Source organism: Arthrobacter sp. 92 (assembly GCF_050260325.1).
Taxonomy (GTDB): Bacteria; Actinomycetota; Actinomycetes; order Actinomycetales; family Micrococcaceae; genus Arthrobacter.
This window is the reverse complement of sequence record NZ_CP189863.1, coordinates 4381289-4436149: the sequence shown is the minus strand read 5'-3', so window position 1 is coordinate 4436149 and position 54861 is coordinate 4381289. Positions and strand designations below refer to the sequence as shown.

At 65.3% G+C, this 54861-nt stretch carries 57 protein-coding genes, 3 pseudogenes and 1 riboswitch (2 of these 61 only partly in view); of the genes and pseudogenes, 36 read left to right on the top strand and 24 right to left on the bottom strand.

All coding sequences use genetic code 11. The annotated features are described in order from the left end of the window. A protein-coding gene (locus ACP4XC_RS20650; RefSeq protein WP_427172595.1) for a DUF222 domain-containing protein crosses the window boundary here: on the top strand, positions 1-1151 show its 3' portion. 319 nt of this gene lie to the left of the window's left edge; only the last 1151 of its 1470 coding nucleotides appear in the window; its start codon lies beyond the left edge, outside the window; its stop codon occupies positions 1149-1151. 76 nt (positions 1152-1227) lie between these two features. On the opposite strand, the gene ACP4XC_RS20645 is transcribed toward ACP4XC_RS20650, so the two are convergent. Both ACP4XC_RS20645 and ACP4XC_RS20640 read right to left on the bottom strand, forming a co-directional pair. Continuing rightward, positions 1228-1512, bottom strand: coding sequence for a DUF427 domain-containing protein (locus tag ACP4XC_RS20645; RefSeq protein WP_427172594.1), 285 nt, complete (start codon positions 1510-1512; stop codon positions 1228-1230). Between the two features lie 142 nt (positions 1513-1654). Then, a complete protein-coding gene (locus ACP4XC_RS20640) occupies positions 1655-2047 on the bottom strand; it encodes a VOC family protein (protein WP_427172593.1) in 393 nt (130 codons plus the stop codon). 177 nt (positions 2048-2224) lie between these two features. Between ACP4XC_RS20640 and ACP4XC_RS20635 the strand changes: the two genes are divergently transcribed. Further along, a complete protein-coding gene (locus ACP4XC_RS20635) occupies positions 2225-3010 on the top strand; it encodes an alpha/beta fold hydrolase (RefSeq protein WP_427172592.1) in 786 nt (261 codons plus the stop codon). A 13-nt stretch (positions 3011-3023) separates the two neighbouring features. On the opposite strand, the gene ACP4XC_RS20630 is transcribed toward ACP4XC_RS20635, so the two are convergent. Then, positions 3024-3407: an RNA-binding S4 domain-containing protein gene (locus ACP4XC_RS20630; protein ID WP_427172591.1), complete on the bottom strand. Its 384-nt coding sequence runs from the start codon at positions 3405-3407 to the stop codon at positions 3024-3026. On the opposite strand from ACP4XC_RS20630, the gene ACP4XC_RS20625 reads away from it, so the two are divergent. Next, on the top strand, positions 3406-3579 hold the full coding sequence (locus ACP4XC_RS20625) for a hypothetical protein (protein WP_427172590.1): 174 nt from the start codon (positions 3406-3408) through the stop codon (positions 3577-3579). The genes ACP4XC_RS20630 and ACP4XC_RS20625 overlap by 2 nt on opposite strands. Before the next feature lie 131 nt (positions 3580-3710). On the opposite strand, the gene ACP4XC_RS20620 is transcribed toward ACP4XC_RS20625, so the two are convergent. Beyond that, positions 3711-4280 (bottom strand): hypothetical protein, encoded by a 570-nt coding sequence (locus ACP4XC_RS20620; RefSeq protein ID WP_427172589.1) that lies wholly within the window; start codon positions 4278-4280, stop codon positions 3711-3713. Between the two features lie 273 nt (positions 4281-4553). On the opposite strand from ACP4XC_RS20620, the gene ACP4XC_RS20615 reads away from it, so the two are divergent. Further along, positions 4554-5762 carry an aspartate transaminase gene (locus ACP4XC_RS20615; RefSeq protein WP_427172588.1) on the top strand — a complete coding sequence of 403 codons (1209 nt, stop codon included), beginning with the start codon at positions 4554-4556 and terminating at the stop codon, positions 5760-5762. A 25-nt stretch (positions 5763-5787) separates the two neighbouring features. After that, positions 5788-6465, top strand: coding sequence for a 4-carboxy-4-hydroxy-2-oxoadipate aldolase/oxaloacetate decarboxylase (locus ACP4XC_RS20610; protein WP_427172587.1), 678 nt, complete (start codon positions 5788-5790; stop codon positions 6463-6465). Positions 6466-6934: 469 nt separating this feature from the next. Here the strand turns inward: ACP4XC_RS20610 and ACP4XC_RS20605 are convergent, their stop codons facing one another. Beyond that, entirely contained in the window at positions 6935-7855 is a 921-nt protein-coding gene (locus ACP4XC_RS20605) for a LysR substrate-binding domain-containing protein (RefSeq protein ID WP_427175183.1), read from the bottom strand. Between the two features lie 632 nt (positions 7856-8487). On the opposite strand from ACP4XC_RS20605, the gene ACP4XC_RS20600 reads away from it, so the two are divergent. From ACP4XC_RS20600 to ACP4XC_RS20565, 8 genes and pseudogenes are all read left to right on the top strand, one after another. Beyond that, the gene (locus tag ACP4XC_RS20600; protein WP_427172586.1) at positions 8488-9276 is read left to right on the top strand and encodes a LamB/YcsF family protein; all 789 of its coding nucleotides are present in this window, start codon (positions 8488-8490) and stop codon (positions 9274-9276) included. Between the two features lies 1 nt (position 9277). Further along, positions 9278-10000, top strand: coding sequence for a 5-oxoprolinase subunit B family protein (locus ACP4XC_RS20595; protein ID WP_427172585.1), 723 nt, complete (start codon positions 9278-9280; stop codon positions 9998-10000). After that, on the top strand, positions 9997-11010 hold the full coding sequence (locus tag ACP4XC_RS20590; protein ID WP_427172584.1) for a biotin-dependent carboxyltransferase family protein: 1014 nt from the start codon (positions 9997-9999) through the stop codon (positions 11008-11010). Before ACP4XC_RS20595 ends, ACP4XC_RS20590 begins: the two co-directional genes overlap by 4 nt. Before the next feature lie 55 nt (positions 11011-11065). Next, a complete protein-coding gene (locus ACP4XC_RS20585; protein ID WP_427172583.1) occupies positions 11066-12406 on the top strand; it encodes an MFS transporter in 1341 nt (446 codons plus the stop codon). Positions 12407-12468: 62 nt separating this feature from the next. After that, a complete protein-coding gene (locus ACP4XC_RS20580; RefSeq protein ID WP_427172581.1) occupies positions 12469-13218 on the top strand; it encodes an SDR family oxidoreductase in 750 nt (249 codons plus the stop codon). A gap of 45 nt (positions 13219-13263) precedes the next feature. Continuing rightward, positions 13264-14206: pseudogene (locus ACP4XC_RS20575) on the top strand (2-hydroxyacid dehydrogenase). Between the two features lie 120 nt (positions 14207-14326). After that, entirely contained in the window at positions 14327-15097 is a 771-nt protein-coding gene (locus ACP4XC_RS20570; protein WP_427172580.1) for an SDR family oxidoreductase, read from the top strand. Further along, positions 15097-16167: an L-idonate 5-dehydrogenase gene (locus tag ACP4XC_RS20565; protein ID WP_427172579.1), complete on the top strand. Its 1071-nt coding sequence runs from the start codon at positions 15097-15099 to the stop codon at positions 16165-16167. Before ACP4XC_RS20570 ends, ACP4XC_RS20565 begins: the two co-directional genes overlap by 1 nt. A gap of 45 nt (positions 16168-16212) precedes the next feature. Here the strand turns inward: ACP4XC_RS20565 and ACP4XC_RS20560 are convergent, their stop codons facing one another. After that, complete coding sequence (locus ACP4XC_RS20560; RefSeq protein ID WP_427172578.1) at positions 16213-16461, bottom strand: hypothetical protein; 249 nt, start codon at positions 16459-16461, stop codon at positions 16213-16215. Between the two features lie 256 nt (positions 16462-16717). Beyond that, positions 16718-16855 carry a hypothetical protein gene (locus ACP4XC_RS20555; protein WP_427172577.1) on the bottom strand — a complete coding sequence of 46 codons (138 nt, stop codon included), beginning with the start codon at positions 16853-16855 and terminating at the stop codon, positions 16718-16720. A 27-nt stretch (positions 16856-16882) separates the two neighbouring features. Between ACP4XC_RS20555 and ACP4XC_RS20550 the strand changes: the two genes are divergently transcribed. Then, entirely contained in the window at positions 16883-17542 is a 660-nt protein-coding gene (locus ACP4XC_RS20550; protein WP_427172576.1) for a LysR substrate-binding domain-containing protein, read from the top strand. 11 nt (positions 17543-17553) lie between these two features. On the opposite strand, the gene ACP4XC_RS20545 is transcribed toward ACP4XC_RS20550, so the two are convergent. Together ACP4XC_RS20545 and ACP4XC_RS20540 are read right to left on the bottom strand one after the other, a co-directional pair. Then, positions 17554-18495: a DMT family transporter gene (locus ACP4XC_RS20545; protein WP_427172575.1), complete on the bottom strand. Its 942-nt coding sequence runs from the start codon at positions 18493-18495 to the stop codon at positions 17554-17556. Further along, the gene (locus ACP4XC_RS20540) at positions 18492-19097 is read right to left on the bottom strand and encodes a TetR/AcrR family transcriptional regulator (protein ID WP_427172573.1); all 606 of its coding nucleotides are present in this window, start codon (positions 19095-19097) and stop codon (positions 18492-18494) included. Before ACP4XC_RS20540 ends, ACP4XC_RS20545 begins: the two co-directional genes overlap by 4 nt. A gap of 294 nt (positions 19098-19391) precedes the next feature. Here ACP4XC_RS20540 and ACP4XC_RS20535 point away from each other — a divergent pair, with 294 nt between their 5' ends. Further along, positions 19392-20165 (top strand): oxygenase MpaB family protein, encoded by a 774-nt coding sequence (locus ACP4XC_RS20535; protein ID WP_427172572.1) that lies wholly within the window; start codon positions 19392-19394, stop codon positions 20163-20165. A gap of 36 nt (positions 20166-20201) precedes the next feature. Here ACP4XC_RS20535 and ACP4XC_RS20530 read toward each other — a convergent pair whose 3' ends face one another. Next, positions 20202-20627, bottom strand: coding sequence for a hypothetical protein (locus ACP4XC_RS20530; RefSeq protein WP_427172571.1), 426 nt, complete (start codon positions 20625-20627; stop codon positions 20202-20204). Positions 20628-20798: 171 nt separating this feature from the next. Here ACP4XC_RS20530 and ACP4XC_RS20525 point away from each other — a divergent pair, with 171 nt between their 5' ends. After that, entirely contained in the window at positions 20799-22487 is a 1689-nt protein-coding gene (locus ACP4XC_RS20525; protein ID WP_427172570.1) for a long-chain-fatty-acid--CoA ligase, read from the top strand. Positions 22488-22495: 8 nt separating this feature from the next. On the opposite strand, the gene ACP4XC_RS20520 is transcribed toward ACP4XC_RS20525, so the two are convergent. After that, complete coding sequence (locus ACP4XC_RS20520) at positions 22496-22807, bottom strand: putative quinol monooxygenase (protein ID WP_427172569.1); 312 nt, start codon at positions 22805-22807, stop codon at positions 22496-22498. A gap of 26 nt (positions 22808-22833) precedes the next feature. Then, positions 22834-23868, bottom strand: coding sequence for a LacI family DNA-binding transcriptional regulator (locus tag ACP4XC_RS20515; RefSeq protein ID WP_427172567.1), 1035 nt, complete (start codon positions 23866-23868; stop codon positions 22834-22836). Positions 23869-24109: 241 nt separating this feature from the next. On the opposite strand from ACP4XC_RS20515, the gene ACP4XC_RS20510 reads away from it, so the two are divergent. The 5 genes from ACP4XC_RS20510 (at position 24110) to ACP4XC_RS20490 (ending at position 29998) form a co-directional block, all read left to right on the top strand. Then, a complete protein-coding gene (locus tag ACP4XC_RS20510; protein WP_427172566.1) occupies positions 24110-25465 on the top strand; it encodes an NAD(P)H-dependent oxidoreductase in 1356 nt (451 codons plus the stop codon). Positions 25466-25525: 60 nt separating this feature from the next. Further along, entirely contained in the window at positions 25526-26560 is a 1035-nt protein-coding gene (locus ACP4XC_RS20505) for a DctP family TRAP transporter solute-binding subunit (protein ID WP_427172565.1), read from the top strand. Positions 26561-26641: 81 nt separating this feature from the next. Then, positions 26642-28561 (top strand): TRAP transporter large permease subunit, encoded by a 1920-nt coding sequence (locus ACP4XC_RS20500; protein ID WP_427172564.1) that lies wholly within the window; start codon positions 26642-26644, stop codon positions 28559-28561. A 38-nt stretch (positions 28562-28599) separates the two neighbouring features. Further along, positions 28600-29520 (top strand): NAD(P)-dependent oxidoreductase, encoded by a 921-nt coding sequence (locus ACP4XC_RS20495; RefSeq protein WP_427172563.1) that lies wholly within the window; start codon positions 28600-28602, stop codon positions 29518-29520. A gap of 10 nt (positions 29521-29530) precedes the next feature. Then, the gene (locus ACP4XC_RS20490; protein ID WP_427175182.1) at positions 29531-29998 is read left to right on the top strand and encodes an SRPBCC family protein; all 468 of its coding nucleotides are present in this window, start codon (positions 29531-29533) and stop codon (positions 29996-29998) included. A gap of 201 nt (positions 29999-30199) precedes the next feature. On the opposite strand, the pseudogene ACP4XC_RS20485 reads toward ACP4XC_RS20490, so the two are convergent. Further along, a pseudogene (locus tag ACP4XC_RS20485) lies at positions 30200-30916 on the bottom strand (lipase family protein); the annotation flags it as partial. A 637-nt stretch (positions 30917-31553) separates the two neighbouring features. On the opposite strand from ACP4XC_RS20485, the gene ACP4XC_RS20480 reads away from it, so the two are divergent. Next, positions 31554-32603 carry a hypothetical protein gene (locus ACP4XC_RS20480; protein ID WP_427172562.1) on the top strand — a complete coding sequence of 350 codons (1050 nt, stop codon included), beginning with the start codon at positions 31554-31556 and terminating at the stop codon, positions 32601-32603. 75 nt (positions 32604-32678) lie between these two features. On the opposite strand, the gene ACP4XC_RS20475 is transcribed toward ACP4XC_RS20480, so the two are convergent. Beyond that, positions 32679-34007, bottom strand: coding sequence for an MFS transporter (locus ACP4XC_RS20475; RefSeq protein WP_427172561.1), 1329 nt, complete (start codon positions 34005-34007; stop codon positions 32679-32681). A gap of 188 nt (positions 34008-34195) precedes the next feature. Between ACP4XC_RS20475 and ACP4XC_RS20470 the strand changes: the two genes are divergently transcribed. From ACP4XC_RS20470 to ACP4XC_RS20445, 6 genes are all read left to right on the top strand, one after another. Then, on the top strand, positions 34196-35029 hold the full coding sequence (locus ACP4XC_RS20470; RefSeq protein ID WP_427172560.1) for a shikimate dehydrogenase family protein: 834 nt from the start codon (positions 34196-34198) through the stop codon (positions 35027-35029). 94 nt (positions 35030-35123) lie between these two features. Next, complete coding sequence (locus ACP4XC_RS20465; RefSeq protein ID WP_427172558.1) at positions 35124-35909, top strand: IclR family transcriptional regulator domain-containing protein; 786 nt, start codon at positions 35124-35126, stop codon at positions 35907-35909. Further along, on the top strand, positions 35909-36181 hold the full coding sequence (locus ACP4XC_RS20460; protein WP_427172557.1) for a helix-turn-helix domain-containing protein: 273 nt from the start codon (positions 35909-35911) through the stop codon (positions 36179-36181). Before ACP4XC_RS20465 ends, ACP4XC_RS20460 begins: the two co-directional genes overlap by 1 nt. Beyond that, positions 36174-36923 carry an ABC transporter permease gene (locus ACP4XC_RS20455; RefSeq protein WP_427172556.1) on the top strand — a complete coding sequence of 250 codons (750 nt, stop codon included), beginning with the start codon at positions 36174-36176 and terminating at the stop codon, positions 36921-36923. Before ACP4XC_RS20460 ends, ACP4XC_RS20455 begins: the two co-directional genes overlap by 8 nt. Positions 36924-37103: 180 nt before the next feature. Then, positions 37104-37697: a DUF1992 domain-containing protein gene (locus tag ACP4XC_RS20450; protein ID WP_427175181.1), complete on the top strand. Its 594-nt coding sequence runs from the start codon at positions 37104-37106 to the stop codon at positions 37695-37697. A gap of 119 nt (positions 37698-37816) precedes the next feature. Beyond that, positions 37817-38167, top strand: a complete 351-nt coding sequence (locus ACP4XC_RS20445; RefSeq protein ID WP_427172555.1) for a DUF3846 domain-containing protein — start codon at positions 37817-37819, stop codon at positions 38165-38167. 45 nt (positions 38168-38212) lie between these two features. On the opposite strand, the gene ACP4XC_RS20440 is transcribed toward ACP4XC_RS20445, so the two are convergent. Then, positions 38213-39559, bottom strand: coding sequence for an ammonium transporter (locus tag ACP4XC_RS20440; protein ID WP_427172554.1), 1347 nt, complete (start codon positions 39557-39559; stop codon positions 38213-38215). Between the two features lie 380 nt (positions 39560-39939). Continuing rightward, a riboswitch (Fluoride riboswitch) is annotated at positions 39940-40040 on the top strand. A gap of 136 nt (positions 40041-40176) precedes the next feature. Between ACP4XC_RS20440 and ACP4XC_RS20435 the strand changes: the two genes are divergently transcribed. From ACP4XC_RS20435 to ACP4XC_RS20420, 4 genes are all read left to right on the top strand, one after another. After that, positions 40177-40734, top strand: a complete 558-nt coding sequence (locus ACP4XC_RS20435) for a universal stress protein (RefSeq protein ID WP_427172553.1) — start codon at positions 40177-40179, stop codon at positions 40732-40734. Beyond that, positions 40731-41303 carry a fluoride efflux transporter FluC gene (locus ACP4XC_RS20430; RefSeq protein WP_427172552.1) on the top strand — a complete coding sequence of 191 codons (573 nt, stop codon included), beginning with the start codon at positions 40731-40733 and terminating at the stop codon, positions 41301-41303. Before ACP4XC_RS20435 ends, ACP4XC_RS20430 begins: the two co-directional genes overlap by 4 nt. Positions 41304-41308: 5 nt before the next feature. Then, entirely contained in the window at positions 41309-41677 is a 369-nt protein-coding gene (gene crcB / locus ACP4XC_RS20425; RefSeq protein ID WP_427175180.1) for a fluoride efflux transporter CrcB, read from the top strand. A gap of 162 nt (positions 41678-41839) precedes the next feature. Beyond that, positions 41840-42604, top strand: a complete 765-nt coding sequence (locus ACP4XC_RS20420) for a GAF and ANTAR domain-containing protein (protein ID WP_427172550.1) — start codon at positions 41840-41842, stop codon at positions 42602-42604. 42 nt (positions 42605-42646) lie between these two features. Here ACP4XC_RS20420 and ACP4XC_RS20415 read toward each other — a convergent pair whose 3' ends face one another. The 5 genes from ACP4XC_RS20415 to ACP4XC_RS20395 form a co-directional block, all read right to left on the bottom strand. After that, positions 42647-43369, bottom strand: coding sequence for a GAF domain-containing protein (locus ACP4XC_RS20415; protein WP_427172549.1), 723 nt, complete (start codon positions 43367-43369; stop codon positions 42647-42649). A gap of 423 nt (positions 43370-43792) precedes the next feature. Beyond that, on the bottom strand, positions 43793-45973 hold the full coding sequence (locus ACP4XC_RS20410) for a transglycosylase domain-containing protein (protein ID WP_427172548.1): 2181 nt from the start codon (positions 45971-45973) through the stop codon (positions 43793-43795). Positions 45974-46158: 185 nt separating this feature from the next. Beyond that, positions 46159-46425, bottom strand: coding sequence for a DUF2630 family protein (locus ACP4XC_RS20405; protein ID WP_427172547.1), 267 nt, complete (start codon positions 46423-46425; stop codon positions 46159-46161). Positions 46426-46560: 135 nt separating this feature from the next. Then, a complete protein-coding gene (locus ACP4XC_RS20400) occupies positions 46561-48435 on the bottom strand; it encodes a Na+/H+ antiporter (protein WP_427172546.1) in 1875 nt (624 codons plus the stop codon). 84 nt (positions 48436-48519) lie between these two features. Beyond that, positions 48520-48684 (bottom strand): hypothetical protein, encoded by a 165-nt coding sequence (locus ACP4XC_RS20395; RefSeq protein WP_427172544.1) that lies wholly within the window; start codon positions 48682-48684, stop codon positions 48520-48522. Positions 48685-48909: 225 nt separating this feature from the next. On the opposite strand from ACP4XC_RS20395, the gene ACP4XC_RS20390 reads away from it, so the two are divergent. Further along, positions 48910-49521, top strand: coding sequence for an NADPH-dependent FMN reductase (locus tag ACP4XC_RS20390; RefSeq protein ID WP_427172543.1), 612 nt, complete (start codon positions 48910-48912; stop codon positions 49519-49521). A gap of 71 nt (positions 49522-49592) precedes the next feature. Here ACP4XC_RS20390 and ACP4XC_RS20385 read toward each other — a convergent pair. The 4 genes and pseudogenes from ACP4XC_RS20385 to ACP4XC_RS20370 all read right to left on the bottom strand — a co-directional run. Next, positions 49593-49685, bottom strand: a pseudogene (locus ACP4XC_RS20385) (LssY C-terminal domain-containing protein); the annotation flags it as partial. A 24-nt stretch (positions 49686-49709) separates the two neighbouring features. Continuing rightward, a complete protein-coding gene (locus tag ACP4XC_RS20380; protein ID WP_427172542.1) occupies positions 49710-50183 on the bottom strand; it encodes a sensor histidine kinase in 474 nt (157 codons plus the stop codon). Positions 50184-50326: 143 nt separating this feature from the next. Further along, positions 50327-50701, bottom strand: a complete 375-nt coding sequence (locus ACP4XC_RS20375; RefSeq protein ID WP_427175200.1) for a hypothetical protein — start codon at positions 50699-50701, stop codon at positions 50327-50329. Further along, positions 50665-50901, bottom strand: coding sequence for a glycosyltransferase (locus ACP4XC_RS20370; RefSeq protein ID WP_427172541.1), 237 nt, complete (start codon positions 50899-50901; stop codon positions 50665-50667). The genes ACP4XC_RS20375 and ACP4XC_RS20370 overlap by 37 nt, the downstream gene beginning before the upstream one ends. Before the next feature lie 298 nt (positions 50902-51199). Between ACP4XC_RS20370 and ACP4XC_RS20365 the strand changes: the two genes are divergently transcribed. The 3 genes from ACP4XC_RS20365 to ACP4XC_RS20355 form a co-directional block, all read left to right on the top strand. Then, positions 51200-52009 carry a response regulator transcription factor gene (locus tag ACP4XC_RS20365; protein ID WP_427172540.1) on the top strand — a complete coding sequence of 270 codons (810 nt, stop codon included), beginning with the start codon at positions 51200-51202 and terminating at the stop codon, positions 52007-52009. Between the two features lie 116 nt (positions 52010-52125). Further along, on the top strand, positions 52126-53583 hold the full coding sequence (locus tag ACP4XC_RS20360) for a benzaldehyde dehydrogenase (RefSeq protein ID WP_427172539.1): 1458 nt from the start codon (positions 52126-52128) through the stop codon (positions 53581-53583). Positions 53584-53728: 145 nt separating this feature from the next. Then, positions 53729-54861, top strand: the 5' portion of a protein-coding gene (locus ACP4XC_RS20355; RefSeq protein ID WP_427172538.1) for a sensor histidine kinase. It continues 181 nt past the right edge of the window; the window shows 1133 of its 1314 coding nt (coding positions 1-1133); it begins with the start codon at positions 53729-53731; its stop codon lies beyond the right edge, outside the window.

The window sequence follows — 54861 nt, the reverse complement described above, 5'->3', positions numbered from 1 at the left end:
CGGCAGCGGCGTTCCTGGCGGAGTCAGCCACCCTGACCACCGGGTTGCCCCTGACGCTGTCTGCCCTGCGGTCAGGGAGCATTTCGTGGCAGCACGCGCGGGTGATGTGTGATGAAACATCCGGTCTGAACCCCGCCGCGGCTGCTGCCGTGGAAGCTCATTTCCTGGACCCCGAAGCTCCCTTTGCCGCGCGTGGCTGCCCAGGACAACTGGCGCCGGGCAGATTCCGGGCCAAAGCGCGCAGCTGGCGCGAGCGGCACCAGCCTGTAAGCATCGAAGCGCGCCACCGCAAGGGCGTCAAGGACCGTCGGCTGGAGTATCTCCCGGACCGGGACGGCATGGCCTGGCTCTCGGCCTACGTGACTGCGGATGTGGCAGCGGCCGTGTGGTCCCGTGCCACGGATGCGGCGCGTGCCCTGCAGGGGCCCACCGAATCCCGGACTCTGACGCAGCTCCGTGCGGACGTCGCCGCTGACTGGCTGCTGGCGGGGGTGGCGGAAGGAACCCCGTCACCCAAGGCGCAGGTCATGGTGACCGTGCCGGTGTTCTCGCTCCTGGGCGTCGTGACGGAACCGGCCACGCTGGACGGGTATGGTCCCGTTCCGCCGAGCATGGCCCGCCGGCTTGTCAGAGATGGCGCCGACTCGTTCCTGCGTGTGCTGACCGATCCGCGCAGCGGAGCGCCGCTGGAGATCGGACGCACCAGCTACCGGGTTCCGAAGGCGATGCGCCAATGGTTGCGGCTTCGGGACGGCCGGTGCCCTTTTCCCGGATGCAACAACCATTCCTTGGACAATGAAGCAGACCATCTGCTGGCTTGGTCTGAGGGAGGCGAGACCGGCATCGCCAACCTTGGCCAGCCATGCCGGAGGCACCACCGGCTCAAACACACAACGGCGTGGAGGCCGGTTGACGCCTCCCGGGACCAGCCACCCGGCTGGATATCACCCGCGGGACGCTCTTATCCCAGTGAACAACAAGACTGGGAACCGCCCGACTTGCCGGACCGCCCCGGCCACGCGGGCCAAGACCGGGAGTGGGAACCGCCCGGCTTGCCGGACGTATTTGCCGGTGCCGCCTGTCTCGGAGAGACCGGGCCACCATTACTGGTGGATCCCTTGCCTGATTGGGCACTATTGATCGCGGCCTAGGATCGACTCGGACGACGGCGGGAAGTCCCGCCGTCGTCGGCTCACCGTGGATGCGACCGTCCGGAACCGATGCCGGCTATTCGTCGATGGTCACGCCGCGCCAGAACGCGACCCGGTCTTCGATCTCCTTGGCCCGCGCTTTGGGCTCCGGGTAGAACCAGGCGGCGTCCACATTCACCTTCCCGTCGACTTCCAGGTTGTGGTAACTGGCCTGCCCCTTCCATGGGCAGAAGGAATGCAAGCCGCTGTCCCGAAGGTAGCCAGGATTGACGGCGTCGCGGGGGAAGTAATGGTTGCCCTCCACCACCACCGTGTCCGCGGATTCGGCGATGACTTTTCCGTTCCAGATAGCCCTGACCATGTGCTTCCGTTCTGTAGGGCGCCGCCGGGGTTGGCGGTCGGCACGTCGTAGATGAACCAACGGCCATGGTTAAGGAGTTGTTCCCGGCACAGGCGGACGACGGCGGGACGTCCCGCCGTCGAACGCTCGCCAATCGGCGGGTCTACGCGGCCGCTGGCTGGAACAGCTCGACCACGTTGCCTGCCGGGTCCACCAGCAGGATCTGCTGACCGCCCGGACCGGTGACGATGTCGTTTCGGAACGTGAGGCCCGCGGCGCGAAGCCGTTCCACCTCGGCGGCGATGTCGGGCACGATGAGGTGGATACGGTTCCACCCTCCCGGCGCGGGCACCGTGCCATCCGGCATCGGCCGGCCTGCCGAGCTGCGGGGCCCGCTTAGCAGAAGCCGGAGGCGGCCGCGGGCGACCTCGGCGAACGCCGGTGCGGCGCTCATTCTGAGGGTGAATCCGAGGTGCTTTGTGTAGAAGTCGACCGCCGCGTCGACGTCGTCCACCATGTACCGGACGCTGACCATGTCCGCAAGGTCGTCGGGCATTTCTGGCTCCTCTTCAAGCTCGTTTGGGAGTATTTGTTTAGGTGAAACAGGAACGGGATAGCTCCATCTAACTAGTGTGATCGTGTTGGGGACCTTGGAGCTTTCCGGCCGTTGCGGAGACAAGTCCGCCAGGGTCTGGGCCCTTTTCGTCCGAAGCGCCCGGGGTTAGGATGCCGTGTGACCTTCACCCACGGCTACGCGGACAACAACGGCCTTCGCATGTATTACGAGGTCCACGGGCGTGCCATGCCTGGCCAGCCGCCCCTGCTTCTTATACCGGGCGGCGGGTCCACTATCGGAACCAACTTCGCCGAACTCATCCCGCTGCTGACGGACCACCGCCAGGTGATTGCCGTTGAGGAGGAGGGCCACGGCCGCACCCAGCCCACCAGCCGCCCCCTCACGGCCGAGAACTCCGCGGGCGACATCCTGGCTGTTTTGGCTGAGCTGAACGTGGACAGTGTGGATGTGCTGGGATTCAGCGCCGGCGGCCACACGGCGATCGCGCTGGCACTCGGCCGCCGTGCCGCGGTGCGGCGGCTCATCGCCGCTTCCACCTTCGTGAGCCGTGACGCCGTGCCGGACGAGTTCTGGGAGGGCATGGCAAAGGCCACCGTGGATAACATGCCGGACACATACAGGGACGCCGACCGCGTCCTTAACCCGGAACCTGGCCACCTGGAGCGGCTCTTCGAGCTGGACAGCCGGCGCATCCTGAACTTTCCCGGATGGTCCGACGGCGAGCTGGGCACCATCACAGCACCCACTCTGGTGGCGTGCGGGGACCGGGACATTGTCACCCCCGAATACGCGGCGCGGATGGCCAGGACCATCCCGGGCGCCCGGCTGCTGATCATCCCCGGCGGCCGTGGTGACTACCTCGGCGAGCAGGACGCCAGCGGCGGGGATCCCCGGACCATGCAGGCCACCGTCCCTCTGCTGCTGCGGTTCCTCGGCGAGTAGCGACGTGGGCCGCTTAGTCTGAGCCGCGAAGGCGTTCCATTTCGCGGCGGTCCTTCTTGGTGGGCCGTCCGGCGCCGCGGTCGCGCTGCGGAAGACCAAGCGCCGGGGCGGCGGGCGGCGGCGGGGTGTGGTCCGTGAAGCAATGCGCGGCGGCCTCGGCTCCCACGCGCTTGGCGATCAGCCGCCGGACCTCGAGGATCCGCTCGAACCCCGGCTGGCGGACCCGGACGGTGTCGCCCGGCACCAGCGACTGCGACGCCTTGGCGGGGTTTCCGTTGAGGCGGACATGCCCCGCGCGGCATGCCGCGGTGGCCGCCGAGCGGGTCTTGTAGGCGCGGATGGCCCACAGCCAGGCATCAATGCGGACTGTGGCGGGGGCTGATGGAATGCTGCTCATGAATTCTGCCGAGTATAGCGGCACCAAACGCAAGCGGACGACGACGGCGGGACGTCCCGCCGTCGGCCTAATCGACAAGCCGGATTTCGTTGCAGCCTACACCGGGGCCCTGAACCACCTCCACAACGGCGGAGCGCGGGCGGCCCTGGAAGCCCTGAGCGCCCGTCCGTAGCCACGACGCTCCGACCCGAAGGAAGGCAATAATGCCCCTGGTAGCCAGCGTGGACAGTTCCACCCAGTCCTGCAAGGGCAAACCACTGGCCACGGACCAGCGCAGGTCGGCGTTGCAACTCACGCGCACGCCTATGCAGGAATAACCTCAGCCTCGTGTTGGAGACCCCAGGTCATCTTCCGGACGGCCTCGCTCTGGAGACCGCTCAGCGCCGCAAGCTCATAGTCATCCATGACTCCAAGCCGGCGCCCGGCAGCCAGGAGTTTCAGCCGCCGCGCCTCCAGTTCCGTTTTCGACTCCTCGAGTTCAGCCAGCTCGGACTTCAACCGGCTAATTGCCGCAAGCTGCTGCCCAGCCGGCAATCCAGACGGCATAAGGTCATCAGAAGACAAGCCTATGGTCCGCACCGCCCAGCGGGACAGTCCGGCTGCCTCCGCGAGGCCAGTGATCTTCAACCCGTCACAGAGCGCCTGGGCGACCTGCTCGTTCAGTCGGACGGCGAGGGCCCTCATGCTGCTGGAATACAAGTAAATTCGTTGCCGGTCCTTCCTCAGGAATTGCCGAATCCTTTCCGCCTGAACAGCGACCGCGTCAGGCTTCCGCCGTCCCCGGTAACGGTAGTAACCGCCGTCGCCAAGCCGGAAACGCACTTCCGGCGCCAGCGGAGCCTCGAGGTGGTCAGAGTGCTGCAGATCTGCCAAGAGCATTCCTCGGTTCGGATTCACGTCAGTTGACGCCGGTGAAAGAACCGACGAACGGCCCAGCCAAGCGGGCCAGCTTACCTACGACGCTAGACACAAGCGTCCGCCCGCGGAAATACCGATACTGCGTGGATCCATAATCAAAAAGTTTGGATACAGGCCATAAGCGGCGCTTATCCGTCCACGCACTTTAGGTCTTATCCATACCCGCCGGAATTCCCTAGGGTCGGAGGAAGCGAGTACCGCTCGCTCCCGAATCCGTAGGAAGAGACAATGTCTGAATTTGAACCTGCATCACGGGTATCCCGCATCAAGTCATCGGCCAGCGTGGCCGCGGCGGCCCGCGTGCGTGAGCTGAAGGCAGAAGGGCGCCGGATCCTGGACCTGACGGTGGGGGAACCCGACTTCGACACCCCGGAACACATCAAGGCGGCCGCCGTGGAGGCGATCAACCGCGGAGAGACCAAGTACACCTCCGTCACCGGGACCCCCGCCCTGCAGAAGGCGATCCTCCAGACCCTCAAACTGCGCACGGGGATCCACTACACCCCGGCTGAGATCACCGTCGGCGGCGGCGCCAAGCAGGTGATCTTCACAGCCTTTATGGCCACGCTGGACGCCGGTGACGAAGTGGTGGTGCCCGCCCCTTACTGGGTCTCGTACCCGGACATGGTGCTCGCCAACGAGGGGGCGCCTGTAGTGGTTGTCTGCGGTGAGGACGTGGGATTCAAGCTCACGCCGCACGCCCTGGCAGGCGCCCTCAACGAGCGGACCAAATGGATCATCCTGAACACGCCATCGAATCCCACCGGTGCCGTCTACTCCCCGGCGGAACTGCGCGCCCTCGCCGACGTCCTGGCCGGCTTCCCGCAGGTGCACATCCTGACGGACGAGATCTATGACCAGATCTACTTCGGCACCGGCAAGCTCTCCAGCCTGGTGGAGGTTGCACCGGAACTCAGGGACCGCATCCTGACGGTCAACGGTGTTTCCAAGGCTTACGCCATGACCGGGTGGCGGCTCGGATATGCGGCCGGACCGGCCCCGCTGATCGCCGCGATCAACAAACTCCAGTCGCAAATCTCGTCCTGCCCGTCCTCGGTGAGTCAGGCCGCCGGCGCCGTGGCCCTCACGGGAGACCAAAGCTTCGTGCGGGAGAGCCGCGAAATCTACCGCGGCCGGCGCGATGCGGCAGTTGCCGCGCTGAACGCCATCGACGGCCTGTCGTGCACGACGCCGGAAGGCGCCTTTTACGCCTACGTCAACTGTGCGGGGCTCATGGGGAAGACCACGCCCGAGGGGAAGGTCATCGCCAACGATGAGGACTTTACCCTCTACCTTCTCGAGGCCGCCTCCGTAGCCGCCATCCAGGGATCGGCCTACGGCCTGGGCCCCTACTTCCGCATCTCCTACGCCACCAGCCTGGACGTCATCGAGGAGTCCATCGCGGCTATCGACAAAGCCGTCCGGGCCCTCAACTGATCCGCACCCACCGAAGGAAAACGCAATGATCCACGTCAAGACCACCATCGAACGACCCGACGCCGACGCCGTAAGCCGCCTCGCCAAGTTCTCGTCCGCCACCATCCACGAGGCCCAGGGCCGCAAGGGCGCCCTCAGCTCCAGGATCAAGCCGATCGAGCGGAGTATGTCCTTCTGCGGCCCCGCCGTCACGGTTCGCTGCGCCCCCCGTGACAACCTCATGCTGCAGGTGGCCATCCACTACGCCGAGGCCGGGGACGTCATCCTGGCCGCGGCAGGGGAGTACGAGGAAGCGGGCACGTTCGGCGACGTCCTCGGGAACGCGATGAAGGCCAAGAGCCTTGCCGCACTGGTGACCGACTCGGGTGTCCGCGACACCCAGGACCTGATCGAACTGGGGCTGCCGGTCTTTTCCGGCAGCGTCTCCATTAAGGGCACCGTCAAGGAAACGATTGGCCCGATCAACCACCCAGTGGTCTTCGGCGACGAGATCATCTACCCCGGTGACGTGCTCCGCGGCGACGCGGACGGCGTTGTGGTGGTCAGGAAGGACGAGATCGAGGAGGTCATCCGCCTCTCGCAGGAACGTGACGACGCCGAGCGGGAGCTCATCCGCCTCTACCAGGCTGGCGGAACCACCCTTGAGCTGTGCAACCTCACCGACGTCCTCAAATCCAAGGGACTGCTCGTCGAACACGCCTAACCGCGGCGGCATCGCCGTCGTACGGTAAATCCCGTACGACGGCGTCCGCATGTGCCGGCTTCCATATCGGCGTCCGAATATCGGCAGCAATCACCCACGCGATCCTGGCGCTGAACGGACGGCCTGGCCGGGGTCGGTGTTCTCCAGATACCAGACCGTTGATGCGCCACTGCTCGCGGGCATGATGCTGCCTTCGAAAACGAAGACGGCCGCCACCGAGCGGTTCTCCGGACGCCAAAGACCATTGGCCGGGCAGTGGAAACCGGTCCTGGCCGTGAGTCCCGGACCGGTGTCGGTAATTCTCCGTATCGTGCTTATTTTTTTCACGGCCTGCTCCCAATTAATTGTCACGAAAGTAACCACCGCAATTTCTCGGCTACTCCTTAATTCTAGGATCCAGGACGCCGGGATACTAAGACGAATGATGAGTGGTCTAATAAGCCAATGCTATGGATCGGCCGCGGTTTTGCTACCGGGAATATTTATTGCTCAGAATTTCCTGAAGCATTTCCTTCAGCACCAGGAGTACTGCCGAGGCAGCCTCAGAAAGGGGGTCGTGATCAGGGGTGCACAGTGCGATCTTGCACTGCAGCGCGGGATCCACAATGCGCAGGACATCGAAGTCCTCCTCGTGGAACAGTGCGTCCGCCGCTGACTTGGGCATGATCGTGGCGCCGAGGTCGGCGCGCAGGAGCCGGGCCAGGGACGGCACCGACTCTACTTCGCCCACCAGCCGAAGGTTGAGTCCCTTGCTGGTGAAGCCGGCTTCCACGGCCTGCCGGAGGGTGTGGATTTTCTCGGGAAGGAAGAGCCCAAAACGTGCCACTTCCTCCAACGGGATTTCGCCTTTTACGGTTGCCACATCGGATCTATTGGCGTTGACCACAAAGTGCAGGTCTTCGACGATCATCGTGGTGAACTGGACCCCGCGGATCGGCCCGGGCTCGTAGATGAGGGCCATGTCCAGCCGGCCGTTCTTGATCGCCTCACTGAGGACGCCGCCATATATTTCGGTGACATGCAGGACGATTTCCGGGTACCGGCGACCCACTTCGCTGATGATCCGTGGCGTCAGGCTCGAGGCCATGCTGTAGGGCGCGATCGCAATGGAGACGCGCCCCGACGGCGCGGCGCCTGACGTGGCGACGTCCTGGCGCGCCTGCTCGACAAGCCGCAGGATCGACTGCGCATGCCGGTACAGCGTGTGCCCCGCCGCGGTGGGCTTGACGCCCTGCTTGCTGCGGATCAGCAGCCTCTGCTTGAGATCCGTTTCCAACGCCGAAACCTGCTGGCTAAGGGCTGGCTGTGCCACATGCAGCGCCGCGGCAGCCTTGGTGATGCTTCCCGAATCCACAATCTGGACAAAGTACGCAAGCTTCCGCGTGTCCATGGCCGCCTTCTCTCGTCGCGGCGTCCTGAACCCAGGAAAGGTCATAACCGGATGCTATGGAGGGATACGCAACAGGTCTTTGTGTGATCCACATCTCTGACACTAGGTTGAACCCAGAACGCTATTTCACTAATCGTACATTCTATCTCCTTCGGTGACATGCAATTTCGTGATGACGTTAGATGCATTTCGCATAGGAGCGGTATTTACAGAAATTGGTTCGTTCTTTTACATTTCCGAAATATGCAGTCCATACCTTGAATGCAATCGCAGTACCGCGACGGCAAGGCGGAGGCTGAATTTGAGAGCGAGGTGCCAGATGAAATCAGCAGTCAAAGACACGCCCGGTGCCGCGGCGGCCCCTTCGAAGGTGGCCCCACGGGGCCGCGGGTACCTGGAACTGCACCCGGGAAACGGTGGCGCAGTCATAACCAGCGGCTATGCCGTGACGCGGATTACGTCTTTGTGTGATCCACGTCGCGGTGCCAGACTTTTTGACAGCAGCCCGGTATTCCGGGCCACCGGACTGCAAGCCTCAAACCAGGCCGGTTCCCGGCGCTCACTTCACTACCGGAAGCTGACTTTTGCGCCTAGCGGCGCAACATTGCAGCCAACACCCCAGGAGGGCTCACATGGGACCCACAGTTGATCTCGTGGCAGATCTCGGCGAAGGCTTTGGCGCCTACTCCATGGGCGATGACGCGGCCTTGCTCGAAGTGGTTTCCAGCGCCAACATCGCCTGCGGATTCCATGCCGGAGACCCGGACATCATGAACGCGACCGTGGCCGAATGCGTGCGGCGGGGTGTCAGCATCGGCGCGCATCCGAGCTTCCCGGACCTCCGGGGCTTCGGCCGGCGCGCCATGGACCTCACCGCGGACGAGGTTCGCAACGACGTCCTCTACCAGATCGGCGCACTGAGCGCCTTCGCCGCCTATCACGGCACCGGCGTCGCCCACGTCGCACCCCACGGACGCCTGGGCAACCTCGTTGCCACCCGGACCGACTACGCCGACGCCGTGGCCGACGCCGTCTCGCGGATCAACCCCGACCTGATCGTCCTGGCCCAGGACGGCGCACTGGCCGACGCCGCAGCCGGCCGGCAGCTCCCGGTGGGCATCGTGGGCATCGCGGACCGCGCCTACGAGGCAGACGGCACCCTGGTGCCGCGCAGCCGCCCCGGCGCCGTCATCCATGACCCCGCGGCCATCGTGGACCGCACCATCCGCATGGTGTGCGAAGGGCTTATCGAAACAGTCGCCGGAACCGACCTGCAGATCGTCGCCGACACCATCCTCCTGCATGGGGACACACCCGGTGCTGTTCAGATGGCCCGGCAGCTCCGCGCCGAACTGGAAAATGCGGGCGTGACTATCGCCCCCCTCACGCAGGTGCTGGCTGCCAGAGTGCAGGTTGCCTGACATGACCGCCACAACGCCAACTCCCGTGGAGGTCTTCGAATCCGGAGACGCCGCACTGCGCGTCGTCGCCTCTTCCCCGGACCGGGAGGCCAACTGGACCACCGTGCATTCCCTCGCCGAATGGCTTGAGGCTGCAGGCGCCGACGGCGTCCACGGCGCCGTGCCCACGTACGATTCGCTGCTGGTGGAATTCGATCCCGGAGTCACCTCCGCGCGGCAGGTCCGCGCCTTTGTCCTTCTGGGCATGCGCCAGCTCGACTTCATCGGTGCGCCTGCCCGGGCTCCGCGGGAGTTCCATGTCCCCGTGGCTTACGGCGGAGAGTTCGGCCCGGACCTGGAGCGCGTTTCCGAGCATGAGCAGCTGTCCGTCCAAGAGATCATCGGACTCCACACGGCCAAGTCCTACGTCATCCGCTGCCTCGGCGCCCCGGCCGGCTCGCCCATGATGGACGGCCCCGATTTTCCGCTACCGGTTCCGCGGCTGAAGGACCCCCGCCTATCCGTTCCGGCCGGTGCCGTCGCCGTCGCAGGGCGGCAGGCGGTCATTGCCCCGGCCGCGGCACCCGGCGGATGGTGCGTCATCGGCCGGACGCCGCTGACAATTCTTGACGCCGCCACCGAGCCGCTGGTGCCCTACGTCCCCGGCGACCTGCTGAGGTTCCACCAGATCCAGCCCGAAGAGTTCGCGACCTACGCGGCCCGCAAACTGGAGGCGGCGCGATGAACGGCTCCCTGATCATCCAGCAGCCCGGCCACTCCGTGGTCACTGACCTGGGGCGCTTCCGCGGGCCGCGGTTCGGCTTGCCGGTGAACGGTGCGCTTGACCAGTTCTCCGCACGCGCCGCGAACATCCTCGCCGCCAACGAGGACAACGCGCCGCTGCTGGAGTTCACCGCACTGGATTTCCGCATGCGGGCCACCACAGACATTCTGATCGCCGTCACCGGGGCGCCCCTGCGGCTCACGGTGGGCGGGCGCGAATGCCCGCAATGGGAACCGGTGTCCGTCCGCGCCGGGGAAACGGTGGCGCTGCGCCAAATCACCGGCGGGCTCAGGTCCTACCTTGCCGTCCACGGCTCGGTGGAGGCGCCCGTCCTGCTGGGAAGCTGCGCCCCGGACACGGTGGTCGGATTCGGCCTGCGGCTGAGCGAAGGCACCGAGCTCAGGACCTCACGAAGCGTCCCGCCCATCCGGCAGCCGTACTTCGATCTGCCGCTGTTCCGGCTGGGATTGACCCGGCCGGAGTTCAGCAGCCAGGCCGTAGTGGAGGTCACAGACGGCCCCGACGTGGACGAATTCGGCCACACCGCTGAGCTGCTCTACACCACTGAATACACCGTCAGTGCACGGAGCAACCACATCGGACTTCGCCTGGGCGGCGCTCTTCCCGAACGTCAGTCGACGGCGGAGGTGCTCTCGCGGGGCGTCCCGGTCGGAGCAATCGAAGTGCCGTCCCGGGAGGAGCTCCTGGTGCTGCACCGCGGCCGCGGGGTCACCGCCGGCTACCCCGTCCTCGCGGTGGTCACCACCCGCTCGCTTGATGTGCTGGCCCAGGTCCGGCCTGGCCACACCATAACCTTCCGCAGGACCACCGTCCCCGACGCTACAGCCAAACACCGGGCGGCCTTGCGGGAATTGGAGCACCTCCGTTCCACAGTCAGTACTGTCTTTGCCCTCCTTGGCATCGGCGGTCAGCCTGGCTGGCCAGAGCTCGCGCCGGCCTCCGGAAGCTAACCACCCTCGCGCCAGATCCAAAGCCTTGTTACCATCCCACTTAGTAAGGAAAGCCATGTCAATTTCTACGCACGCGGCCCAGCCGCACAAAGAGCGGCTCAGCAGTAAGCAGACCCGCAAAGTTGTTATGGCCGGCTGCGTCGGCATTTTCGTGGAACTCTATGACAACGGCATCTTCGCTTTCATGGCGGGAACCCTTGCCCTCGTTTTCCTGGCGCCCGGCAACCCGGACAATGCCCTCTTGTTTGTCTTCGCGGGGTATGCCGTGTCCTTCTTCGTTCGTCCACTCGGTGCTGTGGTCTGCGGATACTTGGGGGACCGCGTCGGCCGGCAAAAGCTCTTGGTCTTTGTGATCCTGCTGATCAGCGTGGCGACGGCGGGCATTGGGTTGCTGCCGACCTATGCGGCGATTGGCATCGCGGCCCCGGTGCTCCTCGTGTTGCTCCGCATGCTCCAGGGCTTCTCGGTCGGCGGCGAAGCCGCCGGAGCCATGACCTTCCTCGCCGAGCACGCCCCCGAAGGCAAGCGCGGCATCATCACCTCCTACGCCCAGATCGCATCCTTCGCGGCTCTCCTCACCGGTACGCTCGTTGCGTTCTCCATGTCACCGTGGCTCACCCAGTCAGCGATCGACGGCGGCGGCTTCGGTGCCTTCGCCTGGCGCATTCCGTTCCTGGTCGCCATCCCCATGGGCGTTATCGGCTGGTACATCCGCAAGGCCATAAGCGACACCCCGAACTTCGAGAAGCTGAAGGAAGAGGGCGGCCTGTCCAAGAACCCCCTCAAGGAAGCTTTCAAGTCCGCAGAACACCGCCGCGCCATGCTCCTGGCCCTGTTCATCCCGCTCATGAACGGTTCCGGCTACTACGTGCTGTTCTCCTACATGCCCACGTTCCTGAGGGGCAAGCAGCTCAACTTCACCATCGGCGAAGCCCTCCTTATCACTGCCTGCAGCCTGGTGGCCATCTGTATCGCCATTCCCTTTATGGGCGCCCTGTCCGACCGCATCGGCCGCAAAAAGGTCATCGCAGGCTCCGCAATCGCCATGGCAGTGCTCGGGATTCCCTCCTACGCCCTGATCGCCACCGGCAACATGGGCCTGGCCATCCTCGGCGCCTGCATCATGGCGGTCGTCTTCGCGGGGCACACCGCAGTCATCCACATCCTGATCGTGGAACTGTTTCCCACCCGTGTCCGCTACTCGGCCTATGGTCTTGGCTACAACGTCTCGTCCGCGGTCTTCGGCGGAACTGCCCCGTTGCTCATGACCTGGCTCATCTCCAGCACCGGCAACATCTACATGCCCGCCTTCTACGCCGTCATCACCGCGCTGGGCACCCTCGTTGCCGTCAGCACGGTCAAGGACCGGGCCCACCTGCCGCTCCGCGACGCCTAAACACCGACTCAAGTACCCGCCATTCCGAGCTGCACTTGTGCGGCATCCACCAGGAGACCTACATGCCATTTTCTGACTACTCAACGGCCCTCGTCACGGGCGCGTCCACCGGAATGGGAGCCGCGATCGCCGAACGACTGGCCAAGCGGGGGCTCACGGTCCACGCCCTCGCACGCAATGAGGACCGCCTCAACGAACTGGCCGACAAGACCGGCGCGATCCCCCACATCGTGGACCTGACCGACACCGCGGCGCTGGCTGCCGCCGTCGGCGGTCTGGAAGTGGACGTACTGGTGAACTGCGCCGGAGTGTCTCGCCCCGGGAACATCCTGGACTCCAGCGAGAGCGACATTGACGAGCTCATTGACGTCAACCTGCGTGGCCTGCTCCAGCTGACCAGGCTCGTGCTGCCGGGCATGGTGGAACGCGACCGCGGACACGTCATCAACATCAGCTCCATCGCCGGGGTGTATAACTTCTACGGCCACACCGTCTACCACGCCACCAAAGCGGCAGTGCACCAGGTCTCCCGGCAGCTGCGCAACGACACCGTGGGCAAGCGCATCCGCGTCACCGAGATCTGCCCCGGGCGCGTCGAAACGGAGATCTTCGGCCGCAACATGGGCGGCACTCCCGAAGCCATGGAAGAAGCGTGGAAGACCTACTACGAAGGCTATGAATCGCTGACAACGGACGACATCGTCAACGCGATGGACTACGCCATCGAAACACCCCGGCACGTGAACGTGGGCATGCTGGAACTCATGCCCACGTTCCAGGTTCCCGGCGGCCTCACCTTCGACCGGCGCTAGCCGCAGCGGCGCCCCCACCACACCCCACGATCGATAGGTTCTTCAATGCAAACAGTCCGCACCGTCAGCTTCCCAGACCGGCAGTTACTCGCCGATCTCTCGCCCCTGCCTGGAGGGCTGAAGGGAGTGGTTTGGGACCTGAAGACGGATCCCGAGGGTGCGACGCTCAGTGAGATCGACGGCGTCATCCTCCCGTATATCGACGCCTCCTCGGTTCTGGGGTCCCTCGCCGAAGTCGACGGGCTGACGTTCGTCCAGACGCAGTCCACGGGGTACGACGGCGTGGTGGAGGCTGCCGGTCCGGCGGCTGGCGTGGCCAACGCCTCCGGTGTCCACGCCGCCGCCACCGCTGAGCTCGCCGTGGGGCTGATCCTGGCGAAATTGCGCGGCATCGACCAGGCCGTCCGCGACCAGCAGTACGGCCTGTGGCGGCCGGAGCGCCGCCAGTCCCTCGCCGACAGGCGGGTGCTGCTGGTGGGAGTCGGCGGGATCGGCCGCGAAATCGCCCGGCGCCTGGAGCCTTTCGAGGTCACTGTGACGCGGGTGGGGGAGTTCTGCCCGCACCGACGAACACGGCGTCGTGCACGCGTCCGCGGAACTGCCTGCACTCGCCGCAAGTCACGACATCCTGGTCACGGTGCTGCCCCTTAACGAGCAGACCCATCAGCTGATCGGCGAAGAAGTTCTGGCTGCCCTGCCGGACGGGGCGCTGGTGGTGGATGTGGGGCGCGGCTCAGTGGTGGACACGGCCGCCCTGACAAAGGAAGTCCTGTCCGGACGCCTGCAGTGCGCACTCGACGTCGTTGATCCGGAACCGCTTCCGCAGGACCACGCACTGTGGTCTACACCTAACGCGCTGATCACGCCCCACATCGGCGGCAACGCATCCGCCTTCCAGCCAAGGATTCTGAAGCTCCTGCGGCAACAGCTCGAAGCCCTCGCAGCCGGAGAGGCTCCCGCCAACCTGGTGCAGCGCGGCCCCTTCTAAGCAGTAGCGCGAACGTACACGTCTGGCCCCCCGCAGGCAGGGTATACATGTACGTCCGCGCAGCAAAGGAACCACCATTCGCGCAACACCGCGCATACCGCGGCGAAGGAGCTGCTCTTTATGAATTCACTTTTTGACCTGACAGGCCGGGTCGCCCTGGTGACCGGATCGAGCCGGGGGATCGGCAATGCGCTGGCCCGGGCGCTGGCGGACGCTGGCGCCACCGTGGTGCTCAACGGCATCAACGCCGAACGGCTGAAGAGCGCCGAAGCCGCGATGGCGGCCGAGTACGCACCGGGCCGGATCCACAGTTGCGCGTTTGATGTCACCAAAGACACCGACGCTGCCCGTGGCGTGGCCTGGGTGGAGGAGAATGTGGGGCCGCTGGAGATCCTGGTGAACAACGCCGGCATCCAGCACCGTGTGCCCATGCTTGAGCTGGACGTCAGCGATTGGGAACGGGTGATTTCCACGGACCTGACCAGCGCGTTCCTGGTGGGCCGGGAGGCGGCCCGGCACATGATTCCCCGGGGGCACGGCAAGATCATCAACATCTGCTCGGTCCAGACAGACCTGGCGCGGCCCACCATCGCCCCGTACGTGGCGGCCAAGGGCGGGCTGCGGAACCTGACCCGGGCCATGACGGCGGAGTGGGCGGGCTCGGGGTTGCAGATCAACGGCATCGCCCCGGGTTACATCCACACCGAAATGACGCAGAACCTGGTGGATGACGAGGACTTCAACGCCTGGATCCTGAACCGCACCCCGGCGCACCGGTGGGGGACCGTACAGGACCTGGCCGGACCGGCCGTGTGGCTGGCATCCGACGGTTCGAACTTCGTGAACGGCCAGACCATCTTCATCGACGGCGGAATGACGGTGGTGGTCTGATGGCAACGTCAACAGTGTCCATCGGCACAGCCCTTCCAGCCTCTGGTCCGGCGGTGGTGGCCTACGCCGCCGGCGACCTCCGGATCGACGACGTGCCGCTTGCAGCGCCCGCCCCGGACGAGGCCGTCATCGAAGTGGCCTACGGCGGCATTTGCGGCTCCGACCTGCATTACTGGCTCCACGGCGCTGCCGGGGAGTCCATCCTGAAGGCACCGCTGGTGCTGGGGCACGAGATTTCCGGGACCGTTGTCCGCGCCGCGGCCGACGGCGGCGGCCCCGCCGCGGGGACCGCCGTCGCGGTGCATCCGGCAACTCCGGCGCCCGGCGCGGCCCGCTTCCCTGCGGACCGGCCCAACCTCTCACCCGGGTGCACCTACCTCGGTAGCGCCGCCCGCTACCCGCACACCGACGGCGCGTTCAGCCGGTACGTGAACCTGCCGGTGCGGATGCTCCGTCCGCTGCCGGACGGCATAGACCTGCGCACGGCGGCGCTGATCGAGCCAGCATCAGTTGCCTGGCACGCGGTGGCCCGGGCCGGCAACGTCGCGGGCAAGACGGTCCTGGTCATCGGCAGCGGTCCCATTGGTGCGCTTGCTATCGCGGTCCTGAAGCGGGCCGGCGCCGGCAGAATCGTCGCCGTCGACATGCACGCCAAACCCTTGGAAATTGCCCGGGCAGTGGGTGCTGACGAGGTCCTCAAGGCGGACGAGGCCGAGGCCATCGCGGCGGTGGAGGCCGACGTCGTGATCGAATCCTCCGGCAGCCATCACGGCCTGGCCTCGGCCATTCAGGGCGCAGCCCGAGGCGGCACCGTGGTGATGGTGGGCCTGCTGCCCACCGGGCCCCAGCCCGTGCCGATCTCCCTGGCCATCGCCCGGGAACTGGAGCTGAAGGGTTCCTTCCGCTTCAATAACGAGATCGACGACGTCATCGAGGCACTTGCCGACGGCTCCCTTCAGATCGCCCCGGTGATCACGCATGAGTACCCGGTGGGGGCGGCCCTCGAGGCTTTCGGCGTGGCGCGGAACTCAGCGGAATCCGGCAAGGTGCTGCTGAGCTTCGGGGCCTGAGGGGTTCCACGGTTCAACGACGAGGCGACCCGGGCAATCGGACCGTCAATGCGGCACCAGACCGCGGCCGTGGCTTGGGGGCGGGCGCCGGTCGCTCGGACTTCTGAAGAGCCCGGCTACGCCCCTGACCAAGCCGGCCGTCGCGACCTTCAACAGGAACAGCACAACCTGAAGTCCTCCTGCCACAAGCAGGAGCACCACAACCGCGATCAGGATCGGCAGCCAAAGCAGGACAATGCCCGCCATTGTCGCTACGTAGATCAGGGCATACACGGCAACGGTCGTCGGATCCACTGGACTTCCTGTCAACAGCCGGACCGCTTGCTCCGGAAGCTAGCTGCCCATTCCCGTTGCAGCAGGGGTGACATGGCCCCGGACAGTCGATCCGCCCGGCTTTCACAAATTCATGTTAAACCCGATCCGCCCCGGTCGCTAAGCATGCTGATTGCGTCACGCTCGAAGCGCCGATGCGGCCTGGTTGCAGCCTTTAAGGCCCCAGCATGGAGCCGACGCGGACGACGGCGGGACGTCCCGCCGTCGTCCGCTTGCGTTACTTTCGGGCCGCCGACCAGATGGCCAGGGTGTTGGTGGCAACGATCAGAGCCATGCCGAACCATTCGTGCGGCACCAGAACCTGCCCCAGCACCACGGTTCCGGAGAGTGCGGCGAGGATGGGATTGATGCTCATGAACACTCCGAAGAATCCGGCAGGCACATGGCGGAGCGCGATGAGGTGGCGTTACTTGAGCGCGCAGCCGACGATCAGGACGGCGAGCTGAGGGTGAGTTACGCATGGTCGGCGCTGGGCCGCCGAACCGTGGCCCTCCAACGTCAATGGGAAGAGACCCATCCGGGGGTGCGCCTCATCTGGGTGCAGTCGAATTCCCCGGCGGGCGGACTGGCCAACGGGTCCGTCGAAGTTGCCGTCGTGAGGCGCTCCATCACCGACAGCCGCTTCGCCACCATGCTCATTGGAACGGAAGCCCGCTACGCCGCAGTCGCCACGGCGGATCCACTCTCTCGAAGGCGCTTCCTACGCATGTCCGACTTTTCCGGACGAACCATCGCCGTCGACCAGCGCACCGGAACCACCACAGAGGACCTCTGGTCCGACGCGGCGCGACCGGCCGCGGTCCGGCTGGTGCAGGGCGTCGACGAATGGCTGACGCTCATCTCCACGGGACAAGCCATCGGCATGTCCTCGGAGGCCACCGCTGCGCAGAACCCCAGACCCGGGGTTGCGTACCGCCCGGTCCGCGACGCCCCTCCAATCCCCGTGTTCCTGGTGTTTTGGAAAGACGACCCCTCGGTCCTCGTCGCCGATTTCACCCGGCTCGCCCGGGCAGCGTTCGCCGCTGACCAGACCCCTTTGTAGAGGCCAGCCCCCTATGTAGAGGAACGGAGCACTGAACGACTTCCGGGGGAGGGCAGCGTCATCACGAACAGGCTGCCGGCCACAAGCGCGGCACCCGCCCACGCCAGCGCCGGCAAGCGTTCGCCCACCACCAGCACGGCGAGGACGGCGGCCACCACCGTCTCGGCGAGGGATATTGTGGTTGCAGTGCTGGCATGGACGCGGGCCAGTCCCCAGCCGAACAGCACGTAGCCCGCAAACATCGGAACGAGCGCCATGTACGCGCCGACCGCAAAGTTCTGCCAGGATGCGATAAGTGACGCTCCGGTGATGGCCAGGACAGGCATAAGCAGCAGCCCGCCAATGCCGAAAACCGCACCCATTGCGGCGGTGGAGGGCAACCCCGTGTTGATCAGGCGATGAGCGGCCCAGGAGTAAAACGCGTAAGTCAGCCCTGCGAGCAGCCCCAGGCCGATGCCGGCGGCTGCGGACCATGCCGCGGCCGTTGACGATAGGTGAAGGCCCTGCCCGGTTCCGGCAAAACACAGGAGCACCGCACCGGTCAGGCCGAGCACCGCGCCAACCGCCCACCGGCGCGTGAACCGTCTCCTGTCCATGATCCGTTCAATCACGGCAGAGGCAAGGGGTGCTGAGCCGATGGAGACAACCGTCCCCACCGCCACGCCGGCCAGGTGCATCGAGGAATAGAAGGCAAGCGGGTACGTGGCAACGGCCAACGACCCCAAAATCAGGGTCCGCCATTCGCCTCGCAGAAATGCCGCGTGCGCCCTGATCAACCGGGCGCCGAGCGCCGCTTGGAGCAGGCCGCCCAGGCCCATGGCAACTGCCGCGATAGCGAGGGGGCCGACGCCGGGGGCGAACGTGGCCGCGGTTCCGGTTGTGCCCCAAAGCACGGAGGCGGCCAGCACAAACACCGCACCCCACAAATGTCCCGGCCGCGTTGCGGTCCTCACAGTCTGCCGATCAGCCCGGCAGCGATCCGGCGGGCTTCCCGGATGCAGCGGTCATCGCCTTCAAGTCCGGCGCGGGCCATGGACCCCTCGAGCAGGAACGCCAGGTGCCGGGCCACGGCGCCTGCCTGTTCGGCGGAGTCGGGCAGCAGTTCGGACACGTGTCCGGCCAGCAGCGCTTCGACTTCCTCCTTGTGGCGCCGGACAATCTGCCTTCCGGGGTCCCCTGCCGGCAACTCGGCTGCGGCGTTCAGCAGGCCGCAACCCCGGAACCCGCGGTCATAGGCCAAGCCGGCGTGATCTGCGTAGGCGTCGAAGACAGCGAGGACGCGCTCGACGGCGTTGTCCGCACCCGCCAGCCGCGCCCGGTACAGCTCCATCCATTCCTCGTGGCGGGCATGGAGATACGCGGTCACCAGCTCCGCCTTCGAGGCGAAGTTGTTGTACAGGCTCTTCCTGGCCACGCCGGCTTCGGAGGTGATGGTGTCGATTCCGGTGCCTGCCAGGCCATAGGCATAGAAGCGCCGCGCGGCCGCTTCGAGGAGCGCGGCGCGGGCGGGCCGCTTGGGCGGGGTGCTCCGTGATGCCGCGTGCAGCTCGGTCATGTTGATCTCCAGCCGGAGGGACGGTTAGTAGGTAGACCAGTCTACCTACTTTTCCCGGGAAGCACGACGGCGGAACGCCCCGCCGTCGTGCTCGCTGTGAACGCTGCGCCTTCGTCAACCAGAACATGTTCGCGGGGCTTTTCGGCTGACTCTGGGCTTCGCCTATGCGGAAACGGACAGCCACGAGCTGACGAAAAGTCCGCCGGAGGAGATTGAGCCTGAACACGGCCGCAGGGGGCTGCGGAGTCTCCCAGCCGTCGGCGCCACCATTGGGCTCTCGGGTAGGGTGTGGGCATGGTGCGTCGACTTGCCGACATCGGAGCGGAAGGCGTTCTGCTCGCCGGGGCAGGACGCGCAATCTTGCTGCAGATTGCGAACCCCGCGGTGGGTCACGGCGTCGCCGAGCACAGCAACTTCGCCGACCGTCCGCTCGAACGGCTCCGCGCTACCCTGACGTACGTGTATGCCGTGGTGTACGGGACAGAGGACCAAATGGCTGCGGTGCGCCGCAGCGTGAACCGCGCCCATGCCCCCGTCCGACGCAAACCCGATGCCGGCTCCAAGGGCTACAGCGCCTTCGATGCGCAATCGCAGCTCTGGGTCGTGGCAACCCTCTACGACACCGCAGTCACCGTCTACGAAAAAATCTACGGTGCGTTGGACGACGAGGCGGCCGAACTCGTATACCGGGACTACGCGAGACTCGGCACGGCCCTGCAGCTCCCCTCAGAGCTGTGGCCGGCTGACCGCGCGGCGTTCGGCAGCTACTGGGAGAGCAGCCTCCGCGGGCTGGAGACTGACGACATCAGCGCTCGGGTGGCCCGAGATCTGCTGTATCCCCAAGACCCCCGGCTTTGGCAGCGCGTGGTCATGCCGCTGGCCCGTTTCCTCACCGCAGGCCTCCTGCCGGAGCAGCTCCGGCATGGTTTCGGGCTGCCGTGGAGTGCGCGTCATGCCCGCCTGTTCGACCGGACCATGCGGTTCTCTGCCATTGTCTATCCGCGGCTGCCGCGGCGGGTCCGGCACTGGCCTAAGAACTACTGCCTCGACCGGCTCGGCACAGCCTAAGCTTGTTCACCCGTGAAGCCGGGACCGAGGAGTCAGCTACCCCGGCGGCCGCCACAGTTCGCTGCCATTTATCCAGCCGTCAGGGGGCGCTGTCACGTGCGCTGAAATGCCGACGCCAGTGAGCTCGTCCAGTAGGATTCGTAGCATCCCGTCGGCCATGGCCTTCGGCAGTTCCCCTTTAGTGTCAACGGACACGATCGGACCCACTGCGGTGATGTAGACGTCGGACACGTAGTTCGGCGTGTAGAGACTGGGGTCAGCGGTTTCCAGATCCACTTCCTCGCCCAATTCGTTGACTTGCATGAGCCGGGTTCTGGCTGTGTGGAGGGCATTGGCCGCGCCCTCGGCGTCCTCCGCCAGAACCAGGAAACAAGGAGACGTTTCCCAGCCGTCGCCGAGCCATTCGTCCCACCTCTCACCCTGCTGGTCAAAGATGTCCCATGCGACGGTCACTCGAGTCATACGGTCCCCAATTCGCTGATGCTCCGAACCTGGCGGCCTGCCCGGAGGCGGCGGAGCGTGGCGACAATCTACCACCGGCGGCCGGCCGTCGTCAGTAGTGGATGTGCGGCGGCCGGGAAGAGCGCTGCCCGTCATTCGACCCTGGGCGCAACTTCGCGCAATGATGTGGCCATGGAGAATACCGACGTGCAGCCATGGGTGAAGAACTATCAGCCGGGCGTCCCGGCCGAAATCGAGCTGCCCACAGAGTCGCTTGTCGCGATGCTGGAGCGGTCCGTGACCGAGGGCGGCAGCGCGCCCGCGCTGGAGTTCTTCGGGCGCCGCACCAGCTACGCCGGGCTCGGCGAGCAGGTGGACCGGGCAGCCGAAGGCCTTCGCGCTCTGGGCGTGCGCGCCGGGGACCGGGTGGCCTTGATCCTCCCCAACTGCCCGCAGCACGTCGTCGCCTTTTACGCTGTGCTCCGGCTGGGCGCGGTGGTGGTCGAACACAACCCCCTGTACACCCCCCGCGAGCTCCGCCACCAGTTCGAGGACCACCAGGCGCGGGTAGTGATCACCTGGGACAAGGCGGCGGCCGCCATCCGGGAGTTTCCGGAGGACGTCGAAATCGATCACGTGGTCTCCGTCAACCTCCTGGAAGCGTTCCCCCCCGTCAAACGACTTGCGCTGCACCTGCCGGTAAAGAAACTACGGGCGACCCGGCATTCGCTCACCGCCGCGGCGCCGGGCACCATCGCGTGGAAGGAGTTGCTAAGCCATGGCCGGATCGACGCCGGACACCCGCGGCCGTCGGTGAACGATCTTGCCGCGATCCAATACACCTCGGGCACTACCGGCCGGCCCAAGGGCGCCATGCTGACCCACTTCAACCTCTACTCCAACGCCTTGCAAGGCGAGGCCTGGATGCACGGGGCCGAGTACCGCAAGGAGGTCTTCTACGCCATCCTGCCGATGTTCCACGCGTTCGGCATGACGCTTTACCTCACTTACGGCATCCTCAAGCAGGGGCTGCTGGTGCTGTTCCCCAAGTTCGACCCCGACCTGGTGCTCGCCGCGATGAAGAAGTCTCCGGCAACGGTCTACTGCGCGGTGCCGCCGATCTACGAGCGCACCGCCATGGCGGCCAAGGAGAGGGGCATCTCCCTGCGGTCGTGCAAATTCTGCATCTCCGGCGCCATGAACCTGCCGGACCACGTGGTGGAGCTGTGGGAATCCGTCTCGGGCGGATTGCTTGTGGAGGGCTACGGCATGACCGAGTCCTCGCCAGTGGCCATGGGCAACCCGTTCTTCCCCACCCGCCGCACCGGCACTATCGGCGTGCCGTTCCCGTCCACGCGGATGAAGGTGGTGGACCTGGACGATCCCTCGATCGAGGTGGCGCACGGCACGCCGGGGGAGCTGCTGATCAAAGGTCCGCAGGTGTTCCAGGGCTACTGGCACAACCCCGAGGAAACCGCGAAGGCCCTCACTCCGGATGGCTGGCTGCGCACCGGCGACGTGGTCACCGTGGACGAGGACGGCTTTACCACCATCGTGGACCGCGCCAAGGAACTCATTATCACCGGCGGCTTCAACGTCTCACCCACCGAAGTGGAGGCCGTGCTGCGGCTTCACCCGGATGTGGCGGACGCCGCCGTGATCGGCAAGCGCCTTGAGCGGGGCGGAGAGATGGTGGTGGCCGCCGTCGAACTCGCCGCAGGCGCTTCGCTCAACGAGGAAGACCTGCGCACCTACTGCCGCGAGCACCTCGCCGGCTACAAGGTCCCGAAGCGCATCGTGGCAATCGAGGACATGCCGCGCTCCATGCTGGGCAAGATCCTCCGAAAGCAGGTCCGCGAGCGGGTGCTGCCGGAGCTCTGAGGTAGCTTCTAGAGCGTGCCCTGGCCCGGGGTTCCGGCGGGGATGGGCTCGTGGCGCATTACGTCCGCCGGGCGTTCCAGCAGGCCTTCAAGGGAGGCATTGAGCCGCTGGACCGGTCCGCCCGCGCCGTGGGCGTCCAGCAATTCGGCGGATTCCCACTTCTCGATCATGAGGATCTGGCCGTTGGGAGATTCATGAATGGCGTAGAGGAGGCAGCCGGGTTCCTCATGGACCTCTGCAATGGCCGGGGACAGGGCCTTGACCACCTGGTCGAAGGACCCTTCCTTGGGCGTGAACGTGGCGGTGACGACGACGGGCATGGTTTTCCTTAGTGGTTTTAGTGCTGTTAGTGGACAGGGGTGTGGACTAGCGGGGCACAGCTGTTGCGGGGCAGGAAATCGGCCTTGACCTCGATGAGCCGCGGGCCTTCGGGGAACTTGCCCTGCATCCGTCCGAGCACGAGTTCGAGCGCATGGACGGCGAGCATGTCCAGTGGCTGGCGGATCACGCTCAGCGGCGGGGACATCAGTTCTGTCCACGGATTGTCATCGAAGACGATCACCGAGAGGTCCTCCGGGATGCGGACCCCCCTTTGGACTAGCCGCCGAACGGAACTCTGCACCTGGGCGGTGTTGCCCACGATCAGGGCCGTAGGCGCCTGCGGCATGGCAAGAAGGGAGCCCACGGCATCCCCGCCGGCGTCCCCACGGAAAGGCACGTCGCGGATCAGCAGGGGGTCCACCGGGAGGGACGCGCTCTCGTGCGCCGCGGTGTAACCGCGGATCCTGGCCCTGCCCGTTGACGTGCTCAGGGGGCCCGTAACGAGGGCGATCCGTGTGTGGCCGAGACCGATCAGGTACTCGGTGGATCGCTTGGCGGAGTCAAAGTTCTCAATGCTGACGACGTCGACATCGCCGAGTTCCTCGATGGTCCGGTCAACGAAAACGACATTCACCCCGAGGTCCTGCAGGCGCTGCCATTTCTCGATGTTCCCGCCCGTGGGCGTGGCGATCACGCCGCTGACGGAACGGTCCAGCAGCGTGTCCAGCGACTCTGCTTCCAGGTGTGGGTCCTCCTGGGTGGTCATCAGGACAACCTGCACACCGTGGCTCCGGGCTTCCCAGACGATGCGGTCGGCAAGGCGGGCGAAGAAGGGGTTGGACAGGTCGGTGACCACCAGGCCGATTGTGAGCGCATGGCCAGCGCTGAGCTCGCGGGCCGCTGCCCGGGGACGGTAGCCCAGTTCGTCGATGACCCGGACGACCTCCTGCCGTTTCGCCGGCGCGACGGGCCCGGAGTCCGGGTTTAGGACCCGGGACACCACAGAGACCGAGACTCCCGCAGCCGCCGCGACATCGCGAATGGTTGGGGCCTTCTTCACCGCTCCTCCTTGAGGGAAATCACTAGGCAGTAGTTCGTGGGCAGCGTCACCGTTAGAACCGCCAGAGTTGGCGGAAGACGTTCCGTTTGGAGCCGTTGACACAGCTTAGCACCGGGTGGTACAAAAGTGGAACCGGTTCCACTTCGGGTAAATTTCACCCCAGATCGCGACAGAGAAGTTGTGCCATCCGCGGCCGCGGAGGGGCGTCTCTTCATTTCGCATGCCTATCAGAGAGACTCCAGTGAATCTTCACAAACTCCTCACCGACCGTGAACAGGACGGCCGCCCCATCCGGGTAGGCCTCATCGGGGCCGGCCGCTACGGCACCATGTACCTAGCGCAGGCCAACAACATCCCCGGCATCCACGTCGTCGCCATCGCCGACATCAACGTCAAGCGCGCCGAGGGCGCGTTCGCGCTGGTCGACTGGCCCGCAGAGCAGATCGCCCCCGATATCGCCACGGCTCTCAAGAACCGCACGACGGCGATTGTTGCCAACGCTGATGAGCTGTTCGACGTCGACATCGACGTGATCGTCGAGGCCACCGGCAACCCGATCGTCGGGATCAAGCACGCCCTCCGCGCCATTGAAACAAAGAAACACATCATCATGGTGACGGTCGAGGCCGATGCCCTGGCAGGTCCGGCACTGGCCAAACGGGCGGAAGCAGCCGGCGTCGTGTATTCGATGGCGTACGGCGACCAGCCTGCGCTCATCATGGAACTGGTGGACTGGGCCCGCACCAGCGGGTTTGACGTGGTCTGTGCCGGCAAGGGCGCCAAGTACCTTGAGCACTATCACGAAATGAACCCCGACAACGTCTGGGAAAACTGGGAATTTTCGAAGGAGCTCACCGACTCCGGACAGCTGAACCCCTACATGCACACCTCGTTCCGGGACGGGACCAAGGCGGCAATCGAAATGGCCGCCGTAGCCAACGGTGCCGGGCTGGAACCGTCCGACTCCGGGCTGAGCTTCACCCCCGGCAACGTCGAGGAAATTGCCACGATCTGCCGTCCGAGCGACGTGGGCGGGGCGCTGGCCCACGAGGGAAGCGTCGACGTTATGTCCAGCGTCACCCGGGAAGGCAGCTGGATCAGCCACAACACCCAGGAGGGCGTCTTCGTCGTCGTAAAAGCCACGAACGACTACGTTTCGGGCTGCTTCAACGAATACCCCTGGCACCCGGACCCCACCGGCCAGTACGCGGCGCTGTACCGCCCCTACCACTATGTCGGGCTTGAGCTCAACGTCTCCATCGCCAACGCCGAACTCCGGGGGATTGCCACTGGTTCGCCCGCCGGGTTCTTCGGCGACGTGGTCGCGACGGCGAAGAAGGACCTTACGGCCGGTGAATTCCTCGACGGCGAAGGCGGCTTCACGGTCTGGGGCAAGCTGGTGTCGGCCAAACACTCCGTCGCCACCGGTGCCCTCCCGGTTGCGCTGGCCCACCACGTCGAACTGCGTAACGACATCGCCAAGGGTGAGATTGTCCGCTGGGACGACGTCATCATCGACGACTCCCTGTCCCAGGCCCTTGAGCTCCGCCGCGAAACCGAGGCGTTCATCGCCGAGGCCGCCGCCGTGGGCGCCTGACCCGCACCCTGATTGCTTCCGTACACCGGATCACATCCTTCCAATGAAGAAAGGCATCGCATGAACACCAAGACCCGCGCCATCACCGGAGTGCTGGCCTGCAGCCTGGCAGCATCCGTCCTTGCCGGCTGCGCCGCCGGAACAGCCGGCGGCGGCCAGGCCGCACCGGTCGCCAAGATCCAGCTGTCGATTCCGGATCCGCTCACATCCTCCGTGGGGGTCTCCGCCCAGCACTTCGCCGACCAGGTCAAGAAGACCTCCAACGGATCCGTCGCCATCACGGTGGTTCCCAACGGCACGAGCTTCAGCGGGGACCAGAACGCCGCCGTGACCAGGCTGCAGGGCGGTTCGCTGGACGCCCTGATCCTCTCGACCTCGGTGTATGCCTCGGTGGTACCGGAGATGAACGCCATCAGCATCCCGTACTTGTTCAAGGACACCAAGGAGGAGGCGGCCTTCCTCGACGGCAAGCCGGGCCAGGCACTGAAGGACAAGCTGGCCGCGAAGGACACCGTCGCCCTGAGTTTCCTCACCCGGACCGGCCGGGAGATCACCAACTCGGTTAGGCCCATCGAAAAGCCCGCGGACCTGAAGGGCCTGAAGATCCGTGTGCCGGGCAATACGCTCTGGACGGACTTTTTTGGCAAGCTCGGCGCCAGCCCCACCACGATGGCCTTCTCCGAGGTCTTCACCGGCCTCCAGACGGGAACGATCGACGGGCAGGAAAACCCGATCGAAGTGCCCTGGACCAACAAGTTCTCGGAAGTGCAAAAGTACGTGTCGATGACCAACCACATCAACGACGCCTGGGTGCTTGCCCTTTCCTCCAAGAAATGGGAGACGCTGAGCGCCGACCAGAAGAAGGCCCTCACGGACGCGTCGGTGGAGACCGCGACCTTCAAGACCGGTTATGACGCCGAACAGTCCAAGAAGCAGCTGGACGAGCTTGCTGCCAAGGGCATGAAGGCCAACGAGGTCAGCGCTGCCGGCCTCGAGGAATTCAAGGCCGCCTCAAAGAGCCTGTACCCGGAGTTCTCCAAGCTCATTGGCAAGGAATTCTTCGACCAGGCGATCGCATTCACCGCCTCTAGCTAGTCCCGCGGGGGCCGGGGCGCCAACGGCGCCCCGGCCCCTTCCCTCTACATCCCGCTCTCAATGTCGACAGTCTGGACCATCATGGAACACACCCTTACCTCACCGGGACCCACGGAGGTCCTCCCGCCCGATGCCGAAGAGATCTTGCACTCGGGTCACGTCGCTTCGCGCTGGAGTGGGGGACTCTGGTTCGACCGGACGCTCGAGTGGATCGTGGGCGCGGCGATTCTGGCAGAGCTCGTTGTGATCCTCCTGAACATCACGGTCCGCGTCATCTCCGGCGACTCCGTGCTCTGGACCCAGGAGGTCTCGGAGATCGCGCTTCTGACCATTGCCTTTATCGGCGGTGCCATCGCCTACCCCAAGGGCGCCCACATGTCGGTGCAGGCCCTCATCATGCGCCTGCCCGCGGCGTGGAAGCCGTACCTGGCCGCGCTGGTCGACTGGCTCGTCTTCGTGATGAGCGCCGGGGCATTCGCCCTCTTCGTTCCCACCCTCGCCCAGCAGATCGAGGAGAAGACGCCCATTCTGCAGCTGCCCGTGTTCTGGGTCTCGACGCCCTTCTCTGCCGGGATGCTCCTCATCGCATGGTTCGCCGTCGTCAAACTCTGGCGGCAGGAACGCCGCCCCGTCCTGGCCGCCGCCGGGATCGCTGCGGCGATGGTCGCCGTCGTCCTGCTGGCCCCGCCGCTCTTCTACTACGCGTCGCCGAACGTCCTCCTCGGCGTGGTGCTCGCGGTGCTGTTCCTGCTGCTCTTCCTGGGCCTGCCGATCGCGTTTGTCCTGGCCCTCGCGTCCGGGATCTACCTTTACCTCGGCGGCATTTCAGATGTCAGCGCCATCCCGATCGGCATGGCCTCCGGGGCGAAGGGATTCGTGCTGCTGGCGATCCCGTTCTTCATCCTCGCCGGCACCGTCATGAACTCGGCCGGCCTCACCCTGCCCCTGGCCAAGCTCGTCGACGCCCTCATCGGGCACCTGCGCGGCGGACTGCTGCAGGTGGTGGTGGTCACCATGTACATCTTCTCCGGCATCTCCGGATCCAAGGTGGCCGACGTCGCTGCCGTGGGCACCACCATGCGCGGCATGCTTGAAGAACGCAAATATCCGCGCGGCGAGGTGGTCGCCGTCCTGTCTGCCTCGGCCATCATGGGTGAGACCATCCCGCCGAGCATCGTGCTGCTCGTGCTCGGATCCATCACCACCATCTCGACCACCACGCTGTTCCTCGCCGGTTTCATTCCCGCGGCGTTCCTTGCCCTCGTCGTCATGGCGCTCGTGTTCCTGCGGGCCCGCAAACAGGGCGGGGTCGCAAGCCCCAAAGCCACCTGGCGTGCACGCGGCTCGGCGACGTTCTTCGCCCTGCCCACCCTCCTCCTGCCCGTAGGCATGGTGGCGGGCATCCTCACCGGCTTCGCCACGCCCACAGAGGTCTCCTCTGTGGCCGTCGCCTACGCATTCGTCCTGGCCGCCGCCTACCGGCGCGGCAGCAAGCGCCTCCTGGGGGACACCCTGCGCGAAACGACGACGACGGCGGGCATGGTGCTCTTCATCATCGCCGCCGCCTCGCCCCTGGCCCAGACCCTCGCCCTCGCCGGTGTCTCGCAGCAGATCCACGACCTGATGTCCGGACTCGGAGATTCCCCGGTTCTGTTCATGCTGTTCACCGTGATCCTGCTCGTCATCATGGGCCAGCTGCTCGAGGGCCTGCCGGCAGTGCTCATCTTTGCCCCGCTGCTGCTGCCGATCGCCACCGACTTCGGCGTCAACCCGGTGCAGTACGCCATGGTGCTTATCATCTCCATGGGGATCGGATCCTTCGCACCCCCGGCCGGCGTCGGCTTCTACGTCGCCTGCTCCACCGCCCGCGAAACCGTGGAAAACAGCCTCAAGCACTTCTGGCCCTACCTCGCGGCACTCTTCATCGGACTCCTCGTGCTGGCCGCGGTTCCCTGGTTCAGCACCTTCCTCCCCGCACTCGCCGGACTCATCCCCTTCTAAGCCGGGCTCATCCCCTTCCAACCAGGAGACAGTGAACAATGGACCTTTCGTCCGCCGGACTGCCCGCATCCGTGGCCCTGCTGGGAACAGGCCCCATGGGCGCCCCGATCGCCCGAAACATCATCGCCGGAGGCGTGCCCCTGACCTTGTGGAACCGCACGGCCCACAAAGCCCAGGCAATCGCCGGAGGCCGGGTGGCCGCCACCCCGGCAGAAGCCGCCAGCGACGTGGTGCTGACCGCGCTGCCGGATCTTCCAGACGTAGAGCGGCTCCTGCACGGAACCGACGGACTCTTGGCCGGGTGGAATGCCGCCGGGATCGGCAACCCGGTGCTGGTCATCCACGGCACGGTCTCGCCCCTCGCCGTGGCCGCCTTCGCCGCTGACTGTCAGCGGACGCACGGAGTGACCGTCATCGACGCGCCGCTCAGCGGCGGCACCATCGGCGCCGAGGAGGCCCGGCTAAGCATCATGGTGGGCGGCCCCCGCGATGCAGCGGAGCAACTCAGGCCCTTGTTCGGCCTCTACAGCTCCACCGTCGTCTGGTTCGGAGAAACCGGGGCGGGATCAACCGTCAAAGCCTGCAACCAGATTGTCGTGGCAGCCACGGTAACTGCCGTGTCCGAGGCCATGGCGCTCGCCGAGGTCTCCGGTCTGGATCTCAGGAAAGTCCAGTCGATTCTGGCCGGTGGATTGGCGGACTCCGAAGTGCTCCGGCAAAAAGGCCGGCGTTGGCTCGACGCCGATTTCGGAGGCGGCGGATCCGCTAAGAACCAGCTCAAGGACCTGGTATTTATTTCAGAAACAGCGGCAGATGCGGGACTGAATCTGCCCGTTTCCGCCAGCCTCAGAAACGCGTTCCAGACCATGATCGCCTCGGGACTGGGAGACCTTGACCATACGGGAATCTTCCTCAGCATCCGGTCTTCGGTACCATCGAGCCTTGACCCGACGAGCTGAAGGAGACCCGATGCAGGAGCAGATGGCCGCTATCGAACTGGACGAGGTCCTGCCGCAACCTCCGGCACAGGTCTGGCACGCGTTGTCCGATCCTGCCTTGATTGCGCGTTGGCTGATGGAGAACGACTTCAGCCCGGTTGTCGGCCACCGGTTCCAGATGCGCGGCATCCCGGTTCCTGCAGTCGGCTTTTCCGGCCTGGTGGCCAGCGAAGTCCTGGCAATTGAGCCCGGCAAACTTCTCCAGATCTCCTGGCGTGACGCCCACTCCGGAAACGCCCTGTTCAGCACCGTTACGTGGACGCTGACGCCGGAAGGGAGCGGAACCCGGCTGCACCTCAGGCACCACGGCTTCAATCCGGAGGACCCCACCCAGGTTGCCGCGCACCGGATCATGGGAGGCGGATGGCGCAGCCAGGTGCTCCCGCGGTTGATCAGCACACTGGCGCAACTTGACGAGGCCAACATTCATTCGTCCTAGGAGACGCGTGACGGCGGGCTCCTGAGGAGCGGGGGCAGGAGCAGGAGCAACGGCTAAGTCTGTCCGATCATCTCCTCGTCGCAGCCAGGCGCCTGGGGCCTGCCCGCGAACCTGTCCCGTGTCCAGGTGAACAGGGGGCCGCCGAGCGGTGAGTCCGGGGCCGCGATGCCCCCGTGATCCTGGACGCACCTTCCAATACGCGACGCTCTGGCCGGCGCTGCACCGTTCCTTCACGTAGTCGTCGTTGACTTCGGGGAACACCACCACGTCCGTGGTGCCTTGGGCGATCAGCAACGGGACCGGGATCTGGCCATTGGGGGCGTTCTCCCGCAGGCGCTGGCCAAAGGCGCCCCCAGCCGGGTCAACCAGCACCGGGGCGCCGTTGAGGTCCTTCGTCAGCTTCTCCAGCGTCGGGATGTCCCGGGGATCGAACTGGCACAGGCCCGCGATTCTCCGTGCAATTTCGCGCGCCTCGGGACGGACGGCGTCGTCGAACGTCACGTCGGGGAAATATTGGCTGTAGGCGGTGGCCAGGTACGGGCCGAGCCGGGCACCGGAGGAATCGCCTCTATGGAGGACCATGATCTCAACCATGTTGCTTGCCGGGGCTATTGCCGCCACGCCCGCGATTTTGACGTTCGGAGCATAGGCCTGTCCGGCTATTCCCGTCCACAGCGCTGCGTGGCCGCCCTGGGAATGGCCCCACACCACTGCCTGGTCGCCGAGGGTGAGTTCGGGGATGTGTTTGGCTGCACGGACCGAGTCGAGGGCGCTCCGGGCCTCCCCCTCGCCGATGATGTAAGGATGAACGCCCTGGGCGTTGGGGGCGTAGTCGGTGGCCACAACCACCCAGCCCTGGGTGATCACCCTGTCCAGCGCGGGTACCCCTTCGAAGGGGGCGGTAACCGCGGACGGCATGCACTTTTGCTCAATGCCCACTGTCCCGTGTTCCCACATGATCACAGGCCTCGGACCCGGGGGCGGGTTGGCAGGGGCGAGGACGGTGGCTACGGCGGTCGCGGGGCTGCCGTCGGCGAAGGTTGTGGTGTAGAGAATCCGCCACGCACGCGCCTGCTGCGGGAGAATGCGGTCAGTGAGGGGCTCGCTGCGCACCAGCACGCCGGGCCCGGCCGGCACCGCAGGCGGAGGTCTATAGAAGTCGTCGAGCGGCAGCCACGTCCTGGCGGCCGTTGCCGACGGGGATGCCGTGGCGGACGACGACGGCGGTTCCGGCGGTTCCGGTGACTGGCTGCAGGCAGTCAGCCCCGGCATAGCCAGGATGGCGGCAAGGAGCAGCGCAAGGGGAGCTCCGGGAATCGTCATCTCGCTGGTTCTCCTATGAGCACGTGCTCACCCCAAAGGCACCGGCCATCACACTGAAGAGGCCTTAGTCTACTGCCGTTCCCGTGGCGCCAACAGGCGTCCACCGGGGCCGTGGCCTCCGCGGTTAGCGCCGCCGGAAATTCACCTCCGCGACCTGTCCGGTTCGCTTCCTGCTCCTAGCCTTGCCCCGGAACAGAACCAGTAACAGAACCCCCGAACACAGGAGAACCAGATGCGTCCCATGAACCGCGTGATGATGGCGGCCGCCGCGGCAGCAGTTGTGTCGGCGTCGCTGCTGGCGCCCCCGGCGATGGCAGGAGGGGACAACGACGCCGGCGGGGGCTCCCGGGGCAGGCTCAGCTTTGCCGTCATCGGCGACGTCCCCTACGGCGATGCCGAAATCCAGGCCTTTCCGTCATATATCCAGGACATCAACGCCCACACGGAACTGTCCTTCGTGGGACACTTGGGCGACATCAAGAACGGGTCCTCGCTGTGCAGCGACCAGTACTTCGCCGGCATCCGCAACGACTTCGACTCCTTCACCCTTCCCCTGGTCTACACTCCCGGGGACAACGAGTGGACCGACTGCCACCGGACGAACAACGGCGCCTACAACCCCCTGGAAAGGTTGGCCAAGGTCAGGGACGTCTTCTTTCCGCAGCCCGGAACCACGCTGGGCGCGCCCATGAAGGTCCAATCGCAGGCCGCCCAGGGCTTTCCCGAGAACGTCAGTTTCCAGAAGAAGGGCATCGCTTTCACCGCCGTCAACATCCCCGGCAGTGACAACTCGATGCTCCCCTGGACCGGCCTGGGCAACACGGCGCCCACGGCCGAACAGGAAGCCGAAGTCCGCCGCCGCACCGCCGCCGACATCAAGGAGCTTAAGGACACGTTCGGCAAGGCACGAGAGAACGGTGACCGCGCCGTCGTCGTGATGACCCAGGCGGACATGTTCGATCCCACGGTCACTTCCCCGTCGCAGGCGGACTTCGGGGCTTTCAAACCCCTGGTCCAGACGCTGATCGAGGAGTCGAACTCCTTCGGCGGACCCGTCTACCTGATCAACGGTGACAGCCACGTGTACAACCAGGACCACCCGTTGGCGGCCGGCTCCTCATGGCTGGGCTTCTACGGACAGGGCGCTCCTGCGGCCAACCTGACCCGGGTCACCGTGGACGGTTCAAGCAACGCCAAGGACTGGCTCAAGGTCACCAGCAACCCCGGAATCCGGGACGTGCTCAGCTTCGAGCGGGTCCCGTTCACCCAGCCAGCGCCCTGATCCGGTCAGGAGCTCTCCCACCAGTCGCCTTAGCTGCCGCCGCCGGGCTCTGCCTTGAGCCTGCAGGAGGAAAACCTAGGGCACGTGGTTGCCCAGCTCGCGCAACGGGGTTTTGGACGTCTCCTTAGCCCACAGGGCGCCGGCCACGGCCAGCAGCGACGAAGCCGCCACGATCCAGGCGGCGGGTCCCCAGTTTGCCTTGGTTGCCCCCACCAGAGCGGTGCCCAGGAGCGGGGTGAAGCCAGCGCACAAGATGCCGATCTGCAGCCCGATGGCCATTCCCGTGTAGCGGACCTTGACGTTGAACAGCTCCGAGAACCATGCCGGGTAGACGGCGTTGGAGGCGGAGTACGTTCCGGCCGTGATCAGGGTGCTGACCAGGAAGATCATGGGGATGTTTGCCGTGGAAATCACGAAGAAGTAGACGAAGATCATCACACCCGAACCGAGGACGCCGGTGACGAACACCTTGCGCCGCCCGAAGCTGTCAGAGACGCGGGCGAGCAGGGGCTGGGTGGCGATGGCGATCACGTTGCCCAGGATGCTCACCCACAACATGGTGGTTGCGTCCACGCCCACGGATACCGCATACGCCAGGCCGAAGGACTGCATAAAGGTGTTGGTGACGGTTTCGAAGGACATCAGGGCCACCTGAAGGAACTGGGCCGGGTGGGTGCTGAACATCTTAGCGAAGGGAAGCTTCACCAGCTCACCCTTGTCGTGCTTTTCCTCGAAGACCTCGGGTTCCTCAAGCGAGCGGCGCACCAGGTACGCCACCACCAGCACCACGATGGAGAGCCAGAACGGGATGCGCCATCCCCACGCGAGCCGGTCCGCCTCGTTCATGGCGGCCACCGGCAGGAAGGCCAGCGATGCCAGGACGATTCCGAAAGAAATTCCACTCATGGCAAAGCTGGCGAAGAAGCCGCGGCGGCCGGTGGGAGCTTCCTCCGTGGTCAGGGCCGAAGCTCCGGCTGTTTCGGCACCGGCCGAGAGGCCCTGCATCAGGCGGAGCAGCACCAGGAGGGCCGGCGCCCAATAGCCGGCGGTCTTGAAGTCCGGCAGGGCGCCGATCAGGAAGGTGGCCGCCCCCATCAGCACCAGCGTCAGGACCAGGGTGGATTTCCGGCCGATCTTGTCGCCCAGGTGGCCGAAGAGGACGGCGCCGAACGGGCGCGCCACGTATGCCACGCCGAACGTGGCGAAGGAGGCAATGAGTGCAACGGTGGGATCACCGGAGGGGAAGAAGATCTTCGAAAAGATCAGCGACGCCGCTGTGGCGTAGATGAAGAAGTCGTAGTACTCCAGCGCGCCTCCCAGGAAGGCGGCCAGCGCGGCCTTCCTGGCGCGCTTCAACCGCCGCTGTTCCGCGTCGAGGGTCGTGGACGTAGCGATGTTGGTCATGGTGTGGGTCCTTCCGCACTGAAAGACGAGGTCGTGTGCAGGATTGTTGATTATTTTGTGCGCATACCGTACAGCTGTGCGGTATGCGATTATGGAAGAGCATAGCGCAGGGTGAGGCGCCTCACAATGAGTGCTTCATTGGCGCTTCACATCAGCTACTGACCACGCTGCGACTTGAAAGGCATTTCATGGCACACTCGCCTGGACCCCGGATGTTCCTGATTGGCTCGGAAGCTTCCGCGGCAATGTCGCCTGCACTATGGAGCCCCGTGCTCGAACGGCTGGGCAGCACTTGGACCTACGAGCCGTGGGACGTTCCGGCCGGCTCCGTGATGGACGAGGTTCACGCCAGGTTGCTCGAAGCCGACGTCATCGCCGCAAACGTGACCATGCCCCACAAGACGTGGGCGGCAGCAGCCGCGGACGCCGTCACGGAGACTGTCCGCCTCAGCGGCGCGTCCAATTTCCTGGTTCGCGACGGCGGACGGCTGGAGGCGCACAACACCGACATCACCGCCGTCGGCCAGTTGCTGGGCGGGGGTCACCGGCGCCATGTGGTGATGCTGGGAGCCGGCGGCGCCGCGAGGGCCGCCCTCATTGCCCTCCGCGGACGGACCGGAAGGGTGACCGTCGCCGACCGTGATCCGCAGGCGGCCGGGCGGTTGCTCCGGGTTGCCGAGAATCTCGGTATGGACGCGAGGGCCTCGGCCTGGGCCGACGCCCAGGCCGAGGCACGGCAAGCATCCCTGATCGTCAACGCCACACCGATCGGAAAATCCGGCCAGGACGGACCGGTCTGGGGTGAGACCAGGCTCGCCGACGACGCCTTCGTGTACGACTTCGTCTACGCCCCACACACTACGGCCAGTATCGCCCGTGCCCGGCAGCAAGGCCTGCAATGCGCGGACGGGTGGGATCACCTCAGGGAACAGGCGGCCGCCATGATTCCCATCCTTGGCCTGGCGCCCGAAGCTGGTCCGTTGCTGGAATCCAGACTGGCACAGCTACACGCCCGAAGCTGACGGTCGGCCCGTACTCTTAGAGAGGCGAAAAGTGTGCGGCTTCCACAAGCTGGCCGAGGCCCGCCGACGCTGCGGTGGAGGGAGGAGCGGAACCATGGATGAACAGCCGGCGTACTTTGTGAAGTCGGTGGAGAAGGCCTTTGACGTGCTCCTCGCCTTCACGGCGGACCACCCGCGGCAGACCATTTCCCAGGTTGCCGCCGCCGCGGATATGACCAGGGCCTCCGCCCGGAGGTTTCTGCTGACGCTGGCGGACCTTGGATATCTCCGCGCCGACGGCCCGTTCTTCGAGCTGACGCCACGGTCCCTGGATGTTGGCCGGGCCTACCTGGCGAACCTGGAACTGCCGGACATCGCCGAACGCCATCTCAAACTGCTGGCCGCCGAACTCAACGAGACCACGTCCCTGTGCGTCCTGGATGGACCCGACATCGTGTATGTGGCCTGTGTTCCCTCGCCGCGGCTCCTCAGCGTCACTATCACCGTGGGCACGAGGTTTCCGGCCTGGGCCACCTCCATGGGCCGCGTGCTGCTTGGTGCGTTGCCGGAGGCCGGGCTGAAAGCGTACATCGATTCAGTGAGGCTCCAGAAGCTGACCGAACACTCCATTGAAAGCCTCGACCAACTCCGTGCCGAGGTGGATAGCGCACGGACCAAGGGGTGGTCCATGGTGTCCCAGGAGCTGGAGGACGGCCTGCGTGGCGTTGCGGTCCCGGTGTGGCGCGGCAACGACGCCGTGGCGGCGGTCAACGTCTCCCTGCAGACGCACCGGGCGGCCCCCGAGGACATCGAACGAACGGTGGTCCCGCGACTACAGGAAGCTGCCCGCCAGATAGGCATCGACTACGGCGGGCGCGCCTCGGGGCTCCGGGGAGCCTGATGGCAAACTCCACGTCCGGGGAATCCGTCATTGAGCGCGTGGTGCGGATTCTGGACGCGTTCACCAAGGGCCATCTGTGGATGTCCCTGGGCGAACTGGTCCGCGCCACCGGCATGTCCAGTAGCACCGCCCACCGCCTGGCCGACGATCTGGTGGCCAGTGGCCTCCTGAACAGCAGCGAGGCCGGAGACTATGGCGTGGGGGCAAGCCCTGATGGAATGGGGCCCATGAACGAATGCCCGGACGCGGTCCAGAAGCGCCTTGATGCCTGAACCGGGCAACATCGGCCCCACGCTTCTCGCCGTGGGCCTGCTCATGACAACGAGCATCGCTGTCCTCCGGGGGTTCAAGGCGCCGCACAGTCTGGCACCTGCATTGGGGATCCTGAGGGGAGCTGCGCAGCTTGCCGTGATCAGCCTCATCCTGGGCGGGATCATCACCAACCCGGTGTGGGTCGGCGCCGCGCTGCTCGTAATGTTCACAGTGGCCGCGGTGACGGCGGCCCGCCGCGTGGGTTGGTCCTGGAACCACCTCGGACTTGTCAGTGGTTCGATGGCCGCCGGCATCGGCGTGACGCTCACCATCGTCTTCATCACGGGGGCGGTGGCCTTTACGCCCCGATATGCGCTGGCGATGGGCGGAATCGTGATCGGCAACGCGATGACCGTTGCCACCCTTGCCGGCAGGCGGTTCGCCGAATCGGTGAACGAACGCTGGGAAGAGGTGGAAGGCTGGCTTGCCCTCGGTGCCACGCGGCGTCAATCAACCCGGGAACTAGCCCGCAGCGCCGTGTATTCCGCCCTGATCCCTGCCACGGATCAGACCAAGACCACCGGCCTGGTCACGTTGCCGGGCGCCTTCGTCGGCGCAATCTTTGGGGGTCTGTCTCCGTTGGAGGCCGGGCGCTTCCAGATCGTGGTCCTGGCTTCCATCATGGCTGCCGGTTCCATCACGGCGGTGTTGATCATTGGCGGCCTGGCCCCCGTCCGGGTGCGCCCTGCGATGCTTCACTAGGGCCGCCGAACGCCCGACGGTGGGTTGCCCGAGGGGCAGCTGCCGCGAAAACCGAAGCGGACGACGGCGGCCCGCTTCCCGCCGTCGTCCGCTGTCCTTTTTTGGCGTTGAAAGCACCGGATCACGCCGGAATACTGGAAGGTAGCTACTTATTGGGCCAGTGGAAGGCGGGGAATGACGATGAGCAGCGGGGCCAACGGCGCGTTCCGGCGACGGGTGGAACGCGCCGCCGAACTCCGTGCCGTCCGCGCCTCGGGCAGCACCGCGCAGGAGAATGACGAACTGGCTGCGGCCGAGGAGGAGCTCCGGCAGAAGCGCGCGAAGATTGACGACGCCGCCAAGGCCGAGTACCTGATCCGGGAGGCCATGGCGCAGGGCAAGTTCGACAACCTTAAGTACGCCGGCAAGCCGATACCGGGGCTGGGGGAGGCCTACGATCCCGACTGGTGGGTCAAGGGCCTGATCCAGCGCGAAAACCTCACGGGAATGGGACCCAAAGCCATCCTCCTTCGCACGGAGGACGCCTGCTTGGACGAGCGGCTCGATGGGCAGTTCTCGGAAAAGGAGGTCCGCGATATTGTGGCGGACTTCAACGCCCGCGTCATCGATGCCCGGCGGCAACTGCAGGGCGGCCCGCCGGTCATCACCAAAACCCGGGACGCCGACACCGAAGTGCTGCGCTGGCACGAGCGGCGGACGGCGGCGGCCGCCGCGGTGCCTCAACCCGAGCCCGAGGCCAAACGTTCCTGGTGGCGGCGCATCTGGGGAGCGTAGCCCGGTCCGGCCCCCGTCAGGAAGACCCACCCCTGTTCTCTTATTCCGCGGGCGCCCCGCCAGGGCCCTCCGGGAACAGAATTGAGTCCTGCTCAGTTACTCAAAAAGAGGATAGGAAAATGAGCACCACTTGTACTGCACTGATCGTTCCGGCGAAACTTACTGAGCCCGTCCGGATTGAGGCGTTCGACGCGGGGTTGGAAAACCTTCGATTGCTGGTCGGCGGCGACGTGGAGTCGGTCACGCGCGGGGACTGGCACGTCTATTTCAACTCGCTGGGCAGGATCGCCAACCTGCCGCCGAACCTTCGCGCCGGGCAGTTGATGCACGAAAGCGGGCTTGACCTTGCGGACGCCGTCCGTGGCGTGGCCGTCTTTCTGGGCCATACCGAACACGGGGACGAGGCGGACGTGCCCCCGCACCTGATCCGGCGTGCTGCCGGGCTGTTCGACGTCGGACTCGCCGCGTAGCGGTTGGTGGTTCACTGCCGGGAGCGGCCCATCAGGGAACCCTCGCTAGGCGAAGGTGTTTTCCTTGGCGTGGTGTTCCTGGCTGCCCTGTGGCTGTTCCGGTCCAGGGGAGGCGGGCACGGGAGACTGCACGCGGTAGTGGGCGAACGGGTTGAAACGGCTGTGGCTCATCTCGCCGAATTCATAGGCCGACTCGGCATGCTCGGACCGGTCCACGCCGGCGATTTCATCCTCGTGGCTGACACGAAGACCCAGGGTCTTGTGGATGGCGACGCCGATCACGGCAGTGACGAGGCCTGAGAGCGTCAGCGTGATAAGCACGGCCACCGTTTGTGCAATGAGCTGGTGGAGTCCGCCGCCGTAGAAGAGGCCCCCGCCTTCGCCGTCGACCGGCAGCGCGATGAGGCCCAGCGCCAGGGTGCCGATGAGGCCGCCGCCGAGGTGGACGCCCACCACGTCCAGGGAGTCATCGAAGCCGAACTTGTACTTGAGGTCCACGAACACAGCGCAGGCGGCGCCAGCCACGAGCCCCAGGCCCAGGGCGCCAAGGGGGCTGACATTGGCGCAGGACGGGGTGATGGCGACGAGCCCGGCAACGGCGCCAGACGCGGCCCCGAGGGACGTGGGGTGGCCGTGGCGGACCCTTTCCGTGACCAGCCAGCTGATCATGGCGGCTGCCGGGGCGGCCAGGGTGTTGACCCAGATCAGGCCGGCCTGCTGCACGGTGGTGGCGGCGCCAGCGTTGAAACCGAACCAGCCAAACCACAGGATGCCGGCGCCAAGCATGATGAAGGGAATGTTGTGCGGGCGGTGGTTTGCATCTTTTCCGAAGCCGTGGCGGTTGCCCAGGATCAGGACAAGCACCAGGGCGGAAGTGCCGGAGCTGATCTCCACCACAGTGCCGCCGGCGAAGTCGATGACCTGGCCGAAGATGGAGCTCACAGCGCCGCCTGCGCTCATGAGGCCGCCGCCCCAGACCATGAACGCGAGGGGGCAGTACACAAGGGTGATCCAGATGGGGACGAAGACGGCCCAGGACGTGAACTTCGTCCGGTCCGCTATTGCGCCGCTGATCAGCGCCACCGTGATGATGGCGAAAGTGGCACTGTAGCCGGCCTTGATCAGGTCCGGCGAGCCGATCACGCTCTGGAGCCCGAAGCTGGTGAACGGGTTTCCAACAAGGCCCAGGACGCTCGTGCCGCTGGACATTGAGTAACCCCAGAGGACCCAGACAACACCCACGATGCCCACGGAGATGAAGCTCATCATCATCATGTTCAGGGAGGCCTTGGCCCGGGTCATGCCACCGTAAAAGAGGCCAAGCGCAGGTGTCATGAGCAACACCAGAGCCGCCGACACCATCATCCAGACGTTTTCCGCAGTGATTTGCACCTGCGTGTCCCTTCTCGTCAAGTCTTCCGTACGGGACCTCGTCGTTGCCGGGCCTCGCCCCCGGTCAATCGTCGCGGGTTCTTGTTTCCGATAATGAGGCGAAAAGTTGCAGGGACGTTACAGGAATGCCTGTTCTATGAAGAACGCGTGACCGTCCTGTTTCGGGAATGTTAACGAGTGCTGTTGTTGGGACGCCGCGGAGGGCGCGTTCACACCGCGGGATCCGCGGAATGGCGGGCCCGAACCGGTGACCTGAGGCGCGGCTGCCCGTGAGGACCGTTGAAATGGCTTGAAGCTGGAAAAGAGGTGGCATTAGCGGGATGGATCCAGGCGCCGCGCGGCCTCAAACGCTGGCGGCGGGAGCCAGCGTGCATGTAGTCTCGGTTCACGGCGATGGATCCCGCCGGAACGGCCCGGCTGTGGCTCTGGTTGCAGGTCCGGCCGTTCGAACCGCCACGAGGCTGATGGTTCCTGCCTTTGCTGATACGAAGGTAGGTGACGCATGCTTGCACCAGATGCACTCCTCGCGCGCCCTCATCCTGATAGGAATGCACAGGCTCGTCCTGATTTTCAGGTTGCCCGCTGCCCTGGAATCCGCTGCCCTGAAAGGAGCGCCAATGACTGAGTCCGCAGCCAACGAAACCCGCCCCGCCCAAGACCCCGCAGCCTACGTCCCGCGGCGCATCACGGGCCCAGTGCTTATGGGCGTTGTTCCGGGGCAGCCTCTTGCCGTGGCGCACCGGGCGGCGGATCTGGCCCACAGCCTGAACGTCAAGCTGATCTGCGCATATGTTGACGTCACCACTTACCTCGCCGAGGAGCCCGACGGCCGCGTGGAGGCCCGGTTGATTGACCCTGACGGGATTGATGACGACATTGAGGGGATCAGTGCCGGCATCAGGGAACGCCTTCAGGACGCTCTGGAGGGGACGGGTGTCCGGTGGTCCTTCGTTACGCTCGCGGGAGATCCGGCCAGGGCGCTGGGGCAGATGGCAGAGTCCACGGACGCGTCCCTCATCGTTGTGGGCACCCGCGAACGCGGATTCGGGGCCCGGCTCGAAGAGCTGCTGGTGGGGTCGGTGGCTGTCCACCTCACCCACCGGCAGCACCGGCCAGTCCTGGTGGTTCCGCTCGCCGGGCATGCCAAGCGTCGGCCGAAACCGGACCGCGGATGAATCAGCACACACCGGGAACCGATGCGTCACCGGCTGCCCCGGTGCCAGATCCGCCAAGCGTCCCGGACATGGACGGCAACGGCGGGATTCTCGGCGACCCGCGCCCCCACCGGCCGGTGCACCTGCATCCAGGATTCGTGCTGGTGGTGATCGCAGGCGGAATGGGCGGCGCGCTGGCGCGGTACGGCCTCAGTGCGGCACTCCCGGCTCCTGGAGGATGGCCCGTGCCTACCCTGATCATCAATCTCTCAGGGGCATTCCTCCTGGGCCTCCTGCTTGAGGCGCTCGGCCGCCGGGGACCCGATGCGGGACGCCTCCGGCTGCTGCGGATCCTGGCCGGCACGGGGTTCCTCGGCGCTTTCACCACCTACAGTTCCCTCGCACTGGAAACGAACATCCTTGTGGATGCAGGCCGCACGGCCGATGCCTTGGGGTACCTTGCGGCGACGGTGCTCGGGGGCGCACTGGCCACGACAGCCGGAATCCTCTCCGCTGCCGCACATCACGAAAGGGTCAACGGAGGCGGGAAGGCTGCCCGGCAGTCGAAACCGACGGGAGCGAAACGGTGAACCTCGTGACCCTGATGATGGTGGGACTGGCCGGCGGCCTCGGCGCAGGGACCCGCTTCGTAGTGGATGGACTGATCCGTGCCCGGTTCCGCAGCGCACTGCCCCTGGGAACCGTTGCCATCAACGTCACGGGGTCCTTTCTTCTGGGCCTGGTGGCAGGGCTGGTACTTGCGCAGGCGGCGCCCCCTGAGATGCAGGCCATCGCAGGCACCGGGTTCCTGGGCGGCTACACCACCTTCAGCACGGCAAGTTTCGAGACCGTCAGGCTTATCCAGTCGCGCCGTACCGGCCTTGCGCTGTTGAACGGCGTCGGCACAGCAGCGGCTGCTGTGGGAGCCGCCGCTGGCGGTCTCGCCTTGGCCGCCCTGCTGTGAAGTGCCGGCAAAAAACAGGGATCCCAAGGAGGCCCTTCCCGCGGTATATTTCACAGGTAAGCATGATCAGGAATTCCTAAGCCGCGGACTGCTTATGCGGCGTGCACCGATGTGTCCACCGGTAAGTCATCGGCGGACCCGGCTCGACGAAGGAGGGGAACCATGGATTCCACGTCCGCGGATACCAGGCAGCCGGTGGAGGGACCAGCCGTGGGGCAGCCGGGTGGCGTCCCGGGCCCGGCGGATCTTGCCAAGCAACTCAGCGAGATGGCAAGGGACCTGAAGCACGTTGAGGATTCGGGCTCCATGCTCGAAGCCATTGTGCATGCCGCCCTGGAGTTGGTTCCCCACGCGGCCCATGCCTCGGTCAGCCTGATAACGGGGCGCCGGCAAATTGAATCGAAGGCGGCGTCGAGCGAGATTCCGCGCCTGGTGGACGCGCTCCAGAGCGAAACAGGGCAGGGTCCATGCCTCGACGCTTCCTACGAGGAACGGGTGGTCAGTGTCCCCGACCTCAGCAAGGATGAGCGCTGGCCGGACTTCTCCCGAGCAGCCTTTAAGCTCGGCGCGCGGAGCATGCTCTCCTTCCAGCTATTCGTGGACGGCGACCACCTCGGTGCCCTTAACCTCTTTGGCGATCAGGCAGGGGCCTTCGACGCCGAATCCGAACGGATCGGTGGACTGGTGGCGGCCCATGCGGCGGTGGCAGTTGCCGGAAGCCAGCAGCTCAGCCAGCTCACCCAGGCACTGGATACCCGCGACCTGATTGGCCAGGCCAAGGGAATCCTGATGGAACGGTTCAAGATTTCAGCGCAGGAGGCGTTCGTGCTGCTGTCACGAGCCAGTTCCACCCTGAACATGAAGCTCCGCGATGTCGCCGAAGAACTGACCATCAGCGGGGAGCTCACCGTACCGCGCAATCGGTGAGGGACCCCCGGTCCCGCCGACCTTCAACCGGGCAGCAGCACGCTACTTGGCGGCATGACGGCGGGAGCCTGCCATGATCTCGAGGCACACCTGGGCCACGGTGGATCTATTCGCCCTGGCAAGCCGGAAAAGTTCACGAATCGCTTGTTCGGGCGAGAGGCCCTGCCGTTCCATCAGTATCCCGCAGGCGCGGCTGGTGTTGTCGCGGTCTTGAAGGGCATCCTTGAGAGATTCGCTCATGCGGCGTGGCGTCTGCGGTCCCTGGACGTTGCTGAGCAGGGTCGCCGCAGCGACGCCCAGTTTCTCCAGCAGCTGCCCGGTGCCTGCATCGTAGGCCGATGGAAGGGTGGAATAAACCTTCATCGCTCCGATGAAACCGTTTCCGGCGGTGATCGGCGCGCTGGCGAGCGAGCGTATGGGCAAAGAAACCACAGCCTGCCTCCAGAGTGGCCATCGGGCGTCTGTTGCGGCGTCATGGACGATGACAGCTTGCCCGGTGGTCCATGCCGTAATGCAGGGCCCCTGACCTGCTTCGAGTTGAGCGGCATCCTCCTGCTTAAGGACCTCGTCGGTGGAGCAGCCCGCGGGCCCACCATGCTCCCGATCCCGCACCGAGATGCCGGCGCCCACGGTCCCCGGGATGGCGTCTTTAGCCGCCTCCACGAGTCCGCGCATCGCACGGTCCACTTTCTCCTCGGTCAGGAGCAAGCCCTTGATGCGGGCGAATGCAACTGTCAATTCGTCGAAGGGTAAGGGGTTGAGCATTGCCGGCCTTTGGCACGAGGGCGCAGTTGCCCTGGGAATGCCCCCTGCTGAGCCGGGTCCCTACATTTTCGGGTCCGTATACAGCATACCGCGCGTTGGCCGGGGCCGCGCCGGCCGCCCTGGCCGGGCGAGGCCGGGCGGCTGGCTGCTGGCTGCGGGCCGGCCGATGCGGGCGGCCCGGGTCTAAGCGAGATGCGCGCCAAAGTCAAGGGACAAAGGTCCTGACGTCAAAAAGGCGCAAAATTGGCTCAATATTGCTGTGAACCGCCCGTAGTGCGCATCGGGCGGCCGCAACAGCTGTAAGTTAAATGCAGGCTCTCCGCTTTCCCCCCAATGATCGGAGCGCCGGGAAGCCCCTGCGCTTGAGTCGACTCGATTCGCGCGGGGGCTTCCCTCTTACGGGTCTTCCGCCGGCAGGAGCCCTTACCGCGAGGGGCCGGGCGAAGGGCTCTCGGGGCCCGTCATGGATGGCGGCGGCGGTGGAAATGCCACTGCAGGATACATCCCCGCCACCTGCACCATGTAGTTGGCCCATTGCGGGCCCGCAAGCATATAGCCGTCTATGGCCTTGTAGAACTTCCCGTTGATCGTGACGTCTTGTCCGGCCCTTTTTTGGCCTTCCGTCGTGTCGCCGAAGAAGGAGGCGGTGGCGAGTCCGGAGGTATAGCCGACCACCCAGGTGGCTCCGTTGTTGTTGGAGGTGCCCGTCTTGGCAGCAACCGGGACTTTGTCCTGGACTTTCGGGTTGATATAGACGCCGGAACCGCGTTTCAGTACGTCCTGCAGCACGGAGTTGACGCCCCGGGCGACGTCGGGTTTGACCGCATTGCGGCAGTCGCTAACCGCCGCCGGAAGCTTCTGGCCGGAGGGATCCCGCACCTCCGTGATGGCGATTGGCGCGCAGTAGCGGCCGTCATCGGCGAAAGTGGCGAATGCGTTGGCCAGATGGAGGGGTGCTATGCCGATAGCGCCGAGCAGGTTGCCCAGCTGGTGCATGTTCACCTGGGCATTGTCCAGGCCGCTGTGGAGGCCAACCGCATCCACCATCTTTTGGATGCCGCAGAAATCCAGCTGTGCGGCGGACGCGAAGGTCGCTGTGTTGATCGAGTTATAGAGCCCGTAGTTGACAGGCATGCGGCGGTAATATCCCTCATCGTTGTTCTTGAGATCGTCCGCCGCTTCAAGGCCCGCGTTCTTTTGAGCCGTGCTGTAGGCGCCGCGCACTTTCCCGCAGCTGTCCTTCCACGGAAAATCCAGCGGGTAGGACCGTCGGGAGGCGTCCACTATGGCGTTGAGGGGTTTGCCTTCGTTGAGCCATTCCGCGAACGTGAAAGGTTTCATGGTGGATCCGGGCTGGAATCCACCTGCACCGTTCAAGTCATTGCCGTTGGCATCTTTGGCGTCGACATTGAAATTCAGCTGCGTGTCGAATTTTCCCTCTTCAGGGAGGAACACGGTGTTTTGTGCCATGGCCAGGATCCGGCCGGAGCCGGGCTCGATGGACACCAGGGCCGCGCCCCATTTGTCCGGGTTCGCCCCGGCGGTGGCGTCCACTTGGGTCTGGGCGGCGGCCTGCAGCCGGCTGTCCAGGGTGGTGGTTATGGTGAGGCCGCCCCTGTACAGGAGCTTTTCACGGTCGTTCGGGTCGGCGCCGTAGGCAGCGTCGTTGAGGATGAGGTGGGAGACATAATCGCAGAAATAGGGCGCCATGGCAGCGGCGGCGCAGCCCTGCCGGCCGGGAGTGATCTTGAGAGCCAGCGCTGTTGCCACGGCGGCGTCGTGCTCCGGCCCGGTGATCTTGCCTTGCTTGAGCATATTGTCCAGCACTTGGTTCCGGCGCTTGAGCGAGTTCTCGGGATGGATGGTGGGATCGTAGAAGCTGGGGCTGTTCACCAGCCCGGCCAGCAGTGCCGCCTGAGGCAATGTCAGGTCCTTCGCGGAGGTGCTAAAGAAGTGCCGGGCGGCGGCCTCGATGCCGTATGCGTCCCGGTTGAAGAAGACGATATTCAGGTAGCCCTCAAGGATCTGGTCCTTGCTGTATTTTTTCTCCAGTTCTATGGCGAGCTTCATTTCGCGCAGCTTGTCGGCCACGCTCTTTTGTCCGCTGAGGATCACGAGGTCACTGCGGTCGGAGGAGATCAGCGACTCATTGAGGACATTGGTGACGTACTGCTGGGTCAGGGTCGAGGCGCCCTGCCGCCCGCCCTGGGTCAGGTTATAAACGAGCGCCCGAAGGATTCCCTGCGCGTCCACTCCCGCGTGTTCATAGAAACGGCTGTCCTCGATGGCCACGATGGCGTTCTTGATATACGGCGACATCTGATCCAGTCCCACCTTCACCCGGTTTTCTGCGTAGAAGGTGGCGATCTGCTTCCCGTCGGAGGTCATGACCTTGGTGGATTGGGAGGGCGGATCAACCTCCAGTTCAGCCGGGAGGTTGTTGAAGATGGTGATGGATCTGCTGACCGAGACGCCTGCCAAGGCCACTCCGGGCACCACAATGCTGGCTGCCAATACCCCGCAGAGGCCGCTCACTAAGACAAATCCGAGGAGCCTTCTCAGAGTGGCTGCCACCGTGTATTTCGGGCGGTTCCTCCACGCCATAGTTCCATTCAACTCCTCCATCGGCCGCAGCCAAAGAGGACAAAGTCCTTTCACGCAGCGCCCGAACGCGGGAAGGAAACCCAATGCTTGACGGCACGCTCCGTTTGACCCTCTGGCGCCGAAATCACGCGGCCGGATCCCTGAAATTGGGACGGGCGCTGGCTCGCCGTCCGGGGCGGCTGCGGCTACTGCCGGTAGCCCTCAACCTCACTGACCGGCCGCTCGGCGGCGTCGTCGGGGTTCTCGCCGGACTCTTTTTTGGCCCGGCGCTGCCGCAGGAGATCCCAGCACTGGTCCAGGCTCTCCTCTATGTGCCGCAGCCGCGCGGCGTCAGGCGCGTGTACGGACCCGCCGGTTCCCCGGACTCCTTCACGGAGCTCACGTTCTTCCTCCACCAGCGACTTGATGTTCTCGAGAATGTCCTGGTTGTCCTGGTTGTCCTGGTTGTCCACGTTTCCTCTTTCTTCGGCGGCGGCTCGAACTCCTGCGGTTGTGCCAGGAGAGGAGGTTCACTTCTCAGGTTACGGAGCCCGCCGCCCGGTGCCCAGAGACCGGTGGGAGCGGGACCTGCAGGTGTCCCGGGAAGGTTATCCGATGAGTTCGTCCGTGTAGCACCAGCGCCAGTCCTCCCCCGGCTCAATGCTGCGCATCACGGGGTGGCCGGTGGTTCTGAAGTGCCGGAAAGCGTGGGTGCCGGGGGAAGAGTCGCAGCAGGCCACATGTCCGCAATCCAGGCACATCCGGAGATGGACGGTGGTTGTGCCTTCGCGGGCGCAATCGTCGCAAGAGGCGTCGTCGGGTACTTCCCGGTCCGTGGCGCGCTCCAGGTGTTCACAGATGCCGCCGGGCCGGGCGATGCCCTCACCGCCGCCGCCCGGGCGCGCTTCCAGTTCGTCCAGGGATGTGTCCAGCATCGATTCCTCAATATCAAGCCTATCCAGGACCTCGCTGAGGACTTCGTGGGCGTATTCGCCGCCCCGACGCAATTCCAGCACCTTGGCCCGCTCGGCCTCCAGCATGGCCAGCCGCAACCGGGCATAGCGCTGGCTGGGGGTGGCCGATTCGGAGTCCGGGCGGCCAAGCCGTTCCCAGGCTGCGAGCCCGCGTTCCTGCGTGCGCCGTTTGAGCATGGCCACGACCTCTGGAGGGTCATCGTCGGTGCGCAGCTCCTTTAGCCGCTCCACGCCCGCAGTCGTGGCAAGCTGCATCAGGGACGCCTGGTTGAGGGCATCTTCACGTGGGTCCGGGCCCTTGACCTTCAGGACCCGGACCAGGGCCGGGAGGGTGAAGCCCTGCAGGGTAAGTGTTCCGCCGACCACCACCAACGCGGCGAGAATCAGCACCGACCGATGCTCCAGGCCCGCCGGCAGGACCAGAACCGCGGCGAGCGTCACCACCCCGCGCATTCCAGCCCAGGACACGATGGCGGGAAACTGCCACGGAGGAGCCGGGTCATTGCGGCGGACGGCCGGGATCAGCCGGGGCAGGTAGGTTGCGGGAAAAACCCACAGGGGCCGCAACACCAGAACGGCCAACAGGATCACCGCACAGCCGACCCAGATGCGGGCAGCGCCAAGTGAATCGTCCTGAACTCCTTCGATGATGGTCCGCACCTGGAGCCCGATCAGGAGGAACACCGAATTTTCCAGCACGAACTGGACCGTGTCCCAGTTGCTGCGTTGGCTTAGGCGGGCTGCCCCGTTGGGCATGGATGGCGCCTTCGTTCCCATGATGAGTCCGGCGACCACCACGGCCAGCACACCGGAAGCATGGATGGCCTCGGCCGGCAGGTACGCCACCAGCGGGGCAATCAATGAAGTCGAGGTGTTGATGGCAACACTGCGGATCCTGAGGCGGAGCTGGGTCAGTACGTATGCCGCGGCCAGACCCACCACCAGTCCGCCACCCGCGGCCAGCAGGAAACCGCCCGCGATCTCTGCCGCGGAGATGCTTCCGGCGATGGCGGCGATGGCTGCGCGGAGGCAGACCAGCGCCGTGGCGTCATTGACCAGGGATTCGCCTTCCAGGATGCTGACAATCCGCCGCGGCATCCCCACTTTCCGCGCGATCGCCGTTGCGGCGACCGCATCCGGCGGCGCGACGACGGCCCCCAAGGCAGTGGCTGCGGGCAGGGGGATCTCGGGGAACAGCCACCAGACCATCAGGCCGATGGAAACGGTGCCAAAAATGACATAACCCACCGACAGCAGCCCAATGGCGCGGCGGTTGGAGCCGAAATCGAAGAGTGAGGTCCGCAGCGCCGCCGCGTACAACAGCGGGGGCAACAGGCCCACCAGCACCAGCTCGGGGTTCAGTTCGATGGTCGGGACGAAGGGCAGAAAAGAGCCGGCGACCCCGGTCAGTACCAGCAGCAGCGGAACGGAAACATTTATTTTCCGGCCCAGTGCGCTTCCGGCGCAGACCACTCCCACCAGCACCAGCACACCTAAAGCGATGTTCATGGAGTAATTCTGTCAGTTTGACGTCCGGAGCCTGGGAGCGGGTTCCCGGGTACGGTTCCGGGTACTTGTCGGTGGCGACTCGGGTTAGGAACCCTTCGACGAATCGCCGGCGCTTCCCTCATCCTGGAAATCCGCGCCTTCGGCAGGGTCCTGTGAATGGAAGCGCAGTTCAGATGCATCCGCGGTTTCGTCCCCTTCCGCCGGAGCCTCGCTGTGCACGCGTTCTACGGGTTCTGAGTCTTCCTTCATGTCCGTTTGTCTCCTGAATGTCCTGAAACTCCATCACGGCTACTGTTCATCTAGCTCCCGAGCGCGTCGGCCTGTCAAGGACCTTGCCGCGCCTTCGAGGCCAAGTCTGGCCGCCGTCAGTGATCTGTGCTCAACTATGAGTTGAGTTGTGCCAGCACCTCCCTCGGCACCCCCGCAGCACCGTTGACGAGCCGGTCCAGCCGGCGTTCGGGAAGGACGACCCTCATGGCCACCTACAAGATTGGGTACTTCATTGGAAACCTGGCCAGCGGTTCCATCAACCGCACACTCTCCAAGGCATTGATCAGGCTCGCGCCCGATGACCTTGAGTTCACGGAGATCCCCATCCGGGACCTGCCCTTGTACAGCTATGACTACGACGCCGATTTTCCTCCTGAAGGGCGCGCCCTCAAAGACGCGATAGCGGCGTCCGACGGAATCCTCTTCGTTTCCCCGGAATATAACCGTTCCATCCCGGGTGCACTCAAGAACGCCATTGACTGGGGGTCCCGGCCCTGGGGCACCAACTCGTTCGCCCGCAAGCCCACGGGAATAATCGGCGCTTCACCCGGCGGGATTGGCACTGCCGTGATGCAGTCCTCGTTCCGCAGTGTGCTGAGCTTCCTCGACGCGCCCCAGCTGAACGCACCCGAGGCCTACATCAAGTTCAATCCTGAGGTTTTCGGCGCTGACGGCGAGGTCAAGGATGAATCCACGGCGTCGTTCCTGCGCCACTACATGGAGGAATACGGCGCCTTCGTTGAGCGGGTCCTGGCGGCCAGCGCCCCTGGCCACATCGGTGACCAGCAGCCGGATCCGAACAAGCTCTCGCGCTAGCAAGCTGACCCCACCTTCGCCGAGGCGGACGGTCCGCCGGGAACATGAGAATTGAATGGTTTAAGACGCGTGTGGTCCCGTTCCTCGTCCGTGCGTTCCTGGACCTTGTGGGTCACCTGAAGGGTGAACGGGGAGAAACCGACGCTGCGATCGATAGTTCCGGAAACCGCCGGCAGGAGACCCGGAAGCTAGTCAAGCGGGAGCGTGACCGTAAGGCAGGTGCCTTGCCCGGGAGCGGAGTCGATCGTGGTGGTGCCGCCTGCTTCTTCGACCGCGATGGACATCAGGAGGAGGCCGAAGCCGTGCTGGCTGCTGCCGGTCCTGGCTTTGCGGTCGAATCCCACGCCATCATCGGTGACAGTCAGTCGAATGCCATGGTTGACGGCGGCCAGCCGGACCGTTATCTCGCTGGCCCTCGCATACTTGTAGGTGTTGCTGAGGGCTTCCTGCGCGGCGTGGTACAGCAGCGAGGCGCAGCCAGCCGGAACCTCGACGCCGTGGTGTGGGGTTTCCCACAGGACAGTGGTTCCCTGCTGGCGCAACGGTGCAGCGAGCCTGTCGATGCACCCGGCCAGCCCCAGGGCGTGGAAGTCAACGGGGCCCCGGTCGGTGATGATGCCCCGGACGGCAGTGGCCTCGCTTAAAGCTGACGCATTTTTCATGGCTCCCCCTGATGCCTCCAGCCGCTGAAAACCTACGCCGGCCGCGGGGGCTGGTCTGCCGCCTATGTGCCGATGGTCCAAGCGTGGACCGCCAGCATCAGGGATTCCGAAAGTCTCCCTCAAATTCCGATCAAGATCAGGAATCAGCCGGGCACAAAGGAACGGCGACATCGGGCACAAACGCCCGGTGCCACCGTCGTCGTCCTCGGACGTGCCCTGCTTTCCTTAGTGACAAACGCCGCCATCAGGATCAGGTCGTAGATCATTTCCGGCAGGACGAGCGCTGCCCAGGCGCGGCCCCCGGGGCCGTTCGACCAGACAGTGACCAGGCGCTCGACGACGAAGATCAGACCGACGGCCAGCCAGAACGATGACCACTGGAACTGGCCCGCGGCCACCACCAGAGCGGTGGCGCCGAGATACAGGAACATCATGATGGTGGTCAGCGTGAGCATCGCCTGCTGGAACCAGTACCGGGCGGTCACGCGGGTAAAGCCGTACCGCGGCAGGCTCTCCAAGGCTCCCCGATACCAGCGCAGCCGCTGGCGCGGATAACCTCCGCGCCGCACGCAAAGCCAATCGCCGCGGTGTCATCTGTGCAGTTGTCCGCGACGACGACCACCCGGGATGCCTCCCTGGTCTGGCGGCCCAGCGAGTAAAGCGTCGCCGCCAATTGAGCGGCCTCGTTGTGAGCGGGGATAAGCACGGTGACAGACATCGGGAAGCCCCCTTGGGGTGTTGGTTGGGAGTGGCGCAATCTCCGCGCCGGTTCCCCAAGCCTCGCGTGGCGTCCTCAATCAGCCAACAAGAAAGTCCCTTGGAAAGGCCTAAATTTGGCTCAAGTCGGCATGCCAACTCAAGAAATGCACAAGATTTGGCGGCCCGCCCGATCCTGCCCGACGCCGTGTGTAGGCTCAGGAAACGGCGCATAAGTCCATGCAATGGAATTACCACTGACGGGGCGTTTTCGCGCCGCAGGGGTGACGCTTACGAACTAAGAAGCTATGGGGGCGTAGATGGCGGGGCGTGGAATTGCGGTAATCGTTGAGGATGATGACGACATCAGGGAAGCATTGGGGGACGTGCTCAGGCAGTCCGGATTTGCTGTGCACGCAACCGCATCGGGGCGTGAAGGAGTGGAAGCGGTGCGGGAACACAACCCGGTCCTCGTCACCATGGATCTGGGACTGCCCGATTTCGATGGCATCGAGGCCTCGCGCCGGATCCGCATCTTCAGCGATGCTTACCTCATCATCGTGACGGGAAAGGGGGACGAAGCTGACGCGCTCATGGGCTTCGAAGCCGGCGCCGATGATTTCCTCACCAAACCGTTCAGGCCCCGCGAGCTCCGGGCCCGGATTTCGGCGATGCTCCGCCGGCCCCGGAAACAGGGCGTGCGAGAATCCGGGACCGCGGCCGCTCCAGCCGAACCCGCCGCCGCTGCGGTATCCAGTGAGACTGCTGCAGCCGGAGACCAAAACCGATCCCGGTCCGCAATCACCTGCTGCGATTTCGAGCACCACGGACTCACCCTCAACGAGGGCACCCGCACGGCGGAAATTGATGGAACAAGAATTGATCTGACCCGGACGCAGTTCGACCTGCTTCTTGTCATCATGGAAAACGGTCGCCTGGTCCGCACCAAGTCCGACCTGGTGCGACGACTGCGCAACGAGTCCTACGACACCGGATCTTTTGTCACCACGGCCGAGGAACGCGCCGTCGAGGTGCACATCGGAAACCTGCGCAAACAGCTCGGCGACGATTCGAGGGCACCCAGATGGCTCGAAACAGTGCGGGGAGTCGGCTACCGTCTCACTCCATAGGAGGGCGACGGCGACCCGGGGGTTCCGGACACGCGGCCAGCCCTCAATAATGGCACCAGGAGGCCACCCGCGAGTGACCCCGGAAGCCACCGACCAACCTAAGGAAAGAACGCATCATGACCTTTCTCGACGCCGCCCGCTGGGACGGAAAGATCTACATCGACGGCTGGACGGAGGGTTCCGGGGGCACCCGGGATGCGGTGGAGCCTGCCACCGGAGGAGTGCTTGGCCGCTTCGGTGTCGCCACTGCGGCCGATGTGGCACGCGCGGCCACCGTTGCCGCCAAAGCCCAGAAAGAATGGGCAGCAAGACATCCCGAGGAGCGGGCGGGCGTGCTGCGCCGCGCGGCGCAGCTTTGGGAAGAGCACGCCGAGGAACTACAGGGCTGGATCATCCGTGAGAGCGGGGGCGTTCCAGGCAAGGCCGCGCTGGAGACCCACATCGCAGCTAATGAATGCCATGACGCCGCGGCGCTGCCCGCGCATCCGGCAGGGGAGGTCCTGACCTCCAATGAGGACCGCTGGTCCTTCGCACGGCGCCGTCCCGCCGGCGTCGTATCCGTCATAGCTCCTTTCAACTTCCCACTGATTCTCTCCATCCGCTCGGTAGCCCCGGCGTTGGCCTTGGGAAACGCGGTTCTGCTCAAGCCGGACCCCCGCACGGCCGTGTGCGGCGGCGTGGCACTGATGCGCGTCTTCGAGGAGGCCGGCCTGCCGGCCGGGGTGATGGCATTGCTGCCCGGCGGGGCCGAAACAGGTGCCGCCATGGTGGAGGCGCCGGAGGTCCGCGTGGTGTCCTTCACCGGTTCGACGGCGGCGGGACGCAAAGTGGGGGAGTCCGCGGGACGGCACCTGAAGAGGGTCCACCTCGAGCTGGGAGGAAACAGTGCCCTCATCGTGCTGCCCGGGGCCGATCTGGCGAAGGCGGCGTCGGCCGGCGCCTTCGGTTCCTTTATGCATCAGGGTCAAATTTGCATGGCCACCGGCCGGCATTTTGTACACGAATCACTGTACGAGGACTACATTGCGGCACTCGGCGAGAAGGCGGAACAGCTCCCGGTCGGGGACCCCGCCAGCGGGCAGGTTGCCCTGGGGCCGATCATCGATCAAGGCCAACTCAGTCGCATCCATGCAATCGTCGAAGACGCGGTGCGGGCGGGCGGCCGGCTGGTGGCCGGGGGAACCCATGATGGACTGTTCTACAAACCCACCGTGCTGGCGGACCTGACTCTGGATAACCCCGCCTTCGCCAAGGAGATCTTCGGTCCGGTGGCTCCCGTCACCAAGTTCTCCACTATCGAGGAGGTGGCGGAGCTGGTCAATGCCAACGAGTACGGGCTTTCAGTGGGCATCCTTGGGGACGTGGGGGAAGCCATGAAGATCGCGGACCGGGTTAACTCCGGAAAAGTGCACATCAATGAACAGACCGTCTCGGATGAGGCCAATTCTCCCTTCGGCGGCGTGGGGGCCTCCGGCACGGGCTCCCGGATTGGTGGGGCGACGGCAAACATCGAGGCGTTCACGGAGACGCAGTGGCTCACCATGCGCCCGGAGATAGCGCCCTACCCGTTCTGAGGAGTGCAGGGGATCAGGCCAGCCATGGTGAATCCTCGGGTGGATACTGGCCGAAAGGATGAATCTGCTGGCTTTTGGGTTGAGCGCGGCCCAAATGACTGGATTTGACCGCGTCGTGCCATTCGCCGTGGATAGGGTGACAGGCATGGAACCACTTCTGAAAGTCTTGCGGCACTGGGGCGCCCCGGTGGCGGCCGTTATCTACTTCGCGCTGTGGTGCGTGGCCGAGGCGGGGAGGATTCCCTGGCCGGCGTTCACGGTGTGGTCCGGGACCGTGCCGCTGCTGATGCTTGCCGCCTCCATTGCGGTGGCGGCCTGGAAGCCACTGGTGTCGCTGGGGCTGACCGCGGCCCTGATCCTCGGGCAGTTCCTTTACCTCGTTCCCTCCATGTTCTTCACCAACTGGGCGATCTATATTGGCTCCTTCGTCGCCCTGGCGTTCATCCTGTGGACGGCCGGGCGACGTATGCGGCTTGTTGCTGCCGGCGCCAACGTGATGTTCATCGGCGCGATGACCTACCTGATCCTGTCGTGGCGATACGCGGACAGGGCGGGGTGGTTCTACCCGCTGTATGGCGGTGACCGGATGACGCTGCTCTCTTACGGCGGCCAGGTGTTCGGGCTCCTTGCGCTGATTTCGGCAGGATGCGCCGCCGTCGGGCTTTCCTTGGCCCTTTACCAGGAGCGCGGCAACCTCTTCCGGGCCCGGAGCGCGGCTCAGGCCGGGCTGAGGGAAGCCGAGGTGGACCTTATTGTTGAGCAGGAGCGCACCCGCATTGCCAGGGATCTTCACGATGTCCTGGCGCACTCCCTGGCGGTGATCGCAGCCCAGGCGGACGGCACCCGCTACCTCAGCTCAGGGCAACCCAAAGCGGTGGTGAACGCCTTGGAGAACATCGCCAGTTCCGCCCGCACCGCCCTGGTCGACGCGCAGCGGGTTGTCGAGGGGGTGCGCGACGACGGGATGGTGACGCCCCAGCCGCGGCTCAGCGATGTTGGACCACTGGTGGATGAGATGCGTCGGGGGAGCCTCAAGATCCACCGCAGCGAAACAGGGGCGCCGGTGGAGCTCACCGCGGGACAGCAGCTCGCGGTGTTCCGGATAGTGCAGGAGTGCCTGACCAACTCCCTGAAGCACGGCGGCCGTGGTGCGGCTGTCCGGCTACATCTTGACTGGAGCGGCCCCGGCCTGACCCTGCATGTCGCGTCGGATATGCGCCCGCTTGACACACCGGATCGACAATCTTCCACCGAGCCCGGAACCGGGAGGGGTATACC

Excerpts from the sequence above, each read along its gene's own strand:
- ACP4XC_RS20605 (WP_427175183.1), bottom strand. The coding sequence starts at position 7,855 with ATGGACACGCGGAAGCTTGCGTACTTTGTCCAGATTGTGGATTCGGGA.
- ACP4XC_RS20590 (WP_427172584.1), top strand. The coding sequence starts at position 9,997 with ATGAACGGCTCCCTGATCATCCAGCAGCCCGGCCACTCCGTGGTCACT.
- ACP4XC_RS20505 (WP_427172565.1), top strand. The coding sequence starts at position 25,526 with ATGAACACCAAGACCCGCGCCATCACCGGAGTGCTGGCCTGCAGCCTG.
- ACP4XC_RS20500 (WP_427172564.1), top strand. The coding sequence starts at position 26,642 with ATGGAACACACCCTTACCTCACCGGGACCCACGGAGGTCCTCCCGCCC.
- ACP4XC_RS20445 (WP_427172555.1), top strand. The coding sequence starts at position 37,817 with ATGAGCACCACTTGTACTGCACTGATCGTTCCGGCGAAACTTACTGAG.
- ACP4XC_RS20565 (WP_427172579.1), top strand. The coding sequence starts at position 15,097 with ATGGCAACGTCAACAGTGTCCATCGGCACAGCCCTTCCAGCCTCTGGT.
- ACP4XC_RS20410 (WP_427172548.1), bottom strand. The coding sequence starts at position 45,973 with ATGGCGTGGAGGAACCGCCCGAAATACACGGTGGCAGCCACTCTGAGA.
- ACP4XC_RS20535 (WP_427172572.1), top strand. The coding sequence starts at position 19,392 with ATGGTGCGTCGACTTGCCGACATCGGAGCGGAAGGCGTTCTGCTCGCC.
- ACP4XC_RS20550 (WP_427172576.1), top strand. The coding sequence starts at position 16,883 with ATGGCGGAGCGCGATGAGGTGGCGTTACTTGAGCGCGCAGCCGACGAT.
- ACP4XC_RS20475 (WP_427172561.1), bottom strand. The coding sequence starts at position 34,007 with ATGACCAACATCGCTACGTCCACGACCCTCGACGCGGAACAGCGGCGG.
- ACP4XC_RS20415 (WP_427172549.1), bottom strand. The coding sequence starts at position 43,369 with ATGCTCAACCCCTTACCCTTCGACGAATTGACAGTTGCATTCGCCCGC.
- ACP4XC_RS20455 (WP_427172556.1), top strand. The coding sequence starts at position 36,174 with ATGCCTGAACCGGGCAACATCGGCCCCACGCTTCTCGCCGTGGGCCTG.
- ACP4XC_RS20430 (WP_427172552.1), top strand. The coding sequence starts at position 40,731 with ATGAATCAGCACACACCGGGAACCGATGCGTCACCGGCTGCCCCGGTG.
- ACP4XC_RS20365 (WP_427172540.1), top strand. The coding sequence starts at position 51,200 with ATGGCGGGGCGTGGAATTGCGGTAATCGTTGAGGATGATGACGACATC.
- ACP4XC_RS20580 (WP_427172581.1), top strand. The coding sequence starts at position 12,469 with ATGCCATTTTCTGACTACTCAACGGCCCTCGTCACGGGCGCGTCCACC.
- ACP4XC_RS20640 (WP_427172593.1), bottom strand. The coding sequence starts at position 2,047 with ATGCCCGACGACCTTGCGGACATGGTCAGCGTCCGGTACATGGTGGAC.
- ACP4XC_RS20530 (WP_427172571.1), bottom strand. The coding sequence starts at position 20,627 with ATGACTCGAGTGACCGTCGCATGGGACATCTTTGACCAGCAGGGTGAG.
- ACP4XC_RS20570 (WP_427172580.1), top strand. The coding sequence starts at position 14,327 with ATGAATTCACTTTTTGACCTGACAGGCCGGGTCGCCCTGGTGACCGGA.
- ACP4XC_RS20600 (WP_427172586.1), top strand. The coding sequence starts at position 8,488 with ATGGGACCCACAGTTGATCTCGTGGCAGATCTCGGCGAAGGCTTTGGC.
- ACP4XC_RS20450 (WP_427175181.1), top strand. The coding sequence starts at position 37,104 with ATGAGCAGCGGGGCCAACGGCGCGTTCCGGCGACGGGTGGAACGCGCC.
- ACP4XC_RS20585 (WP_427172583.1), top strand. The coding sequence starts at position 11,066 with ATGTCAATTTCTACGCACGCGGCCCAGCCGCACAAAGAGCGGCTCAGC.
- ACP4XC_RS20520 (WP_427172569.1), bottom strand. The coding sequence starts at position 22,807 with ATGCCCGTCGTCGTCACCGCCACGTTCACGCCCAAGGAAGGGTCCTTC.
- ACP4XC_RS20435 (WP_427172553.1), top strand. The coding sequence starts at position 40,177 with ATGACTGAGTCCGCAGCCAACGAAACCCGCCCCGCCCAAGACCCCGCA.
- ACP4XC_RS20625 (WP_427172590.1), top strand. The coding sequence starts at position 3,406 with ATGAATTCTGCCGAGTATAGCGGCACCAAACGCAAGCGGACGACGACG.
- ACP4XC_RS20630 (WP_427172591.1), bottom strand. The coding sequence starts at position 3,407 with ATGAGCAGCATTCCATCAGCCCCCGCCACAGTCCGCATTGATGCCTGG.
- ACP4XC_RS20615 (WP_427172588.1), top strand. The coding sequence starts at position 4,554 with ATGTCTGAATTTGAACCTGCATCACGGGTATCCCGCATCAAGTCATCG.
- ACP4XC_RS20595 (WP_427172585.1), top strand. The coding sequence starts at position 9,278 with ATGACCGCCACAACGCCAACTCCCGTGGAGGTCTTCGAATCCGGAGAC.
- ACP4XC_RS20370 (WP_427172541.1), bottom strand. The coding sequence starts at position 50,901 with ATGTCTGTCACCGTGCTTATCCCCGCTCACAACGAGGCCGCTCAATTG.
- ACP4XC_RS20610 (WP_427172587.1), top strand. The coding sequence starts at position 5,788 with ATGATCCACGTCAAGACCACCATCGAACGACCCGACGCCGACGCCGTA.
- ACP4XC_RS20480 (WP_427172562.1), top strand. The coding sequence starts at position 31,554 with ATGCGTCCCATGAACCGCGTGATGATGGCGGCCGCCGCGGCAGCAGTT.
- ACP4XC_RS20555 (WP_427172577.1), bottom strand. The coding sequence starts at position 16,855 with ATGAGCATCAATCCCATCCTCGCCGCACTCTCCGGAACCGTGGTGCTG.
- ACP4XC_RS20495 (WP_427172563.1), top strand. The coding sequence starts at position 28,600 with ATGGACCTTTCGTCCGCCGGACTGCCCGCATCCGTGGCCCTGCTGGGA.
- ACP4XC_RS20540 (WP_427172573.1), bottom strand. The coding sequence starts at position 19,097 with ATGACCGAGCTGCACGCGGCATCACGGAGCACCCCGCCCAAGCGGCCC.
- ACP4XC_RS20400 (WP_427172546.1), bottom strand. The coding sequence starts at position 48,435 with ATGAACATCGCTTTAGGTGTGCTGGTGCTGGTGGGAGTGGTCTGCGCC.
- ACP4XC_RS20390 (WP_427172543.1), top strand. The coding sequence starts at position 48,910 with ATGGCCACCTACAAGATTGGGTACTTCATTGGAAACCTGGCCAGCGGT.
- ACP4XC_RS20360 (WP_427172539.1), top strand. The coding sequence starts at position 52,126 with ATGACCTTTCTCGACGCCGCCCGCTGGGACGGAAAGATCTACATCGAC.
- ACP4XC_RS20490 (WP_427175182.1), top strand. The coding sequence starts at position 29,531 with ATGCAGGAGCAGATGGCCGCTATCGAACTGGACGAGGTCCTGCCGCAA.
- ACP4XC_RS20395 (WP_427172544.1), bottom strand. The coding sequence starts at position 48,684 with ATGAAGGAAGACTCAGAACCCGTAGAACGCGTGCACAGCGAGGCTCCG.
- ACP4XC_RS20465 (WP_427172558.1), top strand. The coding sequence starts at position 35,124 with ATGGATGAACAGCCGGCGTACTTTGTGAAGTCGGTGGAGAAGGCCTTT.
- ACP4XC_RS20525 (WP_427172570.1), top strand. The coding sequence starts at position 20,799 with ATGGAGAATACCGACGTGCAGCCATGGGTGAAGAACTATCAGCCGGGC.
- ACP4XC_RS20470 (WP_427172560.1), top strand. The coding sequence starts at position 34,196 with ATGGCACACTCGCCTGGACCCCGGATGTTCCTGATTGGCTCGGAAGCT.
- ACP4XC_RS20420 (WP_427172550.1), top strand. The coding sequence starts at position 41,840 with ATGGATTCCACGTCCGCGGATACCAGGCAGCCGGTGGAGGGACCAGCC.
- ACP4XC_RS20380 (WP_427172542.1), bottom strand. The coding sequence starts at position 50,183 with ATGAAAAATGCGTCAGCTTTAAGCGAGGCCACTGCCGTCCGGGGCATC.
- ACP4XC_RS20645 (WP_427172594.1), bottom strand. The coding sequence starts at position 1,512 with ATGGTCAGGGCTATCTGGAACGGAAAAGTCATCGCCGAATCCGCGGAC.
- ACP4XC_RS20460 (WP_427172557.1), top strand. The coding sequence starts at position 35,909 with ATGGCAAACTCCACGTCCGGGGAATCCGTCATTGAGCGCGTGGTGCGG.